The organism is Nonlabens tegetincola, from assembly GCF_002954355.1.
In the GTDB taxonomy this organism is placed as follows: domain Bacteria; phylum Bacteroidota; class Bacteroidia; order Flavobacteriales; family Flavobacteriaceae; genus Nonlabens; species Nonlabens tegetincola.
Map to the genome: position 1 here is coordinate 403,700 of NZ_MQVV01000014.1, position 57,671 is coordinate 461,370.

At 35.0% G+C, this 57,671-nt stretch carries 52 protein-coding genes and 1 riboswitch (1 of these 53 cut by a window edge); of the genes, 26 read left to right on the plus strand and 26 right to left on the minus strand.

The window, feature by feature from the left end; translation table 11 throughout:
* The 3 genes from uvrB to BST93_RS08730 all read right to left on the minus strand — a co-directional run.
* Positions 1-1,339 carry the 5' portion of an excinuclease ABC subunit UvrB gene (gene uvrB, locus BST93_RS08720; RefSeq protein WP_085774585.1) on the minus strand. 659 nt of this gene lie to the left of the window's left edge, so only the first 1,339 of its 1,998 coding nucleotides appear in the window; it begins with the start codon at positions 1,337-1,339; the stop codon falls past the left edge of the window.
* Positions 1,340-1,411: 72 nt separating this feature from the next.
* On the minus strand, positions 1,412-4,372 hold the full coding sequence (locus BST93_RS08725) for an FIDD domain-containing protein (RefSeq protein ID WP_105018856.1): 2,961 nt from the start codon (positions 4,370-4,372) through the stop codon (positions 1,412-1,414).
* A 75-nt stretch (positions 4,373-4,447) separates the two neighbouring features.
* The gene (locus BST93_RS08730; protein ID WP_105018857.1) at positions 4,448-5,509 is read right to left on the minus strand and encodes a branched-chain amino acid aminotransferase; all 1,062 of its coding nucleotides are present in this window, start codon (positions 5,507-5,509) and stop codon (positions 4,448-4,450) included.
* Between the two features lie 91 nt (positions 5,510-5,600).
* On the opposite strand from BST93_RS08730, the gene BST93_RS08735 reads away from it, so the two are divergent.
* From BST93_RS08735 to BST93_RS08750, 4 genes are all read left to right on the plus strand, one after another.
* Positions 5,601-6,158, plus strand: a complete 558-nt coding sequence (locus BST93_RS08735; protein WP_105018858.1) for a DUF4920 domain-containing protein — start codon at positions 5,601-5,603, stop codon at positions 6,156-6,158.
* Positions 6,158-6,823 (plus strand): tRNA (5-methylaminomethyl-2-thiouridine)(34)-methyltransferase MnmC2, encoded by a 666-nt coding sequence (mnmC2, locus tag BST93_RS08740; RefSeq protein ID WP_105018859.1) that lies wholly within the window; start codon positions 6,158-6,160, stop codon positions 6,821-6,823. Before BST93_RS08735 ends, mnmC2 begins: the two co-directional genes overlap by 1 nt.
* A gap of 42 nt (positions 6,824-6,865) precedes the next feature.
* Entirely contained in the window at positions 6,866-8,326 is a 1,461-nt protein-coding gene (locus BST93_RS08745) for an aminoacyl-histidine dipeptidase (protein ID WP_105018860.1), read from the plus strand.
* A 94-nt stretch (positions 8,327-8,420) separates the two neighbouring features.
* Positions 8,421-10,856, plus strand: a complete 2,436-nt coding sequence (locus tag BST93_RS08750) for a zinc-dependent metalloprotease (RefSeq protein ID WP_105018861.1) — start codon at positions 8,421-8,423, stop codon at positions 10,854-10,856.
* A gap of 64 nt (positions 10,857-10,920) precedes the next feature.
* On the opposite strand, the gene BST93_RS08755 is transcribed toward BST93_RS08750, so the two are convergent.
* Positions 10,921-11,823 carry an aldo/keto reductase gene (locus BST93_RS08755; protein ID WP_105018862.1) on the minus strand — a complete coding sequence of 301 codons (903 nt, stop codon included), beginning with the start codon at positions 11,821-11,823 and terminating at the stop codon, positions 10,921-10,923.
* Positions 11,824-11,947: 124 nt separating this feature from the next.
* Here BST93_RS08755 and BST93_RS08760 point away from each other — a divergent pair, with 124 nt between their 5' ends.
* The 4 genes from BST93_RS08760 to BST93_RS08775 all read left to right on the plus strand — a co-directional run bounded on the left by BST93_RS08760 (position 11,948) and on the right by BST93_RS08775 (position 17,040).
* Positions 11,948-13,384 carry an NADP-dependent isocitrate dehydrogenase gene (locus tag BST93_RS08760; RefSeq protein ID WP_105018863.1) on the plus strand — a complete coding sequence of 479 codons (1,437 nt, stop codon included), beginning with the start codon at positions 11,948-11,950 and terminating at the stop codon, positions 13,382-13,384.
* A gap of 71 nt (positions 13,385-13,455) precedes the next feature.
* Entirely contained in the window at positions 13,456-14,019 is a 564-nt protein-coding gene (locus BST93_RS08765; RefSeq protein WP_308736866.1) for a nitroreductase family protein, read from the plus strand.
* Positions 14,020-14,219: 200 nt separating this feature from the next.
* Positions 14,220-14,579 (plus strand): BlaI/MecI/CopY family transcriptional regulator, encoded by a 360-nt coding sequence (locus BST93_RS08770; RefSeq protein WP_105018864.1) that lies wholly within the window; start codon positions 14,220-14,222, stop codon positions 14,577-14,579.
* 1 nt (position 14,580) lies between these two features.
* Positions 14,581-17,040 (plus strand): M56 family metallopeptidase, encoded by a 2,460-nt coding sequence (locus BST93_RS08775; RefSeq protein ID WP_105018865.1) that lies wholly within the window; start codon positions 14,581-14,583, stop codon positions 17,038-17,040.
* Positions 17,041-17,159: 119 nt separating this feature from the next.
* Here BST93_RS08775 and BST93_RS08780 read toward each other — a convergent pair whose 3' ends face one another.
* Positions 17,160-18,218, minus strand: a complete 1,059-nt coding sequence (locus BST93_RS08780) for a 3-oxoacyl-ACP synthase III family protein (protein ID WP_105018866.1) — start codon at positions 18,216-18,218, stop codon at positions 17,160-17,162.
* 292 nt (positions 18,219-18,510) lie between these two features.
* On the opposite strand from BST93_RS08780, the gene BST93_RS08785 reads away from it, so the two are divergent.
* The 4 genes from BST93_RS08785 (at position 18,511) to BST93_RS08800 (ending at position 22,055) form a co-directional block, all read left to right on the plus strand.
* A complete protein-coding gene (locus BST93_RS08785; protein ID WP_060522609.1) occupies positions 18,511-18,888 on the plus strand; it encodes a hypothetical protein in 378 nt (125 codons plus the stop codon).
* Positions 18,889-19,065: 177 nt separating this feature from the next.
* Positions 19,066-19,866 (plus strand): MbnP family protein, encoded by an 801-nt coding sequence (locus BST93_RS08790; protein WP_105018867.1) that lies wholly within the window; start codon positions 19,066-19,068, stop codon positions 19,864-19,866.
* Positions 19,867-19,948: 82 nt separating this feature from the next.
* The gene (locus BST93_RS08795; protein WP_105018868.1) at positions 19,949-20,989 is read left to right on the plus strand and encodes a cytochrome-c peroxidase; all 1,041 of its coding nucleotides are present in this window, start codon (positions 19,949-19,951) and stop codon (positions 20,987-20,989) included.
* Positions 20,967-22,055, plus strand: a complete 1,089-nt coding sequence (locus BST93_RS08800; RefSeq protein ID WP_105018869.1) for a transporter family protein — start codon at positions 20,967-20,969, stop codon at positions 22,053-22,055. The genes BST93_RS08795 and BST93_RS08800 overlap by 23 nt, the downstream gene beginning before the upstream one ends.
* Positions 22,056-22,129: 74 nt before the next feature.
* On the opposite strand, the gene gcvP is transcribed toward BST93_RS08800, so the two are convergent.
* Positions 22,130-24,967: an aminomethyl-transferring glycine dehydrogenase gene (gene gcvP / locus BST93_RS08805; RefSeq protein ID WP_105018870.1), complete on the minus strand. Its 2,838-nt coding sequence runs from the start codon at positions 24,965-24,967 to the stop codon at positions 22,130-22,132.
* A gap of 174 nt (positions 24,968-25,141) precedes the next feature.
* Between gcvP and BST93_RS08810 the strand changes: the two genes are divergently transcribed.
* On the plus strand, positions 25,142-25,975 hold the full coding sequence (locus BST93_RS08810; RefSeq protein WP_105018871.1) for a hypothetical protein: 834 nt from the start codon (positions 25,142-25,144) through the stop codon (positions 25,973-25,975).
* Here the strand turns inward: BST93_RS08810 and BST93_RS08815 are convergent.
* The 5 genes from BST93_RS08815 to purE form a co-directional block, all read right to left on the minus strand.
* Positions 25,972-26,223 carry a hypothetical protein gene (locus tag BST93_RS08815; RefSeq protein WP_042278654.1) on the minus strand — a complete coding sequence of 84 codons (252 nt, stop codon included), beginning with the start codon at positions 26,221-26,223 and terminating at the stop codon, positions 25,972-25,974. The genes BST93_RS08810 and BST93_RS08815 overlap by 4 nt on opposite strands.
* Positions 26,224-26,229: 6 nt before the next feature.
* Complete coding sequence (locus BST93_RS08820; protein ID WP_042278655.1) at positions 26,230-26,793, minus strand: sigma-70 family RNA polymerase sigma factor; 564 nt, start codon at positions 26,791-26,793, stop codon at positions 26,230-26,232.
* 8 nt (positions 26,794-26,801) lie between these two features.
* Entirely contained in the window at positions 26,802-28,850 is a 2,049-nt protein-coding gene (locus tag BST93_RS08825; RefSeq protein WP_105018872.1) for a M3 family metallopeptidase, read from the minus strand.
* A 66-nt stretch (positions 28,851-28,916) separates the two neighbouring features.
* On the minus strand, positions 28,917-29,156 hold the full coding sequence (locus BST93_RS08830) for a hypothetical protein (protein ID WP_105018873.1): 240 nt from the start codon (positions 29,154-29,156) through the stop codon (positions 28,917-28,919).
* Positions 29,149-29,640: a 5-(carboxyamino)imidazole ribonucleotide mutase gene (gene purE / locus BST93_RS08835; protein WP_105018874.1), complete on the minus strand. Its 492-nt coding sequence runs from the start codon at positions 29,638-29,640 to the stop codon at positions 29,149-29,151. Before purE ends, BST93_RS08830 begins: the two co-directional genes overlap by 8 nt.
* A 152-nt stretch (positions 29,641-29,792) precedes the next feature.
* Here purE and msrB (BST93_RS08840) point away from each other — a divergent pair, with 152 nt between their 5' ends.
* From msrB (BST93_RS08840) to BST93_RS08855, 3 genes are all read left to right on the plus strand, one after another.
* On the plus strand, positions 29,793-30,326 hold the full coding sequence (msrB, locus tag BST93_RS08840) for a peptide-methionine (R)-S-oxide reductase MsrB (RefSeq protein ID WP_085774602.1): 534 nt from the start codon (positions 29,793-29,795) through the stop codon (positions 30,324-30,326).
* Between the two features lie 6 nt (positions 30,327-30,332).
* Positions 30,333-30,716: a peptide-methionine (R)-S-oxide reductase MsrB gene (msrB, locus tag BST93_RS08845; RefSeq protein ID WP_042278659.1), complete on the plus strand. Its 384-nt coding sequence runs from the start codon at positions 30,333-30,335 to the stop codon at positions 30,714-30,716.
* Positions 30,717-31,088: 372 nt separating this feature from the next.
* Positions 31,089-31,316 carry a hypothetical protein gene (locus BST93_RS08855; protein WP_105018875.1) on the plus strand — a complete coding sequence of 76 codons (228 nt, stop codon included), beginning with the start codon at positions 31,089-31,091 and terminating at the stop codon, positions 31,314-31,316.
* Between the two features lie 37 nt (positions 31,317-31,353).
* On the opposite strand, the gene BST93_RS08860 is transcribed toward BST93_RS08855, so the two are convergent.
* From BST93_RS08860 to BST93_RS08870, 4 genes are read right to left on the minus strand one after another with little or no spacing between them, the layout of a single operon-like run.
* Positions 31,354-32,109 carry an ABC transporter ATP-binding protein gene (locus tag BST93_RS08860; RefSeq protein WP_105018876.1) on the minus strand — a complete coding sequence of 252 codons (756 nt, stop codon included), beginning with the start codon at positions 32,107-32,109 and terminating at the stop codon, positions 31,354-31,356.
* Positions 32,109-33,122, minus strand: a complete 1,014-nt coding sequence (locus tag BST93_RS08865; RefSeq protein ID WP_105018877.1) for an iron chelate uptake ABC transporter family permease subunit — start codon at positions 33,120-33,122, stop codon at positions 32,109-32,111. Before BST93_RS08865 ends, BST93_RS08860 begins: the two co-directional genes overlap by 1 nt.
* Before the next feature lie 7 nt (positions 33,123-33,129).
* Entirely contained in the window at positions 33,130-33,279 is a 150-nt protein-coding gene (locus BST93_RS14310) for a hypothetical protein (RefSeq protein WP_219843743.1), read from the minus strand.
* A complete protein-coding gene (locus BST93_RS08870) occupies positions 33,276-34,283 on the minus strand; it encodes an ABC transporter substrate-binding protein (protein WP_219843744.1) in 1,008 nt (335 codons plus the stop codon). The genes BST93_RS14310 and BST93_RS08870 overlap by 4 nt, the downstream gene beginning before the upstream one ends.
* Before the next feature lie 82 nt (positions 34,284-34,365).
* Positions 34,366-34,572: riboswitch (cobalamin riboswitch) on the plus strand.
* A gap of 88 nt (positions 34,573-34,660) precedes the next feature.
* Here BST93_RS08870 and BST93_RS08875 point away from each other — a divergent pair.
* A complete protein-coding gene (locus tag BST93_RS08875; protein WP_105018878.1) occupies positions 34,661-36,511 on the plus strand; it encodes a TonB-dependent receptor plug domain-containing protein in 1,851 nt (616 codons plus the stop codon).
* A gap of 2 nt (positions 36,512-36,513) precedes the next feature.
* Complete coding sequence (locus BST93_RS08880) at positions 36,514-37,575, plus strand: YncE family protein (RefSeq protein ID WP_105018879.1); 1,062 nt, start codon at positions 36,514-36,516, stop codon at positions 37,573-37,575.
* A 63-nt stretch (positions 37,576-37,638) separates the two neighbouring features.
* Here BST93_RS08880 and BST93_RS08885 read toward each other — a convergent pair whose 3' ends face one another.
* The 3 genes from BST93_RS08885 to uvrA all read right to left on the minus strand — a co-directional run bounded on the left by BST93_RS08885 (position 37,639) and on the right by uvrA (position 42,429).
* Positions 37,639-38,214, minus strand: coding sequence for a hypothetical protein (locus BST93_RS08885; RefSeq protein ID WP_105018880.1), 576 nt, complete (start codon positions 38,212-38,214; stop codon positions 37,639-37,641).
* 248 nt (positions 38,215-38,462) lie between these two features.
* Positions 38,463-39,545 (minus strand): magnesium/cobalt transporter CorA, encoded by a 1,083-nt coding sequence (corA, locus tag BST93_RS08890; RefSeq protein WP_060522592.1) that lies wholly within the window; start codon positions 39,543-39,545, stop codon positions 38,463-38,465.
* Positions 39,546-39,624: 79 nt separating this feature from the next.
* On the minus strand, positions 39,625-42,429 hold the full coding sequence (gene uvrA / locus BST93_RS08895; protein ID WP_105018881.1) for an excinuclease ABC subunit UvrA: 2,805 nt from the start codon (positions 42,427-42,429) through the stop codon (positions 39,625-39,627).
* Between the two features lie 209 nt (positions 42,430-42,638).
* Here uvrA and BST93_RS08900 point away from each other — a divergent pair, with 209 nt between their 5' ends.
* Entirely contained in the window at positions 42,639-43,226 is a 588-nt protein-coding gene (locus BST93_RS08900) for an RNA polymerase sigma factor (RefSeq protein ID WP_042278668.1), read from the plus strand.
* An 88-nt stretch (positions 43,227-43,314) separates the two neighbouring features.
* Complete coding sequence (locus BST93_RS14180) at positions 43,315-43,461, plus strand: hypothetical protein (RefSeq protein ID WP_167341906.1); 147 nt, start codon at positions 43,315-43,317, stop codon at positions 43,459-43,461.
* Between the two features lie 83 nt (positions 43,462-43,544).
* On the opposite strand, the gene BST93_RS08910 is transcribed toward BST93_RS14180, so the two are convergent.
* From BST93_RS08910 to BST93_RS08920, 3 genes are all read right to left on the minus strand, one after another.
* A complete protein-coding gene (locus BST93_RS08910; RefSeq protein WP_042278669.1) occupies positions 43,545-44,504 on the minus strand; it encodes a D-2-hydroxyacid dehydrogenase in 960 nt (319 codons plus the stop codon).
* 32 nt (positions 44,505-44,536) lie between these two features.
* The gene (gene serC / locus BST93_RS08915) at positions 44,537-45,598 is read right to left on the minus strand and encodes a 3-phosphoserine/phosphohydroxythreonine transaminase (RefSeq protein ID WP_105018883.1); all 1,062 of its coding nucleotides are present in this window, start codon (positions 45,596-45,598) and stop codon (positions 44,537-44,539) included.
* Between the two features lie 73 nt (positions 45,599-45,671).
* Positions 45,672-46,784, minus strand: a complete 1,113-nt coding sequence (locus BST93_RS08920; protein WP_105018884.1) for an acyl-CoA reductase — start codon at positions 46,782-46,784, stop codon at positions 45,672-45,674.
* A 35-nt stretch (positions 46,785-46,819) separates the two neighbouring features.
* Between BST93_RS08920 and BST93_RS08925 the strand changes: the two genes are divergently transcribed.
* Complete coding sequence (locus BST93_RS08925; RefSeq protein ID WP_042278672.1) at positions 46,820-47,170, plus strand: 4Fe-4S binding protein; 351 nt, start codon at positions 46,820-46,822, stop codon at positions 47,168-47,170.
* A gap of 75 nt (positions 47,171-47,245) precedes the next feature.
* Here BST93_RS08925 and BST93_RS08930 read toward each other — a convergent pair whose 3' ends face one another.
* From BST93_RS08930 to BST93_RS08945, 4 genes are read right to left on the minus strand one after another with little or no spacing between them, the layout of a single operon-like run.
* Positions 47,246-48,082: an alpha/beta fold hydrolase gene (locus BST93_RS08930; protein ID WP_105018885.1), complete on the minus strand. Its 837-nt coding sequence runs from the start codon at positions 48,080-48,082 to the stop codon at positions 47,246-47,248.
* Between the two features lie 55 nt (positions 48,083-48,137).
* Positions 48,138-48,797 carry an ATP-binding cassette domain-containing protein gene (locus tag BST93_RS08935; RefSeq protein ID WP_105018886.1) on the minus strand — a complete coding sequence of 220 codons (660 nt, stop codon included), beginning with the start codon at positions 48,795-48,797 and terminating at the stop codon, positions 48,138-48,140.
* The gene (locus BST93_RS08940) at positions 48,776-49,063 is read right to left on the minus strand and encodes a hypothetical protein (RefSeq protein ID WP_085774614.1); all 288 of its coding nucleotides are present in this window, start codon (positions 49,061-49,063) and stop codon (positions 48,776-48,778) included. Before BST93_RS08940 ends, BST93_RS08935 begins: the two co-directional genes overlap by 22 nt.
* Before the next feature lie 10 nt (positions 49,064-49,073).
* Positions 49,074-49,436, minus strand: a complete 363-nt coding sequence (locus BST93_RS08945) for a DUF2200 domain-containing protein (protein ID WP_105018887.1) — start codon at positions 49,434-49,436, stop codon at positions 49,074-49,076.
* A gap of 141 nt (positions 49,437-49,577) precedes the next feature.
* Here BST93_RS08945 and BST93_RS08950 point away from each other — a divergent pair, with 141 nt between their 5' ends.
* From BST93_RS08950 to BST93_RS08960, 3 genes are read left to right on the plus strand one after another with little or no spacing between them, the layout of a single operon-like run.
* Positions 49,578-52,526, plus strand: coding sequence for a GH92 family glycosyl hydrolase (locus tag BST93_RS08950; protein WP_258150509.1), 2,949 nt, complete (start codon positions 49,578-49,580; stop codon positions 52,524-52,526).
* 36 nt (positions 52,527-52,562) lie between these two features.
* Positions 52,563-53,549 (plus strand): isoaspartyl peptidase/L-asparaginase family protein, encoded by a 987-nt coding sequence (locus tag BST93_RS08955; RefSeq protein WP_105018888.1) that lies wholly within the window; start codon positions 52,563-52,565, stop codon positions 53,547-53,549.
* A gap of 1 nt (position 53,550) precedes the next feature.
* Entirely contained in the window at positions 53,551-54,849 is a 1,299-nt protein-coding gene (locus tag BST93_RS08960) for a sugar MFS transporter (protein WP_105018889.1), read from the plus strand.
* 81 nt (positions 54,850-54,930) lie between these two features.
* On the opposite strand, the gene fumC is transcribed toward BST93_RS08960, so the two are convergent.
* Complete coding sequence (fumC, locus tag BST93_RS08965; RefSeq protein ID WP_105018890.1) at positions 54,931-56,325, minus strand: class II fumarate hydratase; 1,395 nt, start codon at positions 56,323-56,325, stop codon at positions 54,931-54,933.
* A gap of 213 nt (positions 56,326-56,538) precedes the next feature.
* Here fumC and BST93_RS14185 point away from each other — a divergent pair, with 213 nt between their 5' ends.
* Entirely contained in the window at positions 56,539-56,712 is a 174-nt protein-coding gene (locus tag BST93_RS14185) for a hypothetical protein (protein ID WP_167341914.1), read from the plus strand.
* A 146-nt stretch (positions 56,713-56,858) separates the two neighbouring features.
* Positions 56,859-57,599: a YebC/PmpR family DNA-binding transcriptional regulator gene (locus BST93_RS08970; protein ID WP_060522580.1), complete on the plus strand. Its 741-nt coding sequence runs from the start codon at positions 56,859-56,861 to the stop codon at positions 57,597-57,599.
* The last annotated feature ends 72 nt before the right edge of the window (positions 57,600-57,671 follow it).

A 57,671-nucleotide genomic window follows, 5' to 3' on the forward strand; every position in this document is an offset into this window, starting at 1 on the left:
CACGTTCATCACGTTCTTCTCTCAGTCGAATTTCCTCGACAAGATCATCTATTTGATTTTGACTAGGACGCACTTCAATTATTGGATCTAATAGTCCCGTAGGTCTTATGATTTGCTCTACATAAATTCCTTCGGTTTTTTCAAGTTCATAATCAGCAGGCGTCGCACTTACATATAATACTTGATTTTGAAGAGCTTCAAACTCTTCAAATTTCAAAGGTCTGTTATCCATCGCCGCTGGTAGTCTAAAACCATAATCAACTAGGTTTTCTTTTCTAGACCTATCACCACCGTACATAGCACCTACTTGAGGAACACTTACATGGCTTTCATCAATAATCATCAAATAATCGTCTGGGAAATAATCTAGTAAACAAAAGGGTCTAGTTCCTGGTAATCGACCATCTAAATAACGACTGTAATTTTCGATACCCGAGCAATAACCTAATTCTCTGATCATTTCAAGGTCAAATTCTGTGCGTTCCTGTAAACGTTTAGCTTCAAGGGGTTTACCTATTTCTTTAAAATAGTCAACTTGTTTAACTAGATCTTCTTGAATTTGATGAATAGCATTTTGTAGTACATCAGGTGATGTCACAAACATATTAGCTGGGTAAATAGTTATCTGATTAAATTTCTCTAAAACATTTCCATTTACCGGATCAAATCTCTCGATTTCTTCAATTTCATCTCCGAAAAAATGAATTCTAAACGCAGTGTCTGCATAACTAGGGAAGACATCTAGCGTATCACCTTTTACCCTGAAATTCCCACGATTAAAATCGGCAGTAGTACGAGAGTATAAACTTTGTACCAGCATTTGTAATAGCTTGGTTCTAGGAATTTCTTGATCTTGTTTTAATCTGATTACATTTTTTTGGAATTCTACGGGATTACCTATACCATACAAACAAGATACCGATGCTACAACAATTATATCTCGCCTTCCAGATAGTAAAGATGAGGTAGTGCTCAATCGCATTTTTTCAATTTCCTCGTTGATAGATAGGTCCTTCTCAATATAAGTACCACTCGTAGGTATAAAAGCCTCAGGCTGGTAATAATCATAATAGGAAACAAAGTATTCTACAGCATTTTCAGGAAAAAAAGCTTTGAATTCTGAGTATAATTGAGCAGCGAGTGTTTTATTATGACACAAAACTAGGGTAGGGCGTTGAGTTTTTTCAACCACGTTTGCAGCAGTAAATGTTTTTCCACTTCCTGTAACACCTAGTAGGGTTTGATATCGTTCTCCTGAATTAATTCCATCGGCCAATTTTTTAATGGCTTGTGGTTGATCTCCAGTTGGCGAAAAGTCTGATACTATTTTGAAGTCCATAATGTAAAACTAAGATTTTTATGAGTACGCTTTCGCGAAAGCGTAATTAAAATAATCCTAACAAAAATGTAATTATCTGATGAGTGAAAAATGACCTTTAAAGGAGCGTCCATCTGCCAGTTCAACTAAGTACCAATAATCCGTACTAGGCATAGGATTGTTATTATAAGTGCCGTCCCATCCTACACCTAGTGGATTCAATTGTTTGAGCAGTTTACCGAACCGGTCAAAGATGTAAATATTTGCATCTGGCTCCGTTTCAATCGCGGTTACTTGCCAGTAGTCGTGAAAACCATCTTCATTTGGAGTGAAGTAAGGTGGAGCAGCTACAATTGTTGCAGGAACTGTTAATGTATTACAGGTAGTTTGAGAGCGTACTGTAATCGTATAAAATCCAGGTAACAAATTCGTAAAAATTGGACTGTCCTGAAATATAAAATTATCTATACTGTATTGCCACGGTCCATCTCCTGTTACATCGATCCTGATGCTATTGGAACGTATTGTAAATTGCTCAATTTCTACGGATTCTAGTTGGGTGAGATCGTAATGAGCTATACTGGTTGAGATACTATCGGTACATCCATTATTATCAATTCCTGTTACCGAATAGATTCCTGGTAGAGTAGTGGTTATACTGCGAGTGGTTTCACCATTACTCCATAAATAGGAATCAAAATTGTTGCTGGCTGTTAAGGTTACTTCATCGTCTGGACAGGTTACAACTGGATCTGTTATTGTAATAACGGGTTTTTCGTTTACGACAATAGTAAATGGTTGTGTGTCTATACAGGTAATTGGACCGTTGTTTGCTAATCGTATATAAATTTGTTCATTTGCCTGTGTGTTTTGATAGTTATCTGGTAACGCGTTACTATTACTCAAAGCGCTAGCTTGATCAGGATGAAAACTTACATCCCAGTTAGAAGCAGTACTACTCAAAATTTGATCACGAATAGTGGTTAAATCAAAAATTTCAATTCCATCTCTAGAGTTATCATCACAAACCTCGTAATCATTTATAAATGGTATTTGTGGTTCTTCAATAAGCTCGAAGTCAAAGGATATAATTTCAAAGCAAGAAGTGAAATCGCTATTTTCTATGCGGGCATAGAAAGGTGAGTTTGTTGCATTAAGTATATGAAAATAAGGAAGCTCATTAATTCTATTTTGAGCATCATTATTTGATGAGTAAAAACTGATATTAAAATCTATGGGATTTTGGGATCCTAGTATCTCACTAGCGGCTTGAGTGAAATCTATTGTCTCGATTCCATCATTTCCTATATCACATGTGTATTGTGTTTGAATAGGATTTGCAATTGGCGAATTAACTACATTAAATTCAAAACTTGTTACATCATAACAGCCGTTAGAGTTTAAGTTGTCTAATCTTACATAATAGGTACCTGCGGTTAATTGAGTATTAGGCGCAATAGAGTTAAAATCTTGCTGAGCTTCAGTTAAGTTGTAGTGTAAAGAGATTTCAAGATTATTGGATGTATTATTTTGAAGCACTTGTTGCGATACCAGGGAGAAGTCTATTGTAGCTAAACCATCATTTGAGAGGTCATCGCACACAATTATATCATTAATTGTACCTGCATTGGGTTGGTTCACTACAGTAATGGTATCAATTATTGTAAAAGTTTCAAGAGGCGTTGTTATTGTTAAACTTACTTGGTAATCGCCTGGGTTTACAAATGTATGGGTCGGATTTATTACAGTACTAGTATTAGTACTGCTAGTTGAATCACCAAAATCCCACCACAATGTTGTGTTTGGACAAGTTGCCAAAGCATCTGCTGTGAATTGGGTAGGATTGCCACTACAGCCTTCTACAAAAGAAAAACGTGGTGTAAAAAAAGCATTATAAAAGGGTGGTAATCCTTCATTTACATTGGTGCCAGGAGCAAGGCTGACTCCATTAAGAATAAATGCAGCACTTGCTCCTAAGTTGTTAGGTTGATCAATTACGCTTAAATAGTTTTTTAAATCATTTGAATAGTAAATTTTACCATCTGGACCAATTTGCAAAGCACCTCTAGAAACATCATCGGTTGAGTCCAAAGGATCTGTTTGATATATAGTAATAGGATTTGATTGGTAATTAGATGAAGTTGTATCGTATTGAAGTAGCGTGCGTTCACCAAACACACCATTTTGAGCTGTATTCAAATCCAAATAGAATAACCTAGAGTCCAAGCTAAATTCACCACCATAAGCCAATAGATTAGAAGGAAAACTAAGTTCGGTGGGATTGGTAACACTACCGTTAGTAGTGTCAAAATCAAAAATAAAGGCACCTGTTCCCAGATTGTTGGCAGGTGTTCCATTAGGTAAAAATTGATTCATTAAGGCTATTTTACTGCCATCAGGAGCAATTTTTAAATATCCACGTCTATCTTCAACTCTTGTGGAAGGACTGTTACTTACAATCACATTGTTATCTAATCCTTGCGGAGTTAACTTAAAAGCATAAAATGAATCAAAAATACCGGTATTAAAATTTGATTCGGCATAGGAGATTATCCACGCATCTCGACCATTACTGTGGGCACTTGCTGTAACTTTTTCAGAAGAATCAGGTAACAAATTGATGTTTTTTTGAGATGGTATAACAGCTCCTAATCCATTATCTAATAGCATGTCTACAACACTATAATTTAAACCAGTAACAGGATTAAAATCACCAACAGTAAAGATGTAATAGAGGTTTTCATTCTCGGGCATTGGAATAATTATTCCAGATTGTGTACTGCTGGGGTCACCTAGTAGTCCAGAACCATTGAGCATGACTTGATGATTGCGATTCCAGATTGTTATTCCGTCTGTATAGAATAATAAATTTCCACAAGCGTCACTTATGGTTGCGCAACCTTCCGTAGTATCCAATTGCCCTAGGTCATTTGCGACAGGAGAACCACTATTGAAATCTAAACCAGCATTGGAACCAAAAAACCACCAATTAGCCTGATTTTGTGCATTAATGAAGCAAGCAAAAAAAAGTATCAAAAAAAGTAGCTTTTTCATACTTTAAAAATACGCTAATAAAAAATGCCTTCAAATTATTGAAGGCATTACATGTGTATAAGATAAAAAGCACTTTTAAATTTTAACTCTCCACCCGTGTTTATCTTCCGTACGATTGTATTGAATATCCATCAATGCGGCTTTAATATTAGTCGCATAATCGTTTTCAATTACAGGTAATTCATATTTAAAATCTTCGTGTTTGAAACCTTTAATAGGTACAATTACTGCAGCCGTACCACTTCCAAAAATTTCCTTTAATTCACCGTTTTGCGCAGCTTCTTTAATTTCTGAAACTCGTATTCTTCTTTCTTCTACTTCTATACCGTGATCTTTGGCCATTTGAATAACACTTCTTCTTGTTATTCCATTCAATATTCTATCATTATTAGGAGCAGTCAAAAGTTTATCGCCAATGCGCACAAAGATGTTCATTGTTCCTGCTTCTTCAATGTATTCGTGCGAGGCAGCATCAGTCCAGATTATTTGTTGATAACCTTCTTCCATCGCCAGGTTATTTGGGTAAAAACTTGCAGCATAATTACCTGCAGCTTTTGCATATCCTACACCACCATCTGCTGCACGTGAAAATTGATTGGCTATAATAACTCTTACTTCACCACGGTAATAAGCAAAAGCAGGAGACATAACGATCATAAATTTGTACTCGGTAGAAGGAGCTGCCGCTACTCCGTTTTCACTAGCTATCATAAATGGTCTTAAATACAAAGAAAGTCCTTCTCCATATTTTACCCATCCTTTATCTAAATTTACTAATGTTTTTAATCCTTCTACAAATACCTCATAAGGTACTTCAGGCATTGCAAGTCTTTTGGCACTTTCATTAAAACGTTTCCAGTTGTCTTCTGGTCTAAAAAGGAAAACATCACCAGCTTCATCTTTGTAGGCTTTCATACCTTCAAAAATGGCCTGTCCATAATGAAATACTTTACAACTAGGTTCTACTTGAATTGGTCCGTATGGTTTGATATGTGTTGTTTCCCATTTTCCATCGCGCCAGTTGCATTCAAGCATGTGGTCTGTAAAAGTTTTTCCGAAAACTAGATCATCAAAATTCGTTGATGCTAATCTAGATTCCGAAACTCTATCTATAACGATTTCGTTGGTATCGGTCATGGGTTATTTTTATTAATTTTTTGCAAAGATAACGGATAGTATCATTGAATAAATCCCAACGAATTACTAATTTTGTGGAAAATATAAACAAATGAAAACCTATTTACCTTTATTTTTTATCATTTTCTCAATAATCGGCTGTAAAGAAACTCAAAAAGAAACTGACATGCCTGCAGTAAATGATGAACAAGTTGAAGAAATGGCTTATATGAGCTATGGATCAAAAATTACTGCAGAAAATGCTATTTCAACAGCAGAATTATTCGAGAAATATCAAACCTTAACTGACTCAGACACAATCCAAGTAAAGGTAAAAAGTGAGATTCTTGATGTATGTCCAAAAAAAGGATGTTGGGTTAAAATGGCAGTTGGTAGCGATACAACACGTGTGATGTTTAAGGACTATGGATTTTTTCTACCTAAAAACGGTAAAGGAAAAGAAGTGGTATTTGAAGGTAAAGTATATAAATCAATCACTGACGTAGAAACTCTTCGTCACTATGCAGAAGATGCTGGAAAATCTCAAGAGGAAATAGAAAAGATCAATGAACCTGAAACAAGCTATACTTTTATAGCTGATGGTGCTCTTGTGGAAGAGTTTGAAAACCCAGATGTTGAAATGCCTGCAGAAGAAAGCGCAAGCGAATAATGAAAAGAGAAATCATGATCACTGGCGATGGTTCCAAAACCATTCACATGCCAGATCTTAACGAGCAATATCATTCTAAACATGGCGCCTTGCAAGAGGCGCTTCATGTTTTTATAAAGATGGGTTTACAGCCTTTACAAGAGTCATTACAATCTGATAAAGGCAGCGTTAATATTCTAGAATATGGTTTTGGTACCGGTCTTAATGCTATTTTAACCAAGCAACATGCGAGTACTACTAGAATTCATTATACCGCAATGGAAGCATACCCAGTAAGTGCCGATGAGGTCCTAGCTATGGATTATGGAAGCTTACTGAAAGATCAAATCTTTTATGAAGCATTGCATGAGATGGATTGGGAAATTGACAAGCAGTTAACTTCTACATTTAGTATAATTAAAAAGCAAATGAAATTTGAAGAGGTCAAATTCGACAACCAGTTTGATCTTATATATTTTGATGCTTTTGGACCTAGAACACAACCAGAACTTTGGACCAGACCCATTTTTCAAAAAGCGTTTGATAGCCTAAAAAATGGTGGTGTACTCACTACTTATTGTGCTCAAGGTCAGGCTAGACGCAATATGCAAGAAGTTGGTTTTAACGTAGAACGTCTTCCTGGTCCACCAGGTAAAAGAGAAATGTTGCGAGCGACAAAATTATAGGTAATTTAAAAGACTAGCCTGTCTAGTCACTATTAAAAAGATATGAGTAACGAAGTAAGAAATCAAGAACCTAAGTCACTTTGGAATCACTTTGCCGATTTGAACGCAGTTCCTAGACCTTCTAAAAAAGAGGAACGTGTAAGAGCCTTTATGGTGAAATTCGGTAATGAATTAAATCTACAAGTTATAGAGGACGCTGTAGGTAATGTAATTATAAAAAAGCCTGCAACTGCAGGAATGGAGAACCGTAAAAGTGTGATTTTACAATCTCATCTAGATATGGTACACCAAAAAAACAACGACACTCAATTTGATTTTGATACCCAAGGTATTGAAATGATTGTCGATGGTGATATTATTAAGGCAAATGGAACAACTCTAGGTGCCGACAATGGAATAGGCGTGGCTGCAATCATGGCTGTTTTATCCTCAACTGATATTGAGCATCCAGCGATTGAAGCTTTGTTTACGATTGATGAGGAAACAGGTATGACCGGTGCCAAAGAATTGGATAAAAATATTCTTAAATCAACTATACTTCTAAACCTAGATACTGAAGAAGATGATGAAATTGATATAGGATGTGCTGGTGGAGTAGATATCACTGGTAAAAAACAGTACGATACTAGTAATCCAGAAGATACTTATTCTACGGTTACGATTACTGTGAAAGGTCTTAACGGTGGCCACAGCGGTATGGATATCATTAAAGGTTTAGGTAACGCAAATAAAATGGCTACCAGACTATTGGATGCGCTACAAAAGAAATCAGATATTCATATTGTTTCTATTCAAGGTGGTAGTTTGAGAAATGCTATTCCACGTGAGGCTGTTGTAGAATTACGCTTTCGCGAAAGCGAACTACAGAACATGCAATTTACCTTTGAGAAATGCAAGCAAGCCATAATAAATGAGTATAAATCCTTAGAAGAAAATTTAAATATTTCGTGGGAATTGACGAATTCTAGTTTAGGTCATCTTAATGCTTCTGACAGTCGTGAGGTAATACACGTTTTACTAGGAATTCATAATGGTGTTTACAGAATGAGTCCAGATATTGAAGGTCTTGTAGAAACTTCAAACAACTTGGCTCGAGTAAAATTACATGATGGACAATTGGAGATAGCTTGTTTAACTAGATCATCTGTTGAAAGTTCCAAAACAGATCTAGCATCTTCAATAAGTGCTGTAATGCAGTTAGCTGGAATCAGTGTTGAATTATCTGGTGACTATCCTGGTTGGGAACCAAATCGTGATAGTGCAATTTTAGAAATCGCGGAAAATAAGTATAAGGAACTATTCAATGAATCACCTAGAGTAGTCGCTTGTCATGCAGGATTAGAATGTGGAATTTTAGGTGAACGTTATCCAGGTTTGGACATGATATCTTTTGGTCCAAATATTAGAGGCGCTCACAGTCCAGATGAACACGTTGAGATTTCTAGTGTTCAAAAATTTTGGGATTTTTATTTAGAAATCCTTAATAATGTTCCAATGAAATAAAAGAGCACCTACAGCTAGATTAATACTTTAAGTAGGTTTTAAGAAGGATTATTAATGCCAGGTTTTATTTTGCTTGGCATTAATAATTACTTACATGAAAATCAGTACTAAAATTCTTTCTATTTTTTTGGTTTTAGGAATTATTGCTTGTTCTGCACCAAAAAAGGTGAGTTCCAAAGCAACAAAATCCGAAGCATCAAATAAAACCAGCTCAAAGTTTAAACCTTATAGTAAACTTATAACGGGTAAAACTAAAACAGACGACGGTCTTTTTAAAGTTCATCAAAATGAGGATGAATATTTTTATGAGTTACCAGATTCCCTATTAGGTAAAGATATGTTATGGGTTACCCGTATTGCACAAATACCTGCAAATTTGGGTGGTGGATATTTAAATGCTGGTAGTAAAACCAACCAACAATTAGTTTCATGGGAGCGATTTAAGGATAAAATATTACTTAAAGTCAAATCTTATGATGCCGTTACATTAGACTCTACAGCGGCTATATCCAATAGTGTTAAGGTTAATAATTATGAACCTATTATGTACGCTTTTGATATAGAAGCTATTAATGCCGATTCTACGGGTGTAGTAATTGATGTTACCAAATTTTTAAGCAACGATATACCTGCAATAAGTGGTTTGAATTCCAGACTACGCAAACAGTATAAGGTAAGAAGTCTGGATAAATCACGCAGTTTCATTAATCGTGTAGCTGCTTATCCTTTAAATGTTGAGGTTGTGCAGGATATGACTTATACAGCTAGTGACGCACCTTCAAATTCATCTGTAGGTTCCATAAGTTTACAGATGAATCAATCTATGATATTGTTACCTGAAAAACCTATGACACCTAGATTGTATGATCCTAGAGTTGGTTTCTTCACGGTTAATCAAATTGATTACAGTTCTCCTAAATTAAAAGCCGATGAAAAATCTTATATAAGAAGATGGAGGCTAGAGCCTAAAGATCCTGAAGCGTATGCAAGAGGTGAATTGGTAGAACCTGTAAAACCAATTGTTTATTACCTTGATCCTGGTACCCCAGAATCTTTGAAGAAATACATAAAACAAGGTATTGAAGACTGGCAGAAACCATTTGAAACTGCAGGGTTTAAAAATGCTATCATAGCAAAGGAGGCTCCTAGCATAGAAGAAGATCCTGAGTTTAGTCCAGAAGATATAAGATATTCTGTGGTTAGATACGTGGCAAGTACTACTCGTAATGCTGTAGGTCCTAGTGTGAGTGATCCTCGTAGTGGTGAAATTATTGAAAGTGATATTATCTGGTATCATAACCATTTAAGATCTTATAGAAACCGTTATTTACTTGAAACAGGTGCGGCAAATCCTAGTGCAAGAACATTAGATACGCCTGCTGAAGAGATAGGTGAGATGATGAGACAAGTAATTGCCCATGAGGTAGGTCACGCGTTAGGATTTCCACACAATATGGCGGCGAGTTACGCCTATGATGTCGAAAGTTATAGAGACGGAGACTTTACACAAGCAAATGGAATTGCGGCAAGTCTTATGGATTATGCCCGTTATAATTACATTGCTCAACCTGGAGACAAAAACATAAGATTTGTACGCCAAATGGGTCCTTACGATCATTATGCTGTCAATTGGGGTTATAGAGTAATCCCTAACTCCAATACTCCAGAAGATGAAAAAGAGGTACTGAATCAATGGATTTTAGAAAAAGCAAATGATCCTAAATATAAATTCGGAAGACAAAGCAGTCGTTTTGATCCTCAATCTCAAACTGAAGCTATTGGTAATAATCCTGTAAAGGCAAGTAGTTATGGAGTTGAAAACTTAAAAATTGTTGCCAAAAACTTACCACAGTGGACTTCCAATGACACTAATAATTACGACGATTTAGATGAATTGTATAGAGAACTTTTAGGTGTGTTTTCTAGATATGTAGGTCACGTTGTTACAAATGTTGGTGGCGTTTATGAAAATCTAAAAACTCCTTCTCAAGATGGTACTGTTTATGAACCTGTAGATTCAAAAACACAAGAACAGTCAGTACAGTGGTTGATTGAAAATGTGTTTGAAACACCAGAGTGGTTAGTTCGACCTGAGATTCTTAAAAATATAAATGAATCGGGATATACAGATAGAGTGAGATCATTACAATCTAGATATCTGTCAAGCCTACTGTCTTACCATCGCTTGGGTAGAATGATTGATGCAAAAGCAATGGATGATAGTGCCTACTCTGTAGTGGAGTTGATGCAAGATTTGAACAACGGGATATTTAAAAATATACAACCAGATGTATATGAACGTAACTTGCAAAAAGCCTATGTAGATCGTTTAATTGAGCTTATGACAAATGAAAAACCTCGTGCTAGCTTTAATGTTACCCAAAGCGATGTACCTTCAATTGTAAGAGGTCAACTTAATGAAATTAAAAAAATAGCAAGAAGGAATAATGCGCGTACTTCAAATAAGGTGGTAAGTTTTCACTATGAAGATTTAATTGCTAGAATTGAGAGAACGCTCGATCCAAAGTAAGAATAATAGAACAGCAATAGTAAGAACCTACCTGATGGTGCTCATCAGGTAGGTTTATTTTTTTTTACGGTACATCGTCTCCCAAAGAAGCAACGTAAATTTTAAACCACTGCTCTAGGGATAATTTAACTTTTTTACTTTTTACCGCACTTTGTAAACGTTCGTATTTACCAGTTCCTATAACTGGGATAATTTGAGAAGGATGTGCTAGAATCCATGCAAAAATAACTTGATCAAAGGGTATGTTTCCTAGCTCTGTACTGACTTCTTGGATTGCATTAAGAACTCGTTTTCCTTTATCAGTTTCAGGATGTAGTAAAGATCCACCAGCTAATGGAGACCAAGCCATAGGACGTATTCCAGCACTGGTCAAATAATCAATATTCTCATTTTCAAAATGCTCGAGGGCATAAGGAGATATTTCAATTTGATTTGTAATTAAGGGTTCTTCACAATGTTCTTGTAAGCTTTTAAACTGATTAAGTGTAAAATTAGAAACCCCAAAGTACTTTACTTTACCATCTTTTTTTAATTGGCTAAATGTTTCTGCAACTTCAGCATGATCAAAAAAGGGAGATGGCCTGTGTAATAATAGAGCATCGATATAATCGGTCTTCAAATTTTTTAAGGAAGTCTCTACTTGATTAATAATATACTTTTTTGAATAGTCGTAATACTTCACTTGACGATTAGGAAATTTATCTGACCTAAGTTTTATACCACATTTAGTCACAAGCTGCATTTTGTGTCTTATTGATGGGTCTAGAGATATTGCTTGGGCAAATATTTCTTCACATTCATAATTACCATAAATATCAGCATGGTCCATGGTGGTAACACCTAGGTCAATTGCTTGCTTAATATAGGTAAGCAGTTCCTGATTAGGTAAATTCCAGTCGCCTAATCTCCACATTCCCAAAGCAAATTGGGACAATGGGTAATACGATTTATTCTCACTCAATGACATATTCTATTTTTTGCAAAGATGGATATTGTAAGTAGATAAATACATAAATAAAATTATATTAGTCATTAAAACATAAATAAAAATATATGAAAACTATTTGCAACCTTTGTACAAACAAAAATTCATGAAAACAATTTCAATAGCAAAAGGTGATGGAATAGGTCCAGAAATTATGAATGCTACATTGGCTATCATAAAGGCATCCGGTGCCGCAGTTAAATTTGAAGAAGTACAATTAGGTAAAGAAGTATACTTATCAGGTAACACATCTGGAATTACTCCTGAAGCTTGGGAAAGTATACGACGTAACAGGGTTTTACTTAAAGCACCTATTACTACACCTCAAGGTGGTGGTTACAAAAGTTTGAACGTAACTATGAGAAAAACTTTGGGACTTTATGCAAATGTAAGACCGTGTGCCAGCCTACATCCATATGTTACAACAAAACATCCTGATATGGATGTAGTTATTGTAAGAGAAAATGAAGAAGATTTATACGCAGGGATTGAACACCAACAAACTCCAGATGTTGTTCAATGTCTTAAATTAATAAGTCGCCCAGGTTGTGAAAAAATCATAAGGTACGCATTTGAGTATGCGAGATACAACAACCGTAAAAAGGTAACTTGTTTTTCAAAAGACAATATTATGAAACAAACTGATGGTTTGTTCCATAAAATATATAATGAAGTAGCACAGGAGTACCCAGATATAGAAAAAGAACATTGGATCGTTGATATAGGTGCAGCTAAGGTTGCTGATTCACCAGAGCATTTTGACGTAATAGTGATGCCTAATTTATACGGTGATATCATAAGTGATATTGCGGCACAAATTACTGGTTCTGTAGGAATGGCAGGTAGTGCCAACATAGGTGAAAGCGTAGCTATGTTTGAGGCCATTCACGGTAGTGCTCCAGATATTGCAGGGCAAAAAATTGCAAATCCTTCTGGTTTGTTGCGTGGAGCAATCATGATGCTTAATCATATAGGAGAAAATGAAGCAGCACAATCTATTCATAACGCTTGGTTACTTACCTTAGAACAAGGTATTCATACTGCAGATATATTTAAAGAGGATATAAGTAGTAGTAAAGTCAATACAGAAGAGTTTGCTCACGCAGTAATTGCTAATATGGGAAAGGAACCACAACAATTAACTAAAGTGAGGTATAATGCAAAAGAGCCGTTTAAGCTGCCTCATGTAAAGGAGCGTGCAGCTCAAAAGAAAGAGTTACTAGGTGTTGATCTGTTTGTAGATTGTGAAAATAAAAACCCTAATTTCGTAGGAGAGCTCTTGCGTAGTATTGAAAAGGAAGATGTCAAATTACAAATGATTACAAATCGTGGAGTGAAAGTATGGCCTAATGGATTTGATGAAACATTTTGTACACAACACTGGCGATGTAGATTTATGCCCGATGGTGGTAGAGCCATGACAAATCAAGAAATTGTTGCATTGCTTAATGAAGCGATTGACAAAAAGGTAGATGTAATTAAAACAGAAAATCTGTACTCATTTGATGGAGAACGAGCTTTTTCTCTAGGACAAGGACAGTAATTTAATATAGATTATACAACTTAATGCCAACAGTACTTTACATTTACTGTTGGCATTTTATATGTAATATTATGAACGAAATTATAAAAACGAGACGCAGTATTTTCCCTGCGCAATATATTGAAGGTACTATAGAGAAACAGGATCTCCTTTCTATTATAGATGCAGCAAGATGGGCTCCTAACCATCGTAAAACTGAACCATGGAGATATAAGGTTCTTACCGGTAAAGCGCTAGATAGGCTAGGTACGTACCTTGGAGATGCCTATGAAGAAACCCCAGGCCACAAGAAAATCAAGCTTAAAAAGTTAAGAGAAAATCCTAGTAAAGCTGCAGCGGTTATTTTAATTTTTATGCACAGGGATGAAAAAGAATCAGTTCCAGAATGGGAAGAAGTAGCAGCAACTTCCATGAGTGTACAAAATATGTGGTTAATGACTCATGAATTGGGTTATGGTGCCTACTGGAGTAGTCCTAAATCCTTTGTTGACATGAAGAATTTTGAAGGTATAACAACACATGAGAACGAACGATTTTTAGGTTTTTTCTACATTGGAAATTATGATAAAAAGGGGTTTGATTATAATGCAACAAGAAAAACTATAGAAGAAATAGCCACTTTTATTGATATGTAAATTTATTGAAATTCAAGTATTTAGTTCATTGTTTAAATTATTTAAACTAACAATTTAGTTTTATAACTATAAAAATAGTTTGAAAACTAAAAAAATAGTTATACGTTTGTAATGCGTTAAGGATAGAGTGGTGTTACCATGTAACAACGATAGCCTGACCTCGAGTGATCACTCGAGGTAACGCCCTTAAAACATCATAAATGGAAAAACTAACAGCTAAAGAAGAAGAAATTATGCAGGTTTTATGGAAGCTAGAGAAGGCTTTTGTAAAAGAAGTGGTACCACACCTGTTTGGAACCAATCATTATAATACCGTATCTACCATTGTGCGTAAACTAGAGGATAAGGGATTTGTATCTCACGAGGCCTTTGGTAAAACACACAGGTATTTTCCAATAGTTCAAAAGGAAGACTATCGCAATAAATACGTGACTACAGCGATTACCGATTATTTCAATAATTCATATAAGAATGTGGTTTCTTTCTTTGCCGATGAGAAGAAAATATCGGCCAAGGAATTAAGAGAAATATTAAATATGATTGAATCTAAAGACAAATAGCATGGAAACACTTGTAGAATACCTTTGGAAAAGTACAGCAGTTCTAGCTGTATTCGTTTTGGGATATCACTTCATATTAAGAAAGTTAACTTTTTTTCAGGCCAATAGAGTTTTTTTACTTGTTGGAATAGTTGCTAGCATCGTTCTACCTTTTGTTGAGTTTACAGAGGTTGTATACATGGAACAATTACCTGTCACCACTACAAATAATGTGATCTATTTTTCTGATGCAGCAATGATGAATACGGTTACTCCAGAAGTTACTACTTATAACTGGATGGAACTTTTTATTTATGCTTATCTAGCTGTCGTATTATTCTTTTTGGGTAAATTAAGTATAGAAATTATGAGCGTTCAACGACTCTTAAACGCTGGTACGAGTAGAAAGGAAGATGGAGTAGTGTTAGTATCGCTTTCGCGAAAGCTTACTGCATTCAGCTTTTTTAATAAAATAGGATTTCATAATGGTGACGAGAAGTCTGAACAGTTTGCACATATTCTAAGACACGAAAAAGTACACGCCAAGGAATGGCATAGTATAGATGTGATTATAACACATATATATTGCGCTTTATTTTGGATCAATCCATTATCGTGGTTTTTGAAAAAACAGGTGGCTCAAAATTTAGAGTTCATTGCCGATGCCAAAGCGGCTGCTGTACAAGAAGGTAATATGAGCTATGCTAGAACATTAGTTAATGCAGTAGTATTACAACAACAACCAGCGCTTGCAAATAATTTTGTAACCCCTTTTATTAAACAACGTATCATAATGTTACAAAAAGAAGCTTCAAAGAAATGGAGTGCCTATAAATATGCTCTTATATTACCGGTAATCATTCTTTTCCTTTACAGTTTCAATACGGTTACTAAAGTTGAGTATTTAAATAGTCCAGTTGAAAAAATGATTCCTACTGAAAAGGCATCAAAAAATTATGAACCTTCAATTGCACCAGGTAACTCTAATTTACAAACAGCACAGCCTGTTATAGAAGCAATAGATACAGTATTCAGGTTAAAGGAACGTGTTAATTTAAGGATTGTGAGTTCCAGTACTCGAGAATCTCTTGAAAAACAAGCTGAAAATCTTAAAAAGAAGTACAATGTAGATCTTAAAATCAAAAAGTTCAAAAAGAAGAATGGGAAAATTATAAAACTGGCAATTTCTATTGATAACAACAAGGGTTCTGTCATTGAACAGCAATATGAAAGCACCAATGGACTAGACGATATCTGTATAGACGGCGTTTTTGATGACACAACAAGTGATTGGTCAATAGGTAAATGTGATGCACAAGTTTCACAAAGAATAATACAATCTGGTCCTGGAAATAAGTTTTACGCGTTCAGTACTGATAGTGTAATGAAGCCTTATATCTTCAATGGAACTTTTAAAGATTCTCTGTTATTGAACGCTTTGTCTATTGTAAAAACGGTGAATCTTGATTCAATTTTTGCTCAGATTGAAATGGGAGAAAATTCGATAAAATTAGATTCTTTAATGGCAAAAATGAATATCCAATTTAAAGATTTAGACAGTCTAGTAAATATGGGAAACAGCTTTCATCATGCACAACCCATAATTATTGAAGAGCTCGATATTGATATGGATACATTAAGAGTTGATGCATCCCAACCTATGACGTATGGTAGTTCATACAGATGGAATAGTGATGCTAAACCACTTTTTATTTTAAACGGCAAAGAGGTGGAAGAAGCTAAAGTATTACGATTACATCCTAATGCAATACAGTCTGTTACAGTTCTTAAAGATGGTAATGCAACAAGTAGATATGGAGATAAAGGTGCAAATGGAGTAATTGTTGTGGTTAGTAAACCAGAAGATCTCGGAACTCTTGTAGAAGAGGAAATTATAATTGATAATGATTCTACTAGATATAAAGTAAGACGTAAGGCTATAGAAAAGCGTGAGGAGTATATGCGTGAAAGAGAGCAATTAATGGAGGAAAAGCGAGCTCAATACGAGGAGCGACGAGAATTATTACGTGAAAAATCCGAAGCTAAACGAGAAGAACTGGAAAAACGCAGAGAAATTATGCGTGAAAAAGCTGTGGAGAAAAGAAAACAAGTGGAATTGTTGAGAGAAGCGAAAAGATCAGAACTAGAGGCAAGAAGACAAATCTTATTAGCCAAGAGAGATTCATTAAAGGCTGGATCACATTATTATGAAATTGAAGAAGTGATTGATGAGAATGTTGAAAATATTTATCAAGTCAATGATCCTGAGAATAAAGATTCCCTTATCAAATTAGGAGAGATACTATCTGAAAAAGGTCATGTTTTAAATATTAAAACACATAGAGTAAGAGATGGTATTTTACGTAAATTAAAATTTGAAATTGACGGTAATCAATACACATCACAATCAGATGCTGGAATTAAACAAGTTGTATTTAAAGAGGTAAACGGTCAACTTAGAGTAAGCATCATTCAAAATTGATAGGTTATCAGAAAAATAAAAAAAGCCTGCAACAAGAAGCAGGCTTTTTTTATGATAGCGTTTAATCTTTTATTAGAATTTTACAATCTTGACTTATTAAGAGTAAACTTAGTCAAGATTTAATAGCGATATACAATAGCGTTTATATTCATTCCTGCACCTACACTGGCAAACATGACCACGTCACCTTTTTCAACTTTGTGTTCTGGCATTTTATCATGGACAACAAGATCCATGACAGTAGGTACTGTAGCGACTGAGCTATTTCCAAGCTTGTGAATAATCATAGGCATGATATCTTTAGGAACTTCCATATCATAAAGTTTGTAAAAACGCTGCACAATAGCTTCATCCATTTTTTCATTAGCTTGGTGAATGAAAATTTTCTTTAAATCTTTAATATCAACTCCAGCTTGATCCATTGCAGCTTTCATTCCATCTGGCACTTTTGAAAGAGCAAAATTATAGATGCGTCTTCCATACATTTTTATGTATTGTGTTTTGTCTTCTATTTCTTTATTGTAAGAAGTTTCATTAAAAATGAAATAGGTTTCTTCTTCCGTATAAGTAGCGGTAGCCTGACCTAATATACCGTGTTCATCCATGCTAGGTTCTACAATAGCGGCACCAGCACCATCAGAGTAAATCATAGAATCTCTATCGTGTGGATCAACTACCCTTGAAAGTGCTTCGGCACCGATAACAAGTACACGTTTAGCTAGTCCAGATTTTATAAAACTATCTGCTTGGCTTAAACCTAAAACCCAACCAGGACATCCAAAGAGCACATCATAAGCGACACATTGAGGATTTCTTATTCCTAACTTGTTTTTTATTCGGCTAGCCAGACTAGGAACCATATCGCTGGAACCGCCATCTGGTTTAACATCTCCGTAATTATGAGCTACGATAATAAAATCAATTTCTTCTTGGTTACAATTAGCGTCTACAATAGCATTTCTAGCAGCAATAGCGCCTATATCACTTGTAAGTTGTTCAGGTGTAAGGTAGCGTCGTTCTTCAATACCAGTAATGGCTACAAATTTTTCAATAATTACTTCATTGTCACTACCAAATGAGCTACCGTCATTATTTAAGAATTCATGATTTAAAAAGTCCTCATTTTTAGTTACTACTTCCGGAATGTAACTTCCTACTCCTGTTATTTTTGCTCTCATAAAGGCATTAATATCTTCAATTCATCGTAAAAAAAGTCATTAAACTTGTGTTTTCCTAATCTATCACTCTTAAATTTTTAAGTCTTTCTTAACTATTGAGAATATTTAAGATAATTGTAGATTATTCTATGAATAATACAATGCAATGAATAGTAATAACACTTGAAAAGGCATTTTATGAGATTTTATACCTTCAGGATGTTTTATTAGTTAATCAACTTTAATTCAAAATTATCTTGAAATTTATCGCCTATTTTATACTTCCCATTTAAATTTGCAGCAAACATCGATCTTGAAAAATCTTATCGTTTTTTCTTTGTTATTTGCTCTTGCGGTAAGGCCTGTTTTCTACTTAGGTCAATGGACGTATTACGCAACTAATTTAGATAAGATCATAGACGAATATTGTGTTAATAAAGATCGTCCCCAACTACAGTGTGATGGAAAATGTTATTTAGCACAGCAAATGATGCTGGCAGAGGCTAACTATGAAAAGGAACAATTACAAGTAGGTGCATTAGTGGCTTTTTATCCTGTGTATTATCAACAGAACAATATTGATTTTAATTTTTCTAAAGCATTTCATTACAAGCAAGAATTGATTGTAAGTAAAGAACAGCTTTTATTATCTAGTTATAAACACGACCTGTTCAAACCACCAATCGTTTAACGGCTCTCCGTAAAAAAGCTTATGCTATTATTATTCTATTAGCATTGGCTTATATCAATTCATATAAAATCATAATTATCCGTGATCCCATTATTAATCGAGATGATGGATCACAACTAGGTTGGATATTTTGAATTATTCAAAATAATCCAATGCACCATTATACTATTAAATAAAATGAAACTAAATCATATATTTTCAACAATCGCTCTTACGTTAATTCTAACCTCATGCTCTACTGATGATGATTCTACCGGTGATCAACTAGAAGGCCAGCAAGGTGATATCACGATTAAATTTGACAATGCTGTGGGAAGCAATGACTTCCTATTTAATAACACCTACTCATTGTCAAATGGAGATACTTTTCAAGTTCAAACTCTTAAATACATCATTAGTAACATAGTGTTGTTAGATGAAAATGGAAACGAGAGTACTATTCCAGCAATAGATAATATTTTTATTGTAGATGAATCTCAAGCTAACAATGCAGGTGAATTCAACATTACACTTAATGATATTGATGCAGGAAATTACACTCAAATTAAATTTGGAATAGGTGTTGACCAAGATCGTTATACGCTAGGTGCGGCAGGTCAAGGTAATTTTTTACAACAAGCAGATGACGCTGGAATGATGTGGAGCTGGGCAACTGGATATAAGTTTATTAGATTAGACGGAACTTATACCGATTCTAATGCAGCAGACCAAGCTCTAAATATTCACATGGGTAGTGTGGGAACCTCATTAGATAATTATAGAGAAATTACATTAGACTTACCAAATACATCACGAGTACGTGAAAATAGTATTGCCGAAATTCACGTGATTGCTGATATTATGAAAATTTTTGAAGGGTCTACCACAGTTTCTTTCGCCGATGGTTACAATCAAGTGCACACAAACGAAGTAGAGACACCTATTATAGCTCAAAATTTTTCTGAAAGCTTCAGTGTACACCACGTTCATAACAATTAATAGTTCTTATAATCACTGATATTGAAATTCTTCCCTATAAAAAGAATATTCTGTATCAGTGATTTGTTCAATTTTTTAAGTTATGTATAGACTTTTTACAATTACATGTATCTATCTATTGATACTAAGTTGTCAAAGCGAAGAGGACTTGGGATATGAACCTACTCCCGTAGATTTCAGTATTCCAAGTAATTTTCCTTCCATGGAATATGATTTGAATAACAATCCTTTGACAGAACAAGGGATTGCGCTAGGCAAAAAGCTTTTTTTCGATGGTAGATTATCCTCTAACAACGCTATAGCTTGCGCTTTTTGTCATGAACAAGAGTTTGCTTTTACGCATCACGGTCATACACTTAGTCATGGTGTGAATGGTAACATAGGTTTTAGGAACACTCCACCATTACAAAACTTAGCTTTTCAAAAGGAGTTTGGCTGGGATGGTGCAGCAAGTCACTTAGATCTTCAACCTATTATTCCAATAACAAATCCTATTGAGATGGATGAAACTTTGGAAAATGTAATCGAAAAACTTAAAGCAGATTCTGACTATCCACATCTCTTTAAACAATCCTTTGAAGATGGTGAAATAAATACAGCAAATATGTTGCAAGCATTGTCACAGTTCATGCTCACTATGGTATCGTCAAATTCAATATATGACCAAGTAAAACGAGGTGAAGGACCAGTATTTAACCCATTAGAATCTCAGGGAGAACAAGTGTTTAATCAAAAGTGCGCTAGTTGTCATGCAGGAGCTTTATTTACTGATCAATCCTATCGTAATAATGGTTTAAGTATCAATAGTAGACTTGACGATAAAGGAAGATTTCTTGTATTAGAAAGGCAGGAAGATCTTTATAAGTTTAAAGTGCCCAGCTTAAGAAATGTGGAAGTCACAGCACCCTACATGCACGATGGTAGATTTTCAACTTTAAAGGCGGTTTTAGACTTTTATGACACAGGTATGGTTGATACAGGCACCATAGATTCATCACTAGTAAGACCAGATAATTCTTTAGGAATTGATCTTACAGAACAAGAAAAGGAAAGTTTAATTGCTTTCTTGAAAACATTAACCGATCCAACTTTTTTAAACGATGATCAATTTTCAGAATATTAAAACCCATCTAATTTGCTCAATTGCTTTTTTATTGTGGTCTCTCAATTACAGTCAAAATTTAAATCAAAACGATATTGATTTTCAAGACAGCAAACTTATACTTAATGATTTACAAGAGTCTTTTCAATCAGACCGTGAAGAGTGCCATTTAAATTCTTTTACTCGCACTGTAAAAATTGACTCACCTTCAAAATTGCTTTGTGACCTTTGTAGTTGTACAACCTCAAGTGGTAGTTCGGGATTTGGGACGTTACAAAATTTAAATTTTGTTGGCATTAGGTTCATTTACCAAAACTTTGAATCAAAAGATGGCATATTTAATAATTCTCCATCCAGTGAGGAGCAATTTTACACTTACCAAGCTTGGGCCAATATTCCCATTAGTAAGAAAATCGCATTAAATGCTGTTATTCCGTATCAGGATTTAAGTAGAAAACGAGTTAATGGAAATGAAAATATCAATGGAGTAGGAGATATCACAATAATAGGATGGTATAAACATGTGCTTTATAAACGTCCAGAAGGATATAACGTAGTCTTTGAAAACAAAGATCCATCTGGTCATCAATTCCAGTATGGGCTAGGAATTAAATTACCTACTGGTAAATTTGAAGAACAGCTTGTAGATCGTGTAAATCCAGGTTTTCAAGTAGGTACCGGTAGTACCGATTTTTTAATCAGTGTAATGCATAATTACTCTGCCAAAAAATGGGGAATAAAAACACAGGGAACCTATTATTTAAAGTCTGAAAATAAAAATGAGTATCGATTTGGAAATCAATTAAGTGCATCGAGCAATGTTTTTTATAATATCGCTTTCGCGAAAGCGTCATTAAATCCATACCTAGGTATTTCTACAGATTTATATGGTAGTATTAGACAATTTGATGAAGAGATTAAGGATACTGACGGTTATGTATTCAATGGAACTCTGGGAGCTGAGTTTAATTTTGATCGATTCAACTTGGGAGCGAGTTATACCTTACCTGTGGCTCAAGAATTGTTTGCAGGAAATGTTGAATCTCAACAACGAGTAAGTATTTATTTAAATGTTTTGTGGCAATAAAGCTGAAATTTCGCAAAACAAAAAACCGAATCAATTACAATTGATTCGGTTTTTTTATAATTGGTTTTAAAAGTTTACAAGTACTCTTCCATAGGAGCACATGTACACATTAAATTTCTGTCACCATAAGCATCATCGGCGCGACGTACTGTAGGCCAGAATTTATTGTCACTTACCCATTCCAATGGATAAGCAGCTTTTTTCCTAGTGTAAGGAAAGTTCCAGTCATCACTGGTTATCATTTGTAAGGTATGCGGTGCATTTTTAAGAACATTATTAGGCTCTTCCTTAGTAGCCTCTTCAATTTCCTTTCTTATGGAAATCATAGCATCGCAAAAACGATCAATCTCTTCCTTACTTTCCGATTCTGTTGGTTCGATCATCATAGTTCCATTTACCGGGAATGACACCGTAGGAGCGTGGAAACCATAATCCATCAAACGTTTGGCGATATCAGTTACTTCTATTCCATTTTCTTTAAATGGTCTACAGTCAATGATCATTTCGTGTGCGGCACGACCTCTTTCACCTACATATAAGCATTCAAAACTCCCGTCTAAACGTTCTTTGATATAATTAGCATTAACTATAGCATATTCAGTAGATCGCTTTAAACCAGCAGCACCTAGCATGCATATATAACCATAAGAAATTACACAGGCTAGCGCACTTCCATAGGGTGCAGCACTAATAGGAGTAATCGCTTGATCGCCACCTGTAGGTACTACAGGATTTGTAGGTAAGAAAGGTACTAGTTGCTTTGCAACACAAATAGGACCTACACCAGGTCCACCACCACCGTGAGGTATGGCAAATGTTTTGTGTAGGTTAAGGTGACAAACATCAGCGCCTATATTTCCTGGATTAGTAAGACCTACTTGGGCATTCATGTTTGCACCATCCATATATACTTGACCACCATTTTCATGAATGATTCCCGTTATCTCCTTAATCGCACTCTCATAAACACCGTGAGTCGATGGATAAGTAACCATAAGAGCAGACAGGTTGTCTTTATATTCAATCGCCTTGGATCTTAAATCATCAACATCTATGTTACCATTTTCTAGTGCTTTTGTAACAACTACCTTCATTCCTGCCATAACAGCACTTGCAGGATTGGTTCCATGTGCACTAGATGGAATTAAACAAATATTACGGTGGCTATCACCACGAGACTCATGATAGGCTCTAATAGCCATAAGTCCTGCAAATTCTCCTTGCGCACCAGAATTAGGTTGCAATGAGGTACCTGCAAATCCAGTAACTTCATTCAATTGTTCCTCAAGCTTTGTCAACATTTCTAGATATCCTTGAGCCTGATCTGCAGGAACAAAAGGGTGAATATTACCCCATTGAGGATCTGAAAGTGGTAACATTTCGGCTGCTGCGTTCAATTTCATCGTACAAGAACCTAAAGAAATCATCGAGTGATTTAATGCCAGATCCTTACGCTCTAATTTTTTAATATAACGCATCAATTCAGTCTCACTGTGATAACTATTGAATACGTCATAGGTCATGAATTCGCTTTCACGTTTTACACCTACATTGTTTTGATCCAATAGATTAGTGATTACCGTTGCTTCTTTTGAGTACGCTTTCGCGAAAGCGGAAACAATATCGTTTAGATCTTTTATGGAAGTAGTCTCGTTTATAGAAACTTGGACTGTTTCTTCATCTGGATAATAGAAGTTAATTTCTAATGCTAAAGCTTGTTCGCGCACCTTGGCTGCATCAGCTTTAAAAGATAAAGTATCAAAATATTGTTCGTTTTCTTGATAAATACCTAGTTTTTCAACAGCATCGGCTAGGGTAGCAGCTGTGTTATGTACTTTACTAGCAATGTATTTTAATCCCTTAGGACCGTGGTAAACACCGTACATTCCAGCCATTACTGCTAGTAGAACCTGAGCAGTACAAATATTAGAAGTTGCTTTGTCTCTTTTAATGTGTTGCTCACGAGTTTGTAAAGCCATACGCAAGGCACGCTTACCATCCATGTCGCGAGTTACACCTATAATTCTACCAGGTATTTGACGTTTATACGTTTCCTTAGTTGCAAAATAGGCAGCATGAGGACCACCATATCCTAATGGAATACCAAAACGTTGTGTAGTACCTACAACAACATCGGCACCCCAATTACCAGGAGCTTCTAACATTACTAGTGAAAGTATGTCTGCAGCTACTGCTATTTTTATGTCATTTTCTTTACAAGCTTGAGCAAATTGAGTATAATCAACCACTTTACCACTTGCACCAGGATACTGAAGTAGTACGGCATAATAACCGTTGGACATATCCATCTCCTTAGGGTTACCTTCAACAAGCTCAATTCCTAAAGGAATAGCACGTGTTTTTAATAATTCTTTGGTTTGTGGCAAGGTGTCCTCGTCAACAAAGAATTTCACCACTCCTTCTTTTTTCTGTGCGCGTTCACGAACTGCAAAAAGTAAGGTCATCGCCTCGGCAGCAGCAGTAGATTCATCTAATAACGAGGCGTTTGCCAATTCCATACCAGTAAGATCGGTGATCATGGTCTGGTAATTGAGCAATGCCTCTAGACGACCTTGTGCAATTTCTGCTTGGTAAGGTGTGTAAGCTGTATACCAACCTGGATTTTCAAGTATATTACGTTGAATTACGGCAGGTGTAATAGCGGCGTTGTATCCTAAACCGATGTAGGTCTTAAATTGTTTGTTTTTATTACCTATTTCTTGGATATGATTTAGGTACTCGTACTCGCTCATCGCTGGATCTAATTCCAGTTCTTTTTTCAATTTAATTCCATCTGGAACGGTTTGATAAATGAGCTCGTCGATTGAGGAAACACCAATGGTATCTAGCATGGTGTTAAGATCTTTCTTGCGTGGCCCAATGTGTCTAAGGGCAAAACGATCTGTATTCATAGTGCTTATGTGGTCTATGTTATTAAATAGCAACTTGTTTTTAAGGGTAGCCGCTTTATTTTTATGCAAAAGTAGTCGATTAAGTAGTTTAAACTAACAGAGGTTAGTTAATTATTACCTCTTTTTATTCACGCTTTTTAATAGGTTATTAACCACTGCTATTACCTTTGTTTTATGATGCTAATAAAAAAAGGGTTGGAGTTCTACATAAGAACGAGTTTACATGTGGCAATTTGCTTTGTAACCTTGTCTATGGTTATCACATTACCTTATCTAGAGCCTTTTGTCGATTGGCCGTTTTACATTATGCAATTTTGTCTAGTTGTCGTTAGTTATAACCTGACTAAATATTACCCATTAATATTAGCCAGAAAACCATTTAAATATCGAGGCTTTATATTAATCATGAGCTCCTTATTGATATTAATTGCTCTTAGTTTATTAGCCTTTGAAACAACGGAGTATTGGCTAATTGTGGCTTTGCTAGTACTGTTAAACTTAGTTTATGCGTTTCCTTTGCTATTCAATAAGAAAATCAGAGAGTTTGTTTATTTAAAAACTCCTGTTGTAGCAATAAGCTGGGTGATATTGTTGTTGAGTTTTTTTTGGAGCGCGCACGGATTTACAAACACTGTTCGTGATTTGAATTACATGGATTTTGAAGATCATATGTATCTTGGAATAACTCTTCTTTGCTTTATGATAGCTTACTGTATACCTTTTGAAATTAGAGATATTGAAGATGATAAAATACATCTAATCACATTACCTCAAAAAATAGGAGTTAGTTACACTAAAATTATCGGGTATCTAAGTGCCTTTTTCTTTTTTGTCTTGCAATTGATGTATCAACCCATTATTGGTTCAAATACGCCTGTAACAGTAATTATTACGGTTTTATTATTGCTTTTTATTTATTTATCAGACAAAATAAAAAGCTCCTATTTTGTGAGCTTTGCCGTTGAGGGATTACCGATTATTTGGCTACTTTTAAAAGTTTGCTGTTAAAGTTTCCTTTCAATCGCATCCTTAATGCGAGAACGAATTTTAGCCTTTTCGGCTGCGGTTAATTTAATCCAGTTCAAACCGTTTAACGTTCTAGTAAACTTGCAGTTTTTTTTATTAAAGGATCTACATCTCCAGCAATGGGAGTGATGCATTTTAAGTTTAAAACGTTCTTTACTATTGAGATCATTGTATTGCTCTCGTGTACTCAACACTTCGGCATCGTTACAATTTATAAATACTCTACCCATGATAGTTTAATCGATCTTGTACCATTTTTTATTCAAACATTCCATTAATTGGACTCTGGCTCTATGAATTATCACCCATAGATTGGACGCCGTGATATCATGCTCCTTACAAATGGTTTCTGTATCCATGCGATCGATGGTTTTTTGCACAAAGATAATGGCATATCTTTCAGGCAAAGCTGCAATACATTCTTGTAACGCTTCACCTAATTCTTTTTGTTCTATATCATCCTCTACGGTGGGATTGCGTAAATCTTTTACTCGTTCTTCTAGCCAATCTCCTGTTTCATCATTGTTATCTAAATAACTCATTCTAACCTCGGCTTTCCCTTTATTAGAATTGATTTTGCGATAATAATCAATGATTTTACGTTTAAGAATTGATACAAGCCAAGTGCGCTCAGTGGATTTACCCTTGAATCTGTGCGCACTTTTAAGACCAGCCAGAAAAGTTTCGGCAACTAGATCTTGTGCCATAACAGCATCATTAACTCTTGTTATGGTGTAATTAAATAAATAGTCGCTATAACGATCTACCCACTTTTTTGGATCTAATTCTACTTCTGGCATTTAGTTTTTTATGTTTTTATAAGTCCTGCTCGTTTTAAAAGAGCGTCTGTTTTTGGTTTGCTTCCGCGAAAGCGAACATATAATTCCATAGGGTCTTCTGTTCCTCCCATGGAAAGCACATTGTCTTTAAAAAGATCTGCAACCTCTCTATTGAAAATTCCCTTTTGTTTGAAAAATTCAAAAGCATCGGCATCCAAGACCTCAGCCCATTTGTAACTGTAATATCCAGCACTATATCCTCCTTGAAAAATGTGGCTGAATGCTGTGCTCATGCAACTGCTAGGTACATTTGGATATAAATCTGTTTTCTCAAAAATGGTGCGCTCATGATCCTTAACATCTTGTATATGTGATGGATCAATACCGTGCCAGCTCATATCTAATAATCCAAAACTGAGTTGTCGCATGGTTTGCATACCTTCTAAAAAGGTAGCTGCAGCTTTGATTTTTTCAATATACTCTTGTGGTATTACCTCGTTAGTTTCATAGTGCCTTGCAAATAGTTCAAGTGCTTCTTTTTCATAACACCAGTTTTCAAGAACTTGACTAGGTAATTCTACAAAATCCCAATGCACCGATGTTCCTGAAAGGCTACGGTATGTAGTGTTTGCAAGCATACCGTGTAGGGCATGACCAAACTCATGAAATAAGGTTGTTACCTCATTAAAAGTAAGTAAAGATGGTTTTGTACTAGTAGGTTTTGTGAAATTGCACACAATTGAAACATGTGGTCTGCTATCATGTCCATTTTCTTTCCATTGACTTTTAAAACTAGTCATCCACGCTCCATTACGCTTACCTTTTCTTGGAAAAAAGTCTGCATAGAATATGGAGTTCAATGATTTGTCTTCATTATAAACTTCATAAATCATTACATCTTTATGATAGCTGTCAATTTCTGTATTTTTCTTGAAAGTCAGTCCGAACAATTTGTTGGCAATTTCAAAAGCACCGTTTATTACATTTTCTAATTTAAAATAGGGTTTAAGCAACTCATCATCAAGTTCAAATCGTTGTTGCTTTAACTTTTCACTGTAGTAAGCGCTATCCCATTTTTGCAATTGATCAATCGGGAAATCCTTATGATTTTGGGCAAACCTCTGTAATTCATCAAACTCACTTTGAGCGGCAGGTTGTGCTTTTTCAAGTAATTCATTCAAAAAGTCGTTAACCTGCTCCGGCGATCCAGCCATACGTTCCTCTAGAATAAAATGAGCATGACTATCATATCCTAATAATTGTGCTCTTTCAAACCTTAATTGCGCAATTTGCAGTACATTTTCTTGATTATCATGATCATCTTTGTAAGCTCTAGACCCAAAAGCAAGTGACATTTCTTTGCGTAAATCCCTATCGTTTGCATAGGTCATTAATGGAATATAACTAGGGTAGTCTAGTGTAAAAATATAACCTTCATTATCACGACTGTTAGCTGTTTCTTTGGCAGCTTCTAGAGCGCTTTCTGGTAGGCCAGATAATTTTGATTCATCTGTTATATGCATTTCAAATGCATTTGTTGCTGCCAGCACATTTTCACCAAATTGTAGACTTAACTGTGCTAGCTGTGTATCAATTTCTCGTAATCGTTCTTTCTGTTTATCATCAAGCAAGGCGCCATTACGTGAAAATCGTTTATACTTTTTATCAAGAAGAGTAAGTTGTTCTGGATTTAAATTAAGCTGATCACGTTTATTATACACATGCTTTACACGTTCAAATAGGTCTATATTTAAGGTGACATCATTGCTAAATTTACTTAACTGTGGACTTACCTCACGAGCGATTCTTTGAATTTCATCGTTGGTTTCGGCACTATTAAGATTAAAGAAAATGCTTGATATTCTGCCTAATTTTTCGCCTGCCTTATCCAGGGCTTCAATCGTATTTTCAAATGAAGGCTCATCTTTATTACTCGTAATAAGAGTAATTTCTTCTTGTGCTATTTTTATCGCTTTCGCGAAAGCGTCCTCATACAAATCCTCTGTGATAATTGAAAAAGGAGCTGTATTGAATGGTGTATTAAATTTTTGTAATAACGGATTATCACTTGTTTTCATATTGTAAAATTACTTATCAATAGTCCAAAATGGACTATAATATTGTTAAACTTTTGATTAATATAGTTAAACAAAAAAATATCCCCAACCCATTAAAACTACCATTAGAGTTCCATGAACGATCCCCAAATAGTTGTATTCCCAGTTGTGATACTGTCGATTTATTATAAATGACATGATGAAATGAATTCCACCAGCGGTCATTAATTGCCATTTAATCCATTTGGGTTGAAATCCAGCATAGACTAACCAAATAAGGGTTAGAGAGGTGATTAAAATGGAAATTACTTTATAAGTTTTAGTCATATTTCATCTCACTAGCAGCACGATGAACTTTTTCTTTAAGCCCTTCTTTATAGGTTATTATTCGGTCCCTTACATCGTCTTGTGTAGCACCTATTATTTGAGCCGCAAGAATTCCAGCATTTTTTGCGCCATTCAATGCTACTGTAGCTACAGGAACACCACCTGGCATTTGTAAAATAGATAAAACACTATCCCATCCATCAATAGAATTACTTGACTTGACAGGAACACCAATAACTGGTAAAGGAGACAGACTGGCTACCATGCCCGGTAAATGAGCAGCACCACCAGCGCCAGCAATTATTACTGCTATGCCATTCTCGTGTGCAGTGGTTCCAAATTCAAACATTTTTTCAGGCGTGCGGTGTGCACTCACAACATCTACTTCAATTTCAATATTAAGTTCTTTAAGAACATCTATGGCGTCTTGCATCACAGGTAAATCACTTGTAGATCCCATGATAATAGCTACTTTTTTATTCATGCTATAAAGGTACAAAACACCCTATAAAAAGAGAGAGACAACTGCTAGACATTTTTGCAATGATATCGTGATACTTTCGACATAATACTTAACAGTCTTGCAACATATTCTGGCATGTTATTGGTATAATTTTGAATCATAAATAAATAGTAATGATTAAGAGAATAGTTATTTTAGTTACCGTACTAGGTTTTTTGTCCTGTAAAAATGAAGAAGCAAAAGTCGCAATGAATGATACTACTGCTTCCACAACCGAGCAAGAAACAACCTATAAAGTTTCTAAGACTAATGAAGAATGGAAACAAATCCTATCACCACAAGAGTACAACGTGTTACGCGAGGCTGGTACCGAAAGACCTTTTACCAGTCCTTTGAATAAACAATATAAACCAGGAACCTTAATTTGCGCAGCATGTTACGCACCTGTTTATAATAATGAGCACAAATTTGATTCCGGTACAGGATGGCCTAGTTATGATAGGGCTATTGATGGTCAGGTTGAAAGGGATACCGATTATAAAATTGGGTATGCAAGAACCGAGTTAAAATGTGCAACTTGCGGCAGTCATCTAGGTCATGAGTTTAATGACGGCCCTAGAAGAACAACTGGAAAAAGACATTGTATTAATGGTGTAGCATTGAATTTTATTCCTGAAGGTGAATCTTTACCAGAACTACGTAAATAATTATTTATGAAAAAGACCGAAGCAGAATGGAAGGAAGAGCTTACACCAGAGCAGTATTATATTCTACGAGAAAAAGGTACTGAAAGGCCCTTTAGTGGTGAATATAATACACATTTTGAAAAAGGAATGTATGTATGCGCAGCTTGCAACAATCCATTATTTAAGTCAGAGACAAAATTTGATTCTGGTTGTGGTTGGCCTTCTTTTGATGGAGAAATTCCTGGTGCAATTGAACGTAAATTAGATAAATCACATGGGATGATACGTACGGAAATCCTTTGTTCTAATTGCGGTGGGCATTTGGGTCATGTATTTAATGATGGTCCTACCGCTAGTGGTATTAGACATTGTGTAAACAGTATTTCAATTGATTTTAAATCAAATCAATAACCTGTTAAATTGCAAGTGTTGCTCATAATAAGTATCGGCATTTTATGACAGCTACCGAGTTTTAAGTATATTTACTTGGACTCAATTCACTTTTATGACATCCTTACTGCTGCTGGCTATTTTTGTATTTGTTGTTTGTATGTATTTGTTTTGGCTTACAACTCACAAGCATTTCATAAAAATGTATGGAGAAACTTATTTCAAGCAAACCACCTCAAAGTTATATTATTGGCAGGGAGCAATATCTTTTGGTATAGGAGGCGCATTACTTGTTGTCTATATAGTAAAGTATTTTAACTGGATGAATTAGTGATAAAGCTTTTCTATAAATTTTCCATTTCGCTTTTTTTATCAATAACACTTTTCTGTAGTTTGTCTTTTATTTCCATTATTGATAATATTTCAACACCATGGAGTAATGAAAGTTCGTTTGAAATAGATATAGGTTTGCCTTTTACCTATTATCATGAATTTTTAGATGGTCAGGCTAACCTTCACCATTCTTGGTCACTGGATTTCTTAATTATTGATTTATTACAATGTGCGCTTGTGATGTCCTTATACATTTTAGCTAAGCATAAACTTAAATCAAAAATTTAAGGCTCATAAATCGAATTAAAAATTCAGAATGCTCTTATCACCACTTATAGGAAACTCCATTTTCATCAAAATTGAGTTTGCTTGAAGGAAACATCTTATTTAATAAATTACTCGATAGCAATTCTTGTCTTGTATGTTTGTCAATGGAACCCTTATGAATAGTTACCAATTCATTTGCTAGATGAAGTGCCATTTCTAATTCATGAGTACAAAAAATTATACCTTTTTTATTACTAAGACAAACTTCTTTAAGTTGGTGCAACAGATCAATTTTAAAGTTAAGATCTAGATGACTAGTAGGCTCATCCATCAGAATAAAATCAGTATCCTGCACTAGTGCTCTAGCAATTAGAACTCGCTGTAATTGCCCGTCACTTAAACTGTGTAATCTACGATCCAATAAAGTTGAAATTTGAAAATCAGTACTTATTTTTTGTATAATTTCATTATCTGCTTCACTTATTTTGGCCATAAAATTACTGTAGGGTATTCTACTAAGCTCCAGAAGTTCTTTTACTGTAAGATGGTGACTAAATTCTCTTTGTGTAAGTACAACAGCTACTTTTCTAGACCATTCAACATCGCTGTAATTTTGTCTTAATTTATTGTCTAGAATTACGTTCCCTGAAATCTTATGGTTACCATACGCCAGAGCTCGTAAAAACGTTGATTTCCCCATCCCGTTACCACCTATGATTGCTGTTAGATTCGCTTTCGCGAAAGCGAAATCACCAACCGTGCGAGCAACTTCACAAGAACCGTATCCTATATGTAAATCCTCTGCTACTAACATTAAAAGTGAAGTTTACGTTTTCTTACAATTAACCAAATTACAACAGGAGCACCGATAAGTGATGTGACGGCATTTATGGGTAAGGATTTACTACTAAAAGGCAATTGAGCTATTATATCACAAAATAGAAGTAGGGCAGCTCCTAATAAAACAGCTGTAGGAAATAAGGATTTATGATTAACACTGGGTAACATCATCCTAGTAAGATGCGGAACAGCAAGCCCTATGAAGGCGATGGGTCCGGCATAGGCTGTAATGGATCCAGCTAAAACACTTGTGAGTATGATAATGATCCACTTAGTCAATTTGATATTAATTCCTAAACTTAGGGCATATTGTTCACCTAGTAATAGTGCATTAAGTGGTTTAATGAGGTATGTGATTACCACTATAGCTATAAGTAGTATACTTGCTAGTATAAGTATTGAAAACCATGATACGTTACTCAAACTACCTAGAGACCAAAAAACATACCTCTGTAATTCTGTACTGGCGCTGAAATAACTTAGGATTCCAACTATAGCGCTACTTAAGCTACCTACCATAAGCCCAATTATGAGTAAGCCCATGGTGTCTCTTAATCTAAATGAAATAAGAAGTATCAATATTAAAACAACCACGCTACCTAAGATACTTGATAAAACTAAACTACTTTGACTTGCTGCTTGAAAACCCAGCCAACTAGCGCCTAGTACCGTAAAAGCAACACCTAATCCTGCACCACTTGAGATACCTAAAACAAAAGGTCCTGCTAATGGATTCCTGAATAAAGTTTGCATTAATATACCTGATATTGCAAGGAATGCACCGGCAATAATTGCCATAACAGCTCGTGGTGCTCGTATGTTAGTAACTATGTAGGTAATGGTAGGTTGGTCTTGAAGTGCCTTTTCACTAAAAAAGGAGTCCCATACTTGATGGGGTTTGATGAAAACAGTACCCAAACAAATATCAAGTACAAATAGAAATATTATTCCTATTAATAATGATATGATAAGCGTGTTAACTTTCATTTAGAACCTATGGTAAAAGTGTACTAAAAAAATAAGGCTGATAGTCTTTAAGCAAGTCACGGTCGTGCGTAAGATAAATAATGTCTTTAAGAACCAAATCTGGTCGCATACTAGCTTCTTCATAATAAATAAATCCGCCTGTAGATCCTCTCTTCAATGCAAAGGTATATAGTTTTTTTGCTGAAAAGCTTTAAACTGTCCATAGGCTTGATTATCTGCAAGCATGTTTGAATAAGTCGTATAACTTCCAGGAGCGATCCAATAATCTGCCTTTTGAGCATCTTTAAGTACTTGTTCAATATTATAGGCTAGTGATCCTTTGCCAGATGTGTTTTCATAAATGTAATTACAGCCGGCATCAGCTAGAATTAATCCTTGCCACGAATCACCATAGGGTAAATACCACACATCTTTCCAGGTTGCACCTGCAATTACAGTAGGTTTTGGCAGGTCAACTACCAACTCTTTTGCTTGTAAATAATCATTCTTAATTTTATTAAATATGGAGTCAGCTTGTTTTTGTTTACCAAATAGCAGTCCGTAAAGCTTAATCCACTCGGCTCTTCCTAATGGATGCTTCTCAACCCAAGCACCACTAAATAATACTGGAATACCAGCTTTTTGAATGTTGTTGTATGTTGGATTTTCTCCTTCAACACCATACCCTATGACCACATCTGGTTGTGTGAGTATGACACTTTCCACATCTAGTCTTTCGTTGATTCCAACATCTTGTATATTTCCTGATTCTATTAAATTTCTTATTGTACTATTACTTATGTAATCAGTTTCTGGAAATCCAACTAAACTTTTTTCCACACCTAACAAGTCTAAGGGTGGTAAGTGAGTAGTCGATGTTGCAATTATACGTTTTACAGGTACTTGTATGATAGTGCCAGCATCAAGTTCAGGAATTAATTCTCTTTTCTGGCTAGAAGCAGGAACAAGTTTGTATGTGTAATCCTTTGTTGCATCTGGCCAAGGTTTTTTTACAGTAACGTAAATTCCTGTTTCTGTATTTTGAACAGTAAGTCCGGTTGCATAATCAAACGATATAACACTTTTGGTTTCTGGAGTTTCAACCAATGTTTGATCTCTATTTTGCTTACAACTACCTAGTAAAATCGCTATAAACCCTATGTATAAAAACTGTTTCATCATTGTGAGCGTAAAAATAACTTTATTAGATTACTTTTGCCGTGTATTGAAGGTTTCATTAATTAATGATTATTATGCTTTCCTCGCATTTGCCTTTATGGCAAGCTTCGGTCGCGAAAACGTAATTACCATATACTAATGAATTAAAAGGGAATCTAGTGTAATTCTAGAACTGTTCCCGCAACTGTAAACAACATTACTCGTACGAGATGTTTCGATTATAGCCACTGGTTTATCTGGGAAGGCAGAAACATGTTGAAGTCAGGAGACCTGCCTCTAATACCAAATAATGTTAACCTTCGGGATAAAGGTGGCAGGTATCTCATCAAATGCTTTCGGGCATTTGTGATCTCTGTGCTTTTACCTGAAAACTAAAAGTAATGCACAAAGCACTGAGAATACTACTATTCATTTGTTTTACCTGGACGATCTACGGTCAACAACAGCCTGCGGAACTTGATACGATTGTATTAAATGCAGACAGGCTACTAGTGCCTTTTTCCAAAACCCAAACAACAACCACTCTTACAGATAGTATAAGCAAGAGACAGTCTGCTCTATTAACTGATTTATTAAGGTTTAATTCAACCATTTTCTTCAAAGAAAATAGTCGTGGCGGCGTTTCGTCTCCTTCTTTTAGAGGAACAACAGCGCAGCAAACAGCAGTAATATGGAACGGAATAAATATTAACTCACAGCTTAATGGTCAAACTGATTTTAATACTTTAAATACAAGAAACTTTGAAGAAATTACGGTTAGGTATGGTGGCGGAAGCGTAATTTATGGAAGCGGAGCAATAGGAGGAACCATTCACTTAAATGATAAAATTGAATTTAAAAATCAGTTTTCAAACGAGCTTTTTGGTAATATAGGAAGTTTTAATACACAGGATTTTGGTTATAAAACTTCTTATGCTAATTCCAAGCTTTATGCTGGTATAGCTATTTCACGTCAAAGTTCAGACAATGATTACACTTATGATTTTAGAGGTCAGGAACGAACTAATTTGAATGGGCAGTTCGACAACTTTTCCGTAAATTCTCAATTGGGTTATAAGCTCAATAACTATCACACCTTTAAGTATTACAATTATTACTTTGATGGTTCTAGGAACTTTTCATTAATCAATCCTAGTGAAATTCCATCTAAGTATGAAGATTACAACACAAGAAACCTTCTTGAATGGGAATTTAAAAAGAAGGCTGTTACCTCAGTCTTAAGAGCAGCTTATTTAACTGAACGCTACAGGTTTTATGGAAATGTTGATCGAGATTCCTACAGCTCGGGTAATTCTCAATCATGGATAGGAAATTATCAGTTCAACCTAAAAATTAATACTAATACGCAAGCACGATTTGTAGCTGACTTAAATCATACCTCAGGAGCTGGTAGCAATCTTGAAAATAGAGATAGAACTATAGGTTCATTTAGTTTTCTTTTAAATCAAAGGCTCAATAAATGGTATTATGAAATAGGTAGTCGTTTAGAAACTACAAAGGATTATGATAGCCCTTTATTATTCAATGTAGGAATAAGTTATAGGTTATTTGATTTTTATACAATAAATATAAATGGTTCACGCAATTATAGAATACCTACGTTTAATGATTTGTATTGGATAGGAGCTGGGAATAGTGAATTAAATCCTGAACAATCTTATCAATTAGAAATGGGGCATTCTTTTGATTTTGAGAACAGTAATTTTAAAATTACCGTATTCTACTATGATATTAGTGATATGATTAGATGGGTGCCTAACTCTAGCGCTATATGGAGACCTATTAATACAGATCAGGTAGTTTCCTATGGGCTAGAATTTCAGGCTAACTACATAACAAGATGGAATAACATTAATTTTAAATTAAACGGTAATTACGCATACACTAACTCAACCAACCGACTTACTGACAAACAATTAATTTATGTGCCCTATCATAAAGCCACTAATTCAATTCACATAAATTTCAAACCAAGTGCCAATAAACTACATGAAATAAACACCTATGTTCAAACCATCTACGTAGGTGAAGTATTCTTTCAGTCAGATAATAATCCTGAAGCTGTACTGGATTCTTATTTGATTTCAAATCTTGGTATGGAGTTTTTACCTAAGAAGAACTGGACTATAGGTTTACGAGTTCTCAATCATTTTAATGTTAATTATCAATCGGTTAATAACAGGTTTATGCCTGGAATTAATTATAACTTTTATTTAAATCTAAATTTCTAAACATGAACAGAATTTTAAAATTTCCTCTTTACTTAATGGCTATTGCTATTTTATTCACATCTTGTAGTGAAGACGATGATGTAAACGGTACAGCACCTAGAGGAGAATATGATGGTGGTTATTTTATACTACATGAAGGTGGTGGACCATTAAGCCCTTTTACTTATGTAGATGATAATGGTACCGTAGATACAAATGCATTTGAAACTGCAAACCCTACTGAACTACCTTTTGGTGGATTCAATCAAGATATGTTTTTTAGCGATGATAGAGCGTTCGTTATTTCAGGTCAGTCTAGTAGTGTTACAGTTTTAGACAGATTCTCTTTATCCTTAATAAATACTGTAGACACGGATTTTGAAAATCCTAGATATGGTGTGGTAGTAGGTAATAAAGCTTTTGTTACAAATTCAGGCGATTTTATGTCAACTGCTGATGATTTTGTTACAGTTATTGACCTTAATGATTATAGCACCTCAACTATAGTAGTTGGAGACGTTGTCAATAGAATTTATGCTGCAAATAACAATGTTTATGTTTTGAATGGATCATTTGGAAGTGGTAATGCAATAACAGTTATCAATCCTGATTCTGAGTCAATTATAGGTTCTATTGACCTAGGAGCTGGTAACTCGCCAGATACTGCAGTTTTAAATGCTAATTCTCTATACGTTCTTGCCAATAATGGTGGTGCAACAGGCAGTGTAATTGAAATAAATATAGGTACTAATGCTATCGTGAATACAGTAAGTTTACCAGCATCTTTAACAACGCCTAAGCACATTTCTATCGATGGAGCAACAACCTATTTTACAAACGGCACAGCGGTTTACGGTTACACCACAAATAATCCTCAAATATCAACTACACCAGTTTTAGAGTACAATTCAAGTTCTCCATTTGGTGCCATGTATGGATTTACCGTGAAAGATGGTATTATTTACATTGCTGATGCAGGAGACTTTGTTTCCAATGGTCAGGCATTTGAATATGATTTAAATGGTAACCTAATGACAACCATTTCAACCGGTGTTGCACCCAATGGATTTTTCTTTAATGATTAATGTCAAAATAGTTTCAGTATTAAAAAAGGCTTTTCGATTAAGAAAAGCCTTTTTTAATTAAAATTATTCCTTGAAAAGTCTAGCCTTCTGCATGACTGTGATAGGGTAGGCATTTACCTCAAAACCTTCGGCTTCGCCTGCCAGCTCTTTACTCTCTAATGGACTAAAGCTTATAAGAAACTCAATGTACTCTTCATTAAAAATTAATGTTGATGTCAATAAATTACCAGCCACTTCATAGGTACTGAATAAGGTGTTTTCACTATAAGCTGTTGGTAATATTATTCCATTATTTTCATCAAGCTCAAATAAATTAGGATTATTCGTTTTTAATAAGGAGTAAGGTCTTTCTGATCTTTCTTCTCCATAAAATATTTTATAATCATATTTCAATGAATCTTGAGTAGCAAGAAGATGTAATTCCATAGGAATTGAATTTAACCCGTTACTTGTGGTAATATTCAATTTTCCTTTATAAATACCTGTATAATCTTCGGGAAATAGTAATAAATCTGAGTTCGTTTTAACATTTTTTTCAGCTTTTGAGGTGGTCAAAACGTCAGTTTCTCCATTATTGGTTTCATTTTTACAAGATATTAGAGTAAAAACAAGTAGTAAAATTGGAATATATTTCTTCATGATTTTAATAAATATAAGGACTTAATTATAGAAAGGTCTAAAATTAGAAAATCCCGAGCAGAAGAATACTGCTCAGGACTTTCACTAACCAACCAAAAAACTTTATGAAAATTACTCTTAATAACCTTCGCCTATTTATATGCAACTGCTGTGCCAAACACAACCTTTCATCTAAAAAGGCGTGCAAAAATACAGCGAGTATCTGCTTCAAACAAAATGATAAATGTTAAAATTTTATCTAGTCAAATTTATAACCATTTTTTGAATTTAAAAAATACTATTAATCCTACAAACATTACCGCACAGATTATCCAAAAATACATGTATCCGTGTTCCCATGTAAGCTCGGGAATATGCTCAAAATTCATCCCGTAAATTCCTGCTAGAAAAGTCATTGGAATAAATATGCTACTTATTATAGTCAATACCTGCATGATTTGATTCATCTTATGACTTACGCTAGATAAATACATATCTTTTAATCCTGTATTTATTTCTCTGTAGGATTCTATAGTCTCAATAATTTGTATGCAATGATCGTAGGCATCTTGAAAATAAGCTTTTGTCTGTGGTTGTAAAAACCTAGATTCTTCTTTTAAAAGCCTGCTTATTGATTCTCTTAATGGATAAACCGAACGTCGTAAATTAATAAGTACACGTTTGTTATTTTGTACTTTATTTAGAGATTCTTTTTCTGGGTCATTGAATATTTCATCCTCTAGAACGTCTAGATAATCTCCTATTTTTTCTATAGCAATAAAATAATGGTCCAGGACGCTGTCTATAAGTGCATAGAATAAATAGTCACTGTCTGATGTTCTTATTCTTCCATGATTATTTTCTATCCTACTGCGCACACTCCCAAAAACATCACCAGTTTGTTCTTGAAAGGTTACAACTTCATGTTCATTTAAGATTATACTAACTTGTTCTTGTTCAATATCATGATCTTTTTCATCGTAAGAGATCATTTTAATACATTGAAATACGTAATTGGGATAGAACTCAGTTTTAGGGCGTTGTGTAGTATTAGCTACATCTTCTAGTAATAAAGGGTGAATATCAAATCGTTTCCCTATTTTTTTAAGTTTTTCTATATCGTGAATTCCGTCCAGATTGTACCATTTTACATAATCATTGGGTAAACTATACACAATTTTATCATGCTTTTCATAATGCTCTGGACCGTAGGCTATAGTTTCAGTTATTACTTCACCTTCACGATGAACTCCTACGTAAGATATAGTTCCAGGTGGTGTGAATACTGTTTGTGAAGTTTTAGGCGCTGCCTTTCTTTTAATTCTTAGTTTATTAATGATTTTTTTAGGCATAGCTATTTTATTGTACTATTAAAGTTACTATTTATTATGCTTTCGCGAAAGCGCAATTATTACAACCTAACAAGTAGAGTTACTTCAATTTTTGAGAAATATAAGGTGCGGTATGACTTTCTTTTACCTGAGCAACTTCTTCTGGAGTACCAAATGCTACTAGATTACCTCCTTGTTTACCACCATCGGGACCTAGATCAATAACATAATCGGCGCATTTTACTAAATCCATATTATGTTCAATTACGATAACAGAATGTCCTTTGTCAATAAGAGCATTAAAACTGTCCAATAATTTATTGATATCATGAAAATGAAGACCGGTAGTAGGTTCGTCAAAGATGAATAACGTTTTATCTGCAGTGGTTCCTTTAACGAGGAAGCTTGCAAGTTTTATACGTTGTGCCTCACCACCAGATAGGGTAGAACTACTTTGTCCTAGGGTTACATATCCTAAACCTACATCTAACAGTGGTTGTAATTTTTTTGCAACTTTATCTTGCTTGTTAGTTTTGAAAAACGCAACGGCATCACTTATTGTCATATTAAGAATGTCGTGAATGTTTTTACCTTCAAATTCTACTTCTAGAATTTCTTTTTTAAACCGTTTACCATTGCATGTTTCACATTGTAAGGTGACATCGGCCATGAACTGCATTTCAATGGTTACTTCTCCTTCACCTTTACAAGTTTCACAACGACCACCTTCTACATTAAATGAAAAATGTTTGGGTTTGTAATTGCGAATTTTTGAAACCTTTTGGGTTGCAAACAAGTTTCTAATATCATCGTAAGCCTTTATGTAAGTAACAGGATTAGAGCGAGAGCTACGACCTATTGGGTTTTGATCAACAAACTCTACAGTTTTTACATTTTCAAATTTTCCTTCTATACTTGTGAAATGCCCTGCCTTTTTACCATAACCACCTAATTTTTTGAGAATAGCTGGATATAATATTTGTTTCACTAATGTAGATTTACCACTACCGCTTACACCAGTAACCATGGTAAGAACTCCTAGCGGAAACTTAACATCAATATTTTTAAGATTGTTTTGTCTGGCACCTTTTATATCTATGTAGTACTTGAAGGACCTACGCTTGCTAGGTACAGGAATCTCTAGTGATTCATTTAGGTACTGTGCCGTTAGACTGTTTTGATTTAAAATTTCTTTTAGTGTCCCAGTAGCTACCACTTCACCACCGTAGGTTCCTGCCTCTGGACCTATATCGATAATTTCATCGGCTGCTTGCATGATTTCCTCATCATGTTCTACTACGATCACTGTATTTCCTAAGTCTCTTAGATTTTTGAGAACTTTAATTAATCTAGTGGTGTCTTTAGGGTGCAATCCTATACTGGGCTCATCTAGAATGTACATGCTACCAACTAAACTACTACCTAAACTCGTAGCGAGATTAATGCGCTGGCTTTCTCCACCAGATAAAGAATTTGATTTACGATTCAAGGTAAGGTAATCTAGACCTACATCACTCAAAAATTGTAAACGACTATTTATTTCTATAAGGAGTCTTTCGGCAATTTTAGCATCATGTTCTGAAAGTTGTAATTGATCAAAAAATGGAATTAATTCCTTTATGGGTAACGTGACAAGATCTGTAATCGTTTTATCATCAATTTTTACATAGTTAGCCTCTTTACGCAATCTCGTACCATGACATTGTGAGCATTTTGTTTTTCCACGATAGCGTGATAGCATCACACGATTTTGAATTTTGTACGCTTTGGCTTCTAGCTCGTTAAAGAAGTCGTTAATTCCTTCAAAGTACTTATTTCCTTCCCAAACTATATTTTTTTGCTTTTCTGTTAACTCAAACCAAGGACGGTGAATAGGAAAATTGAATTTTGATGCATTTTTAATTAATTGATTTTTATAATAGGACATGCTTTCCCCTTTCCAAGGGAATACTGCTCCTTCATAAACAGATAGTGCTGTATTAGGAATAACAAGATCCTCATCAATACCTATTACATCACCATAGCCTTCACATTTAGGACAAGCTCCATAAGGATTATTAAAACTGAATAAATGTACATTAGGTTCTAGAAACTCCATGCCATCTAATTCAAAAGCATTACTAAACATGTGCTCCTTATCTTGTTTTACATGTTCTATATAAGCTGTTCCTTTTCCTTCGAAAAAGGCGGTTGAAACAGAATCGGCTAGTCTGTTATAAAAATCTTCATCATCCTTTTTAACAATTCTATCTACAACAATTCTCAAAGAATCCTTTTCTTTATAAGTAAGATCTTCATCGTCTATTCGATAAACGGTATCATTTATTTTTAATCTAGTATATCCTTGTTGCTGTAATACTTCTATTTGCTCTTTGACCGAGCGTTTACCTTTGACAATCAATGGTGTTGTGAGAAGCATTCTACTACCATTTTCTTGCTTTTTTACGTAATCGATTACATCGCTTACAGTATCTTTTTTTACCTCATTCCCAGAAATAGGAGAGTAGGTGCGTCCTACACGAGCATATAGTAATTTTAAATAATCGTAGATTTCTGTGGTTGTCCCTACCGTACTTCTAGGATTTGTTGAATTTACTTTTTGTTCAATAGCTACTGCCGGAGCAATACCCTTGATATATTCGACTTTAGGCTTGTTTAGACGTCCTAAAAATTGTCTTGCGTATGAGGATAAACTTTCAACATACCTACGTTGTCCTTCTGCATATAATGTGTCAAATGCAAGAGAAGATTTACCACTACCTGATAAACCGGTAATGACTACCAGCTTATTACGTGGTATGACTACATTAATATTTTTTAAGTTGTGAAGTTGTGCTCCTTTAATTAAAATATTCTCCTTTGGATTAAGAGTATCTATTTCTTCAAAAAATTCAGTCTTTGACATACTACAAAAATACACCCTACTTAAACTAATATAAATTGTGATGCATCTATTAATTTGTTAAAAGTTGGTCCAAATTTTTGCATTTGTTTTATAAAAGTTTATATATTAGCCGAATACAATTGAACAACTGCCTATAGATACAATTTTACTTTAAATCACATTAACGATACGAGTTATAATAAAATAACTCACTTTAAAGTAGTTGTACTATGAGAATGGAAAATGTTCAGGATGCTGTTTTGGTTAGACAGTATATAGAAGGTAAGGAATACGCGCTAGAGGTTCTAATAAACCGACATAAACAAAAAATCTACAGTTTTATTTTTTCTAAAGTAATGGATAAAGACATTACTGAAGATGTTTTTCAAGATACTTTCATTAAAGTAATACGTACTTTAAAAAAGGGAAAGTATAACGAAGAAGGTAAGTTTTTACCATGGGTAATGCGTATAGCGCACAATTTAGTGATAGACCATTTCCGTAAAAACAAGCGTATGCCAAAATTTCAATCTAGAAATGATTTTGACATATTTGATGTAATCAGTAATGGCGCTGATTCTACAGAAACTGAGATGATACTCTCTCAAGTACATGCCGATGTAAAGCGATTAGTCGAAGAATTACCAGAAGATCAAAAACAAGTTCTTAAAATGCGTATCTACAAGGAAATGTCTTTCAAAGAAATCGCCGAACAAACTGAGGTAAGCATTAATACGGCTCTCGGTAGAATGAGGTATGCTCTTATCAACTTGAGAAAAATAATTGAACAGCACAATATTATACTAACAGATAATTAAGGTTACGTTAAAATGAAAAAAATACGGTACTGATTATAATATTGTGAAACTATGGGCGTTAAAAAAGAGAATAAACAAATTAACGCTCATGGCAAAACTTTACAATGAATCATTACCAGAACAAGTGAAACCTACTGGACCGAGCAAAGAAACGATTAAGTTTTTACTCAATTTTTCAAAATCGTTACACATTACTAAGTATAACAAAATGACATTTGAAGCATCAAAGAATTAAACTTTAAATTTTTGATTTCTAGAAGAAAACCCCATTCATAAAGCTACTATGAATGGGGTTTTTATTTGTTATTAGATATATTATTATCCTAATATTGCTTTAATTTGATCAGCAAGTTCAACTCCTATTCGGTCTTGAGCTTCATTAGTAGCAGCACCAATATGAGGACTTAATGACAGTTTACTATTCATGAGTAATTGCACTTCTGGTTTAGGTTCTTTTTCAAAAACATCTAATGCCGCAAAAGACAAGTGCTCGTTTTCTAAAGCTTCTACAAGAGCTACTTCATCTAAAACGCCACCACGAGCAGCATTTACCACAGCCGCTCCTTTTTTCATCATTTGAAATTCTTTAGTTCCTAAAACATATTCCGATTGAGCTGGCACGTGAAGAGTTATAAAGTCTGCATTCTTAATAACGTCTTCTTTCTCTAACAACGGAATTTCTACGGTAACAGATTGCCCATCAAAAAGGTCCCAACTTACTTTTGGATTTGTTGTAGCATTATGATCATATCCTACAACATTCATCCCTATTCCTGCTGCAATTTTTGCAACTTCTTGACCTATGCGACCTAAACCGATTATTCCAATCGTTTTTCCACGTAATTCTACACCTTTGGCATATTGTTTTTTAAGCCCTTTGAAATTTTCATCACCTTCTAATGGCATGTTACGATTTGCATCATATAGAAAACGTACACCACCGTATAAGTGTGCAAAAACAAGTTCGGCAACACTAGCGCTACTTGCAGCTGGTGTATTAATCACCTTAAGTCCTTTATCACGCGCATACTCCACATCTATATTATCCATTCCTACGCCACCACGGCCTATAATTTTAAGGCTTGGACAATTATCGATAATATCTTTACGTACTTTAGTCGCACTACGCACCAATATAACACTTACATCATTATTATTGATGTAGTTAACTAATTGGTCTTGAGCTACATTTGTTGTGATCACCTCATAGCCAGCTTTTTCTAATTCGTTGATTCCGCTTTGAGAGATACCGTCGTTAGCTAATACTTTTTTGCTCATTCTTAATTTATTTGTTCAATTATTGGGACTAATTATGCTTTACGTTCTAATTCTTTCATTACATCTACAAGAGTCTGAGCGCTCTCTAAAGTAAGAGCGTTATACATACTTGCTCTATAACCACCTACAGATCTGTGACCATTCAATCCATTAATCCCTGCTTCTTGCCACATTTTATTGAAGGTGTCTTTATGATCCTCATTCACTAAGTTAAAGGTAAGATTCATCATCGATCTGTCTTCTTTATTTGCTACAAACCCTTCAAAAAGTTCATTGCGATCAATCTCATCATAAACTAATGCTGCTTTTTCATTATTGATTTTTTCAATCCATTCAATTCCTCCATTATCTTTTAACCATTCCATCGTCAACATACTTACATAGATAGGAAACACTGGTGGTGTGTTGAACATAGAGTCTTTACTTATATGGACTTGATAATCTAGCATGGAAGGAATGCTGCGTGACACCTTTCCTAATATGTCTTCTTTCACCACAATAAGAGTAGTACCAGCTGGACCCATATTTTTTTGTGCACCGGCATAAATAAGATCGTATTTAGAAAAATCTCGCTTACGTGAAAAAATATCACTACTCATATCACATACCATAGGAACACTTACAGTTGGGTCGTCCTTTAACTGAGTTCCAAAAATGGTATTGTTAGTTTGAAAATGAAAGTAATCCACATCACTAGGTACTGTGTATCCTTTTGGTATATAATTGAAATTTTGATCCTTAGAAGAAGCAACTTCAATCACTTCACCAAATAATTTTGCTTCCTTAATCGCCTTAGTAGACCATGTACCAGTGTTTAAATAAGCTGCTTTACTTTCAAGTAGGTTATAGGCAACCATTAAAAACTGCATACTTGCGCCACCACCTAAAAAGAGTGCTTTATAACCTTTATCGGTAAGATCTAGGTGTTCTAGTGCTAAATCTTGAGCCTTTTCCATCACCTCAACAAAATCCTTGCTACGGTGAGAAATTTCTAGAATACTTAAATCGTTAAAATTAAGAACAGCTGCAGCTGCTTTTTTGAAAACTTCTTGAGGTAAAATACAAGGTCCTGCGCTAAAATTGTGTTTAAGCATAATGGTGTTTTTGAATGTACCACACAAAAATGCAAAACAAAGCGTTTAAACTTGTTATAATTCCAATAAGATTTTAAGATAATGTCAACAAAAACGATATAGTATCTACACCATCAGCGTAATCATTCAAGGTAGGACACTGGGTTTGACCAAAATTAACGAATTGTGGTGCCGCAAGATCTTTAAAATTAGGAGCTAGTTTTTCACGATCTACATCATTAATAACCACACATTGCAAACTTTCTGCTTTCTGATTAATTTCTTCGGCAACCTGTTCAAGATTATCGTAATAGCTGTACCCTAAAGAAGCAATAGGCGATGAGAAACTTTTATTCTCTTCCTTAATTAATAGAAACTCATTATCAAGTAAATCAAATTCACTCATTAAGTAAACAGCCTTGTTGTAATCGTAATTATTCGTGTACTTTTCAAACTTGATTAAATTGCGCTGTTTATACATGCCATTAAAAAACAAATCAAAGTTGTAATCTCTAGGAACTTTAAGATGGCTTACGCTACGACAACCTAGGCCAAAGTATCTGAATACATCTTCACTCAGCGCTTCCATATCCTCTAAAGTTTCTTTTCCTGTTATTACCGCTATGCTATTACGGTTTTTTCTTATGATGTGCGGTTTCCCTTTAAAATAATATTCAAAATACCTCGATGTATTATTGCTTCCTGTCGCAATAACGGCATCGTATTCTGGTAATTGTCCTTTTACAAAACTATACGAGCTAACTAAGTCTTCCTTATGTGAAGATGCCATATCCAATATTAAAGGTATAAGGACATCATCATTGCTACTATTTTTAATGATAGCATGATGACCACTTATTATTACAGATAAAACATCGTGAAATCCAACAAGTGGAATATTTCCAGCTGTTATAATGGCTACTCTTTTACCTTCAACCTTTTCTAAATCGTATCCATTGGTCCATTGTTCAAGATTCTCAGGTAATAGAGCTTGTGACCATTGGGTAATAGCATGAATTAAGTTTTCTCTTGTGAACCAGCTGTTTTTTCTTTCAGCCTGCTTCAAACTTTCTTCTATGCGTTGATTCCAAGAATTTGAAGATTCAAGGTTTGAATCGGGTTGTAAATAAGAGGATAGTAATTGTCCCGCTTTCGCGAAAGCGGAAATTCTATCATTTAACGTGGTATTAATTGCCAGTGATTTCAATGGGCATTATTTTTGTGCAAAAGTAAAGAAAAGCTATGGCAATCATAATTACTGACGAATGTATTAATTGCGGCGCTTGTGAACCGGAATGTCCAAATACAGCTATTTACGAGGCTGCAGATGACTGGCGCTATGCTGATGGTACCGACCTGGATGGGCAAATTGTTTTACCTAACGGTAAAGAAGTAGATGCAAATGAAACTCAAGAGCCTGTGAGCGATGAGTTCTATTATATTGTTCCTGATAAATGTACAGAGTGTGTAGGTTTTCATGAAGAACCTCAGTGTGCTGCAGTTTGTCCTGTGGATTGTTGTGTTCCAGATGAGGACATTGTAGAAACTGAAGAGGAATTAAAAGCTAAACAAGCTTTTATGCACAAGGAATAACCTGATTATTAGACATGATAAAAGCCGATACTTTTTAAAGTATCGGCTTTTTTATTTAATTTAAAGTCTCACTTATTATTGATCTAAAAAATTTAGAAGCAGCTTATTAAGTTCTTCTTTATGGGTCACATACAAGCCATGTGGCGCGTTTTCTATTATTTCTAATTTTGAGTCCTTAACTAAAGAATGCCCTTGTTTTGAACTAGGCTCGATAGGAACGATTTCATCTGCGCTTCCGTGAATGAATAGGGTAGGAACATCTACTTTTTTAAGTGCCTCACGTAAATCAGTACGTCCAAAAGCACCTATGCAATCTAGCGTTCCCTTAGGACTTGCTTGAGCTGCTATTTGGAAATTATAATTGAGTTGACCTTCAGAAACGCGATCCTTGTTGTCCTCATAGTTCACAAACCCTTTACCAAATTCTTTTAAGAAACCTAAACGATCTTGTTTCACATTTTGCTCCATACCTTTAAAAACATCATCTGGAGCGCCAGTTGGATTATCATCTGTTTTAAGTAAGAATGGTGCTATACTGGCAACAAAAATTAGTTTATTGATTTTATTGGTTCCATAATCGGCAACGTATTGTCCTAGCTCGCCACCACCCATTGAAAAACCAACTAGGGTAACTTTTTCAAGTTCTAGTTGATCAATTAGATCATGTAAATCGCTAGCCATCGTTTTGTAATCGTAACCTTTATAAGGCCTAGAACTGCGGCCAAAACCGCGACGATCATAAGTTATCACTCTATATCCGGCTTCTATTAAATCAGGAACTTGGTATTCCCACATTGCACCGCTCAATGGCCAGCCGTGTATGAGTATAATAGGATCTCCATCTCCTTGATCTTCAAAATAAATACTGGCATCAAGATCTTTTTGATCGGTAAGTTTTTCTAAGTAAGGCATAAAATTTTTGTTTTCAAGATAAAAAGACTAAGGTAAACTGTATTTTATAGAATTGTTAATTTGTTAGATATTCGGGTAAATAAGATAATCCCTTTAATTCCTTTTTGGATTTTATCTCTTTAAGGTGATGATTATTCAGACAAAATAGGCGATCAGAAATTTTGAGAACATCTTCATATCGATGATCAGAAAGTATAAAACCTTTGTGTGCTTTCATTTCATTAATAGAATGGCATATTTCATCAATTACCAAGGGACTAAGTCCATTAAAGGGCTCGTCTAGAATGGTAAACGCTTTAGGTTGGTATATAGTTATTAAAACCTCAATAAGTCTTAATTGTCCACCAGAGAGATCTTTTGGTTTGTTGTTTAAAAAAGGTTGAATCAACTTATGATTCAACAACTTATTACAATTAACCAATTTTAAAATGGTTCTTACTCTTATTTGATTGGGTAAAAAATGATGTTGCGGCAAGTAATTAATGAATTTAGAGATAGTAGAGCTACTTTTTATAGGACGATCATTTATGGAAACAAATGAATGAACTGATTTTTCTAATCCAGTAATAATTTTAAATAATGTTGATTTACCTGAGCCATTACGTCCAATTACCGCGACGACTTGGCCAGTTTTACAACCTAAATAGATGTCGGATAACAATTTTTGATTACCAAAAGATTTTTCAACACTATCTACCTGTAGTATATTATCCATACCAGTACATTCAACAAAACAATAACTAAATAAAATAGGATTGTAGATAACCACAATCTTTTACGCGACCATCCTAGATTAAAATAAAAAGCATATTCTTCTGGTTTTCTATATTCATATTGAACATAGTGAGTAGAAACTCCTACTAAGGTCGCGATTTGACCAAAACTATTCCAACTACCTACTAATAAAGTAATACATACAGATAAGAATAAGCTTAACGGAATCAATTTATAATGAAAGAGTAGTAAAGGTTTTAGATTCATTAAGTAATTATTATCCTCTTAAAATCTTTTCCATTTTACGACCTTTAGCCAGCTCGTCTACTAATTTGTCTAAATATCTGGTTTGCTTTGTAAGTGGAGTTTGAATTTCCTCAATACGATATCCACAAATAACACCTTTAATCAACTCAGCATTAGGGTTGATGGTGGCTTTTTCAAAAAACTCTTTAAACGTAACTTTTTCTGCAATTTTATTTTTAATATCCTTTTCGCTATAGCCAGTAAGCCATTGAATTACTTCGTGCAATTCTTCTTTAGTCCTGCCTTTCTTTTCAACTTTAGTTACATAATGTGGATAAACAGAAGCAAAAATTAATTTGGCAATGCGTTCATCGTGTTCTGGTGTGGTAGACATAATCTCAAATTTATAACTAATCAAATTTAAACTTTATTACGTAAAAAAGCTTGATGCTTCAAATCAGTCTGCCGTGATTATCAAACAGTTTGCTATGTAGCATATTCTTTATCTTTAACAATTCAATATCAAAAACTAGCTTTGAAAAAACTTATAACCTTAATTGGCGTTGCTTTATTGTTTGTATGTTGTAAAGAAGACGCCACTTCGACTTCTGCTGCTTATCAATCTAAAGAGCTTACCTCACTTGTCAATCCGTTTATAGGAACTGGTGGTCATGGACATACCTATCCTGGTACAACAATGCCGTTTGGGATGATGCAATTATCACCAGATACTCGTTTAGATGGATGGGATGGTTGTAGTGGATATCACTACAGCGATGATAAAATTTATGGTTTTTCTCATACTCATTTAAGCGGTACCGGCGTGAGCGACTATGGTGATATTTTATTGATGCCTACGCGTGAGCTTATACTCAACAATGGAGCCGATGGTAAAAAAGGGTACCGTTCTTCATTCTCTCACGACAATGAAAAAGCGAGTCCTGGCTATTATGAGGTACACCTGGATGACACAAATATTGATGTGCGGTTAACTGTGACGGAACGTGCTGGGATTCATGAATACAGCTTTCGCGAAAGCGAAACAAATCAACAACCCGATAAGCATTACGTCATCCTTGATCTTTTACATCGTGATAAACTATTAGAACACGATATTCAATTCCTTTCAGATACAGAAGTACAAGGAAAGCGTTTTTCTAGTGCGTGGGCGACAAAACAGATGCTGTTTTTTTATATGAAAACGTCGCATCCTATTAAGAATTGGAATACCAAATATGAGGTTACACCTGAAGTGATGGCTCTTGAATTCGACAATCCAAACAACGAACCCATCACTATCAAAATAGGAATTAGCCCAGTAGATGAAGCTGGCGCTAGACGTAATCTTGAAACCGAGATAGGCGATAAAAGCTTTGACGAAATAAGGCAATTGGCCAATGAAACATGGGAAAAAGAACTCTCAAAAATTGTGGTTGAAGATGACAATGAAGATAATCTAACCAATTTCTACACCTCATTGTATCATACAATGATTGCTCCTAATTTGTACCAAGATGTTGATGGTCGCTATCGCGGGATGGATTTAGAAATTCATCAATCTAATGAATTCAATTATTACACTGTTTTCTCCATGTGGGATACCTATCGCGCTGCTCATCCATTGTACACTATCATTGATGAAAAACGTACTAACGATTTTGTAAGTACCATGCTGGCAAAATATGACGAAGGCGGTATTCTTCCTATCTGGGATTTAAGTGGTAATTACACGGGTTGTATGATAGGATATCACAGTGTTCCTATCATAGCAGATGCTTACATGAAAGGGATTAAAGACTATGATGTGAATAAGGCCTATGAAGCCATGAGAAACAGCGCTATGCAAGACAAGCTAGGCCTAAAACACTATAAATATTTAGGCTATATACCAGTAGAACAAGAAAGTGAGAGTGTTTCTAAAACACTGGAATATGCCTACGATGATTGGACGCTAGCACAGGTTGCAAAAGACCTGGGAAAAACTGAGGACTATAAGTTATTTACACAACGAGCACAGAATTACAAAAACCTTTACAATCCAGCTACGGGATTTTTCCAAGGTCGCCAGCGTAATACATGGTTCTCACCTTTTAAACCAGAAGAAGTAAACTTTAATTATACCGAAGCTAACGCATGGCAATACAGCTTGTACGCACCACAAGACATTTCGGGTCACATTGTATTAATGGGCGGCGATGATGCCTATGAAAAGCACCTTAATCAAATGTTCAGCGCACCTATGGAAACAAGCGGTAGACATCAGGCTGATATTACAGGGCTTATAGGTCAATATGCACATGGTAACGAGCCGTCTCACCACATGGCATATTTGTACAATTTTGTAGGTAAGCCACATAAAACGCAAGAAAAGGTTCACGAAATTTTGACTACGCTTTATACAAATGAACCAGACGGTATTTCTGGAAATGAGGATTGTGGTCAAATGAGCGCGTGGTATGTATTGAGCAGCTTGGGCTTTTATCCAGTGACACCTGGAAGTAACGACTATATCATCGGGACACCTTTGTTTGATAAGGCTACCATTCATCTAGAAAATGGGAATAAATTGACGATTATTAAAAAGGGTAGTGGTAAGTATATAGCCAGTGTTGATTACGCTTTCGCGAAAGCGGAATTACAATCACACACTCAATCGTTCATCACCCATGAACAAATAAATAGTGGTGGAACACTAGTATTTACCATGAGTGAAGAACCTACAAATTGGGCAGTAGAAAAATCTAACAGACCAAAATCTGCAATTGAGGAGTATCCCATAGTTACAGCACCCTTTTTAGAAAAGGGCTCCATCGCCTTTACCGATAGCACCGTGGTTCAATTAAACACTTTACAATCCAATGCACAAATGTTTTATATGCTGGGCGATAGTAGCTGGAAAGAATATTCTAAACCCATCACCATTTATAATGCTGGAGACCTAACGGTTATTTCAAAAAAAGATGGTGCTAGCAGCCCAGCGGTAACTACCACATTTTATAAGTACGATAACGATATTAAAATCACACTTAATCACAGCTATGCCAATGAATACAGTGCTGGTGGAAATGATGCCTTGATTAATGGTATGCAAGGAACAGAGGATTTTCGCTCTGGAGCATGGCAAGGAACTCAAGGTGAAAATTTGGATGTTACCATTGATTTGGGTGAATCAAGGTCTATAAATAGTATTTCACCTGGATTTTTAAAGGATCAACGCAGCTGGATTTTTTACCCAAAGTATGTGACTTTTGAATTCTATGATGAGAACAAAAATTTATTGAAAAAAATGTTCAGAATACTGCCAGAAACTGGTAGAGAAGAAGAGTCTGCCGTTTTTAGACCTAGTTATGAAACTCCTGATTTAAATAAAGTGAGGTATATAAAAATGAAAGCTACTACGTATGGTAAATTACCCGAATGGCATTTAGGATATCCGTACGATGGTGAGGCTTGGATTTTTACCGATGAAATAGTTATCAATTAAATAAAAGAAAGTTAATCACAATCAACCATTACTTTTATGCAACGAAGAAAATTTATAAAGCAAAGCGTCCAAGGTAGTATCGCTTTATCTCTAGGAGCAACTGTTCTTAGTTGTGTAGAACCCAAAAAAACAGCTACAATGAAAAACACAACAAAACCTGTATCAATATGTACTTGGGGATTTACCAAAGCCAATGAAACAGCTGGATTAGCTTTAGAAAATGGTCATAACGCACTCGATGCTGCTATAAAAGGTGTAGCAGTCGAAGAAGAGAACGTAAAAAATACAACAGTTGGTAAAGGTGGTGCACCAGACCGTGAAGGAAATGTCACACTAGACGCTTGCGTAATGAACAGCAATGGAGATGCAGGTGCGGTAGTTTGTGTGGAAAATATAACTAATGTTGCTGCACTAGCCAAAGTAGTTATGGAGGACACTCCACATGTAATGCTAGCAGCAAAAGGTGCAGAAGAATTAGCTTATGAAAAAGGATTTGTCTCAGAAAATTTGCTTACAGAAAATTCAGAAAGAGCCTATAGAGAATGGCTTAAAACTAGTGAATACAAGCCTATCATTAACATTGAAAATCACGATACCATAGGAATGTTATGTATGGATACTAACGGTGATATTGCAGGTGCTTGTACAACATCGGGATTATCTTATAAAATGCGAGGTAGAGTAGGAGATTCTCCTATAATAGGATCAGGGTTGTTTATTGACAATGAAATAGGTGGAGCAGCGGCTACAGGTATGGGCGAAGAAATCATGAAAACTGTAGGAAGTTTTCTTATCGTTGAATTAATGCGTCAAGGAAAATCACCTCAAGAAGCTTGTGAAGAAGCTGTACAAAGAGTAGTTTCTAAAAATTCCGGTTACAAAGAGTTTCAAGTTGCTTACATAGCCATGAATAAGAAAGGTGAAACAGGTAGTTACTGTATTCATCCAGGATTTGCTATGATGCAGTATAAAGATCAAAAGAATACAAGAATAGAGTCTGACTCGTACATTAAAAAGTCATAATATGGCACAAGATAAAAAATACACTAGTGCCTTTGCCATTGTAACTACTCTGTTTTTTCTATGGGGTTTTATTACAGTTCTAGTAGATAGTTTGGTACCTAGATTAAAAGATGTTTTTGAGCTTAGTTATTTTCAAGCTGGATTAGTTCAATTTGCCTTTTTTATAGCTTACTTCATTTTTTCTATTCCAGCTGGTTTTATATTGGATAGGGTAGGATATAAAAAAGGAGTTATAATTGGCTTATCAACCATGGCCATGGCTTGTTTGCTCTTTTATCCAGCAAGCGAATACAGACTTTTCAGCATATTCTTACTGGCCTATTTTATGCTGGCAGCAGGAATAACTTTTCTTCAGGTAGCAGCAAATCCCTATGTAGCTGTTTTAGGTCCTGAAAAAGGTGCAAGTAGTAGACTTAATCTAGCACAAGCCTTTAATTCATTAGGTACTGCCATTGCACCTATTGCAGGTGCTGCATTCTTATTAAGTGACACTATATTAAGCTCTAAAGAAATAGACGCCTTATCAAATGTAGCCAAAGAAGAATACTATCTGAGAGAAGCAACAGCCGTTCAAGGTCCATTTTTACTTGTGGCAGGCTTCATTTTTTTATTAGTAATAGGATTTATTTTTATACAGCTACCAGCAGTAAATGAGGAGAAAAAAGGAACCTATTCACAATTATTATCTAAACCTATTATATGGCTAGGAGCAGTCGGAATTTTTGTGTATGTAGGTGCCGAGGTTGCTTTGGGTAGTTATATGGTTAATTATTTTATAGAAAACGATTTACCTGTACATATTCAAAATAGCACATTTATGAAAACCATCGCTAGTACCATTTTAGGCAAAAATGATCTAGCACTTGTAGATGCCAAAGCTGTTGTAGGCGCCTTTGTTTTCTTTTATTGGACAGGTGCTATGATAGGACGATTTATAGGTTCTTTTCTTACGCGTATCTGGCGACCTCATTATGTTTTAATAGGATTTGGAATTTCGGCAGTAATTATGATTTTACTTTCTATTGTTACCGATGGTTTGTGGTCTATGTGGACGATCTTATTAGTAGGTCTATTTAATTCTATAATGTTTCCGACCATTTTTTCATTATCTCTTGAAGGATTAGGTGACTTAAAAGCCAAAGCATCAGGAATATTATGTACAGCTATTGCTGGCGGAGCTATAATACCGATTTGTTTTGGAGCTCTTATTGATTTTTCAGGATTTAATCTGGCCTTGTTATTACCAATTTGTTGTTACTTATATATCGTTGTTTTTGGTTTTATTCGTAAAACAACGTGACAGGTACAACCAATTTTAGCCTAGATAAATAAAAAGCCGCTAGTAATTAAACTAGCGGCTTTTTAATATGAATAAGGTCATCTATCTGTGACCAACCATTTCTTCTGGTTTAACCCATTCATTAAACTCGTCTTCGGTCAAATAACCTAGGGATAAGGCAGCGGCTTTAAGTGTAGTGCCTTCTTCGTGTGCCTTGTTTGCTATTTCTGCAGCTTTATAATATCCTATTTTGGTATTAAGAGCTGTTACAAGCATTAACGAATTATCTAATAGATTTTTGATTCTATCATAATTAGGTTCAATACCGCTAGCACAATTTTCATCAAAACTTCTACAGGCATCACCGATTAAAGTTGCACTTTGTAAAACAGCAGCAGCCATAACAGGTTTAAAAACATTAAGTTCGTAATGACCTTGAGTTCCACCTACGGTAACCGTTACATCATTTCCCATTACTTGTGCACAAACCATTGTTAAGGCCTCACATTGAGTAGGGTTTACTTTTCCTGGCATTATTGAACTTCCTGGTTCATTTGCAGGTATAATAATTTCACCTATTCCACTACGAGGACCAGATGCCATTAATCTTATGTCGTTTGCAATTTTATTCAATGAAACGGCAATTTGTTTTAAAGCACCATGTGTTTCAACAAGAGCATCGTGTGCTGCTAGAGCTTCAAATTTATTTTTTGCAGTTATGAACGGCAGTCCAGTAAATTCTGCAATGTACTCTGCCACCTTAATATCGTAACCTTTAGGAGTGTTTAAACCAGTACCTACAGCAGTTCCTCCTAAGGCAAGTTCACTTAAATGTTTTAATGTGTTTTCAAGGGCGATTATTCCGTGATCAAGTTGACTTACATAACCAGAAAATTCTTGACCTAATGTAAGAGGTGTAGCATCCATTAAATGGGTACGACCTATTTTTACTACATTATCAAATTCGATAGACTTATTATGCAGGGTATTGCGCAATTGTTTAATTCCTGGGATTGTATTTTCAACTACCTTTTTGTAGCAAGCTATATGCATACCAGTAGGGAAAGTATCGTTTGATGATTGAGATTTATTTACATCATCATTCGGTTGTAAAGTTTTTTCTCCTTCACCAATTGTTTTTCCAGCGATTTGATGAGCTCTATTTGCAACGACTTCGTTAACATTCATATTTGACTGAGTACCAGATCCAGTTTGCCAGATAACTAGTGGAAATTGATCATCATGTTTACCTTCTAGAATTTCATCACATACTTGACCTATCAAATCCCTTTTATCTTCGGCTAGGACACCTAGATCACAGTTTGCATAAGCGGCAGCTTTTTTCAAGTAAGCAAATCCATATACAATTTCTAACGGCATGCTTCCTGCAGGACCTATTTTAAAATTCATTCTAGAGCGTTGGGTTTGTGCGCCCCATAATTTATCAGCTGGTACCTCAACAGGTCCCATAGTATCTTTTTCTATTCTGTATTCCATTGGGTTGAATTTTGCACAAATATAAAACTTGATTAGAGTTCTATTTATAAGGTAAGGTTAATGATTTCAGTAAAGTATAGGTTGGTAGTATTTACGCTTTCGCGAAAGCGGAATCAACACCAGGTTTATCAACAATAAAATGTTTATAAATCTTAAGTGTAGTTTTCTATTTTAAGACAAAGCCCTTATCTTTGCAGCAATAAACTAAAGAACATGTTTGAATTTGATCAATTTTTAGGTTTCGGTGCATTTTTCATCATTCTTTCAATAGGATTCTGGTTGATGATTCTACTTACAGTAGTAATTATTCCTTACTGGATTTTTGGAAGTACAATGGAACGTATGAAGATGAAAAGAGAAGCTAAGAAGAAAAACTTAGAATCTTAATTTAGATTTATATACATAAAAGGCACCGCTTCTTTAATGAGAAGCGGTTTTTTTATGCCTTTTAATTAGATTAAACCTAGTATAAATAAACTTTGCGTGTAAAACAGTAGTCCACTATTTTTACACCTATAATTTAAATAAACAATATGGGAAGAGCATTTGAATTTCGCAAGGCACGTAAAATGAAACGTTGGAGTGCTATGTCCAAAGCCTTTACAAAAATAGGAAAGGACATTGTAATAGCAGTTAAAGAAGGTGGACCTGATCCTGATAGTAATTCTAGATTAAGAGCGGTAATTCAAAATGCAAAATCGGTGAACATGCCTAAGGCAAACATCGAACGAGCAATTAAAAAAGCAACTGACAAGAATACAGCAAACTTTGATACGGTCTTATTTGAAGGATATGCACCGCATGGTATTGCTGTTCTAGTAGAAACATCTACAGACAATAATAATAGAACGGTTGCCAATGTGCGAAGTTATTTCAATAAATGTAATGGAAGTTTAGGCGTATCAGGAAGTGTCGAGTTTATGTTTGATCACAAATGTCATTTTAGAATTGCTGCTGCCGATTATGACCTAGAAGAATTGGAACTAGAGCTTATCGATTTTGGCGCCGAAGAGCTGTTCAAAGATGAAGCCGATGAAGAAGATGAAAACTCTCAAGATGGAATCATGATTTATGCAGAGTTTGCAAATTATGGTGCTATACAGAAAGCTCTAGAAGAAATGGGTGCAGAGATACTTAGCTCTGACTTTGAATACATCCCAACTGTTCAAAAAGATCTTACAGAAGAACAAAGGGAAGATGTAGACAAGTTACTAGAAAAGTTAGAAGAGGACGATGATGTGAACAATGTGTATCACACCATGAAAGAAGAGTAGTTAGTCGACAATTAAAGTTTCTTAGAAAACTTTTTTATGTCAGACTTTTTATTTTGTAACTTTCAATCTCTA

Coding starts and splice junctions, on each gene's coding strand:
- BST93_RS08865 (WP_105018877.1), bottom strand. CDS start 33,122: ATGAAAGTTAACACGCTTATCATATCATTATTAATAGGAATAATATTT.
- BST93_RS08795 (WP_105018868.1), top strand. CDS start 19,949: ATGTATAGACTTTTTACAATTACATGTATCTATCTATTGATACTAAGT.
- BST93_RS08755 (WP_105018862.1), bottom strand. CDS start 11,823: ATGTCATTGAGTGAGAATAAATCGTATTACCCATTGTCCCAATTTGCT.
- BST93_RS08935 (WP_105018886.1), bottom strand. CDS start 48,797: ATGGATAATATACTACAGGTAGATAGTGTTGAAAAATCTTTTGGTAAT.
- BST93_RS08860 (WP_105018876.1), bottom strand. CDS start 32,109: ATGTTAGTAGCAGAGGATTTACATATAGGATACGGTTCTTGTGAAGTT.
- BST93_RS08770 (WP_105018864.1), top strand. CDS start 14,220: ATGGAAAAACTAACAGCTAAAGAAGAAGAAATTATGCAGGTTTTATGG.
- BST93_RS08830 (WP_105018873.1), bottom strand. CDS start 29,156: ATGACTAAAACTTATAAAGTAATTTCCATTTTAATCACCTCTCTAACC.
- corA (WP_060522592.1), bottom strand. CDS start 39,545: ATGCCTAAAAAAATCATTAATAAACTAAGAATTAAAAGAAAGGCAGCG.
- BST93_RS08960 (WP_105018889.1), top strand. CDS start 53,551: ATGGCACAAGATAAAAAATACACTAGTGCCTTTGCCATTGTAACTACT.
- serC (WP_105018883.1), bottom strand. CDS start 45,598: ATGCTTAAACACAATTTTAGCGCAGGACCTTGTATTTTACCTCAAGAA.
- BST93_RS08775 (WP_105018865.1), top strand. CDS start 14,581: ATGGAAACACTTGTAGAATACCTTTGGAAAAGTACAGCAGTTCTAGCT.
- BST93_RS08880 (WP_105018879.1), top strand. CDS start 36,514: ATGAACAGAATTTTAAAATTTCCTCTTTACTTAATGGCTATTGCTATT.
- BST93_RS08735 (WP_105018858.1), top strand. CDS start 5,601: ATGAAAACCTATTTACCTTTATTTTTTATCATTTTCTCAATAATCGGC.
- BST93_RS08750 (WP_105018861.1), top strand. CDS start 8,421: ATGAAAATCAGTACTAAAATTCTTTCTATTTTTTTGGTTTTAGGAATT.
- BST93_RS08725 (WP_105018856.1), bottom strand. CDS start 4,372: ATGAAAAAGCTACTTTTTTTGATACTTTTTTTTGCTTGCTTCATTAAT.
- BST93_RS08780 (WP_105018866.1), bottom strand. CDS start 18,218: ATGAGAGCAAAAATAACAGGAGTAGGAAGTTACATTCCGGAAGTAGTA.
- BST93_RS08885 (WP_105018880.1), bottom strand. CDS start 38,214: ATGAAGAAATATATTCCAATTTTACTACTTGTTTTTACTCTAATATCT.
- BST93_RS08945 (WP_105018887.1), bottom strand. CDS start 49,436: ATGTCTACCACACCAGAACACGATGAACGCATTGCCAAATTAATTTTT.
- BST93_RS08765 (WP_308736866.1), top strand. CDS start 13,456: ATGAACGAAATTATAAAAACGAGACGCAGTATTTTCCCTGCGCAATAT.
- fumC (WP_105018890.1), bottom strand. CDS start 56,325: ATGGAATACAGAATAGAAAAAGATACTATGGGACCTGTTGAGGTACCA.
- BST93_RS08955 (WP_105018888.1), top strand. CDS start 52,563: ATGCAACGAAGAAAATTTATAAAGCAAAGCGTCCAAGGTAGTATCGCT.
- BST93_RS14180 (WP_167341906.1), top strand. CDS start 43,315: ATGGCAAAACTTTACAATGAATCATTACCAGAACAAGTGAAACCTACT.
- BST93_RS08900 (WP_042278668.1), top strand. CDS start 42,639: ATGAGAATGGAAAATGTTCAGGATGCTGTTTTGGTTAGACAGTATATA.
- BST93_RS08825 (WP_105018872.1), bottom strand. CDS start 28,850: ATGAAAACAAGTGATAATCCGTTATTACAAAAATTTAATACACCATTC.
- BST93_RS08760 (WP_105018863.1), top strand. CDS start 11,948: ATGAAAACAATTTCAATAGCAAAAGGTGATGGAATAGGTCCAGAAATT.
- BST93_RS08790 (WP_105018867.1), top strand. CDS start 19,066: ATGAAACTAAATCATATATTTTCAACAATCGCTCTTACGTTAATTCTA.
- BST93_RS08815 (WP_042278654.1), bottom strand. CDS start 26,223: ATGGGTAGAGTATTTATAAATTGTAACGATGCCGAAGTGTTGAGTACA.
- BST93_RS08910 (WP_042278669.1), bottom strand. CDS start 44,504: ATGAGCAAAAAAGTATTAGCTAACGACGGTATCTCTCAAAGCGGAATC.
- BST93_RS08820 (WP_042278655.1), bottom strand. CDS start 26,793: ATGCCAGAAGTAGAATTAGATCCAAAAAAGTGGGTAGATCGTTATAGC.
- gcvP (WP_105018870.1), bottom strand. CDS start 24,967: ATGAATACAGATCGTTTTGCCCTTAGACACATTGGGCCACGCAAGAAA.
- BST93_RS08930 (WP_105018885.1), bottom strand. CDS start 48,082: ATGCCTTACTTAGAAAAACTTACCGATCAAAAAGATCTTGATGCCAGT.
- BST93_RS08730 (WP_105018857.1), bottom strand. CDS start 5,509: ATGACCGATACCAACGAAATCGTTATAGATAGAGTTTCGGAATCTAGA.
- BST93_RS08800 (WP_105018869.1), top strand. CDS start 20,967: ATGATCAATTTTCAGAATATTAAAACCCATCTAATTTGCTCAATTGCT.
- BST93_RS08870 (WP_219843744.1), bottom strand. CDS start 34,283: ATGATGAAACAGTTTTTATACATAGGGTTTATAGCGATTTTACTAGGT.
- msrB (WP_042278659.1), top strand. CDS start 30,333: ATGAAAAAGACCGAAGCAGAATGGAAGGAAGAGCTTACACCAGAGCAG.
- BST93_RS14185 (WP_167341914.1), top strand. CDS start 56,539: ATGTTTGAATTTGATCAATTTTTAGGTTTCGGTGCATTTTTCATCATT.
- BST93_RS08745 (WP_105018860.1), top strand. CDS start 6,866: ATGAGTAACGAAGTAAGAAATCAAGAACCTAAGTCACTTTGGAATCAC.
- BST93_RS08940 (WP_085774614.1), bottom strand. CDS start 49,063: ATGAATCTAAAACCTTTACTACTCTTTCATTATAAATTGATTCCGTTA.
- mnmC2 (WP_105018859.1), top strand. CDS start 6,158: ATGAAAAGAGAAATCATGATCACTGGCGATGGTTCCAAAACCATTCAC.
- uvrA (WP_105018881.1), bottom strand. CDS start 42,429: ATGTCAAAGACTGAATTTTTTGAAGAAATAGATACTCTTAATCCAAAG.
- BST93_RS08970 (WP_060522580.1), top strand. CDS start 56,859: ATGGGAAGAGCATTTGAATTTCGCAAGGCACGTAAAATGAAACGTTGG.
- BST93_RS08810 (WP_105018871.1), top strand. CDS start 25,142: ATGATGCTAATAAAAAAAGGGTTGGAGTTCTACATAAGAACGAGTTTA.
- BST93_RS08875 (WP_105018878.1), top strand. CDS start 34,661: ATGCACAAAGCACTGAGAATACTACTATTCATTTGTTTTACCTGGACG.
- purE (WP_105018874.1), bottom strand. CDS start 29,640: ATGAATAAAAAAGTAGCTATTATCATGGGATCTACAAGTGATTTACCT.
- msrB (WP_085774602.1), top strand. CDS start 29,793: ATGATTAAGAGAATAGTTATTTTAGTTACCGTACTAGGTTTTTTGTCC.
- BST93_RS08925 (WP_042278672.1), top strand. CDS start 46,820: ATGGCAATCATAATTACTGACGAATGTATTAATTGCGGCGCTTGTGAA.